46 protein-coding genes and 1 pseudogene (1 of these 47 running past the window's edge) are annotated in these 52,737 nt (G+C 67.9%); 17 read left to right on the top strand and 30 right to left on the bottom strand.

Features of this window, described 5'->3' with window-relative positions; genetic code table 11:
* Positions 1–129: 129 nt before the first annotated feature.
* Positions 130–1,182: a DUF1611 domain-containing protein gene (locus U4E84_RS01245; protein WP_322530274.1), complete on the bottom strand. Its 1,053-nt coding sequence runs from the start codon at positions 1,180–1,182 to the stop codon at positions 130–132.
* Positions 1,183–1,243: 61 nt separating this feature from the next.
* Positions 1,244–1,537, bottom strand: a complete 294-nt coding sequence (locus U4E84_RS01240; RefSeq protein WP_322530273.1) for a DUF4242 domain-containing protein — start codon at positions 1,535–1,537, stop codon at positions 1,244–1,246.
* 221 nt (positions 1,538–1,758) lie between these two features.
* Between U4E84_RS01240 and fer the strand changes: the two genes are divergently transcribed.
* Complete coding sequence (gene fer, locus U4E84_RS01235; protein ID WP_322530277.1) at positions 1,759–2,163, top strand: ferredoxin Fer; 405 nt, start codon at positions 1,759–1,761, stop codon at positions 2,161–2,163.
* A 48-nt stretch (positions 2,164–2,211) separates the two neighbouring features.
* Here the strand turns inward: fer and U4E84_RS01230 are convergent, their stop codons facing one another.
* The 3 genes from U4E84_RS01230 to U4E84_RS01220 form a co-directional block, all read right to left on the bottom strand.
* The gene (locus U4E84_RS01230) at positions 2,212–2,754 is read right to left on the bottom strand and encodes a hypothetical protein (RefSeq protein WP_322530272.1); all 543 of its coding nucleotides are present in this window, start codon (positions 2,752–2,754) and stop codon (positions 2,212–2,214) included.
* A 51-nt stretch (positions 2,755–2,805) separates the two neighbouring features.
* Entirely contained in the window at positions 2,806–3,102 is a 297-nt protein-coding gene (locus U4E84_RS01225) for a winged helix-turn-helix domain-containing protein (RefSeq protein WP_322530271.1), read from the bottom strand.
* Between the two features lie 64 nt (positions 3,103–3,166).
* On the bottom strand, positions 3,167–3,310 hold the full coding sequence (locus U4E84_RS01220) for a hypothetical protein (protein WP_322530270.1): 144 nt from the start codon (positions 3,308–3,310) through the stop codon (positions 3,167–3,169).
* 120 nt (positions 3,311–3,430) lie between these two features.
* Between U4E84_RS01220 and U4E84_RS01215 the strand changes: the two genes are divergently transcribed.
* On the top strand, positions 3,431–3,733 hold the full coding sequence (locus U4E84_RS01215) for an amphi-Trp domain-containing protein (RefSeq protein WP_322530269.1): 303 nt from the start codon (positions 3,431–3,433) through the stop codon (positions 3,731–3,733).
* Positions 3,734–3,785: 52 nt separating this feature from the next.
* Positions 3,786–4,529 (top strand): class I SAM-dependent methyltransferase, encoded by a 744-nt coding sequence (locus U4E84_RS01210; protein ID WP_322530268.1) that lies wholly within the window; start codon positions 3,786–3,788, stop codon positions 4,527–4,529.
* Positions 4,530–4,601: 72 nt separating this feature from the next.
* Here U4E84_RS01210 and U4E84_RS01205 read toward each other — a convergent pair whose 3' ends face one another.
* The 3 genes from U4E84_RS01205 to U4E84_RS01195 form a co-directional block, all read right to left on the bottom strand.
* A complete protein-coding gene (locus tag U4E84_RS01205) occupies positions 4,602–6,320 on the bottom strand; it encodes a PQQ-binding-like beta-propeller repeat protein (protein WP_322530267.1) in 1,719 nt (572 codons plus the stop codon).
* A gap of 12 nt (positions 6,321–6,332) precedes the next feature.
* Positions 6,333–7,235 (bottom strand): hypothetical protein, encoded by a 903-nt coding sequence (locus tag U4E84_RS01200; protein ID WP_322530266.1) that lies wholly within the window; start codon positions 7,233–7,235, stop codon positions 6,333–6,335.
* 737 nt (positions 7,236–7,972) lie between these two features.
* A complete protein-coding gene (locus tag U4E84_RS01195) occupies positions 7,973–8,254 on the bottom strand; it encodes a hypothetical protein (protein ID WP_322530265.1) in 282 nt (93 codons plus the stop codon).
* Between the two features lie 171 nt (positions 8,255–8,425).
* Between U4E84_RS01195 and U4E84_RS01190 the strand changes: the two genes are divergently transcribed.
* From U4E84_RS01190 to U4E84_RS01180, 3 genes are all read left to right on the top strand, one after another.
* Positions 8,426–10,777 (top strand): AAA family ATPase, encoded by a 2,352-nt coding sequence (locus U4E84_RS01190; RefSeq protein ID WP_322530264.1) that lies wholly within the window; start codon positions 8,426–8,428, stop codon positions 10,775–10,777.
* Positions 10,778–10,906: 129 nt separating this feature from the next.
* Positions 10,907–12,064, top strand: coding sequence for an ABC transporter substrate-binding protein (locus U4E84_RS01185; protein WP_322530263.1), 1,158 nt, complete (start codon positions 10,907–10,909; stop codon positions 12,062–12,064).
* A 71-nt stretch (positions 12,065–12,135) separates the two neighbouring features.
* Positions 12,136–12,972: an ABC transporter permease gene (locus U4E84_RS01180; protein WP_322530262.1), complete on the top strand. Its 837-nt coding sequence runs from the start codon at positions 12,136–12,138 to the stop codon at positions 12,970–12,972.
* Between the two features lie 38 nt (positions 12,973–13,010).
* On the opposite strand, the gene U4E84_RS01175 is transcribed toward U4E84_RS01180, so the two are convergent.
* The 4 genes from U4E84_RS01175 to U4E84_RS01160 all read right to left on the bottom strand — a co-directional run bounded on the left by U4E84_RS01175 (position 13,011) and on the right by U4E84_RS01160 (position 17,210).
* Positions 13,011–13,799: an ABC transporter permease gene (locus tag U4E84_RS01175; protein WP_322530261.1), complete on the bottom strand. Its 789-nt coding sequence runs from the start codon at positions 13,797–13,799 to the stop codon at positions 13,011–13,013.
* Positions 13,796–14,575, bottom strand: a complete 780-nt coding sequence (locus tag U4E84_RS01170) for an ABC transporter ATP-binding protein (RefSeq protein ID WP_322530260.1) — start codon at positions 14,573–14,575, stop codon at positions 13,796–13,798. The genes U4E84_RS01175 and U4E84_RS01170 overlap by 4 nt, the downstream gene beginning before the upstream one ends.
* Complete coding sequence (locus U4E84_RS01165; protein WP_322530259.1) at positions 14,572–15,903, bottom strand: ABC transporter substrate-binding protein; 1,332 nt, start codon at positions 15,901–15,903, stop codon at positions 14,572–14,574. The genes U4E84_RS01170 and U4E84_RS01165 overlap by 4 nt, the downstream gene beginning before the upstream one ends.
* A 125-nt stretch (positions 15,904–16,028) precedes the next feature.
* Positions 16,029–17,210, bottom strand: coding sequence for a sodium:proton exchanger (locus U4E84_RS01160; RefSeq protein ID WP_322530258.1), 1,182 nt, complete (start codon positions 17,208–17,210; stop codon positions 16,029–16,031).
* Between the two features lie 673 nt (positions 17,211–17,883).
* On the opposite strand from U4E84_RS01160, the gene U4E84_RS01155 reads away from it, so the two are divergent.
* The gene (locus U4E84_RS01155; RefSeq protein ID WP_322530257.1) at positions 17,884–18,654 is read left to right on the top strand and encodes an IclR family transcriptional regulator; all 771 of its coding nucleotides are present in this window, start codon (positions 17,884–17,886) and stop codon (positions 18,652–18,654) included.
* A gap of 344 nt (positions 18,655–18,998) precedes the next feature.
* Here the strand turns inward: U4E84_RS01155 and ddh are convergent, their stop codons facing one another.
* On the bottom strand, positions 18,999–19,937 hold the full coding sequence (ddh, locus tag U4E84_RS01150; protein WP_322530256.1) for a D-2-hydroxyacid dehydrogenase: 939 nt from the start codon (positions 19,935–19,937) through the stop codon (positions 18,999–19,001).
* Here ddh and U4E84_RS01145 point away from each other — a divergent pair.
* The 3 genes from U4E84_RS01145 to U4E84_RS01135 all read left to right on the top strand — a co-directional run bounded on the left by U4E84_RS01145 (position 19,936) and on the right by U4E84_RS01135 (position 27,402).
* Positions 19,936–21,732: a thiamine pyrophosphate-requiring protein gene (locus U4E84_RS01145; protein WP_322530255.1), complete on the top strand. Its 1,797-nt coding sequence runs from the start codon at positions 19,936–19,938 to the stop codon at positions 21,730–21,732. The genes ddh and U4E84_RS01145 overlap by 2 nt on opposite strands.
* 276 nt (positions 21,733–22,008) lie before the next feature.
* Positions 22,009–24,267 carry an NADP-dependent malic enzyme gene (locus U4E84_RS01140; RefSeq protein ID WP_322530254.1) on the top strand — a complete coding sequence of 753 codons (2,259 nt, stop codon included), beginning with the start codon at positions 22,009–22,011 and terminating at the stop codon, positions 24,265–24,267.
* A gap of 171 nt (positions 24,268–24,438) precedes the next feature.
* Positions 24,439–27,402 carry an FAD-linked oxidase C-terminal domain-containing protein gene (locus U4E84_RS01135; RefSeq protein ID WP_322530253.1) on the top strand — a complete coding sequence of 988 codons (2,964 nt, stop codon included), beginning with the start codon at positions 24,439–24,441 and terminating at the stop codon, positions 27,400–27,402.
* Between the two features lie 331 nt (positions 27,403–27,733).
* On the opposite strand, the gene U4E84_RS01130 is transcribed toward U4E84_RS01135, so the two are convergent.
* Together U4E84_RS01130 and U4E84_RS01125 are read right to left on the bottom strand one after the other, a co-directional pair.
* Positions 27,734–28,960, bottom strand: a complete 1,227-nt coding sequence (locus tag U4E84_RS01130) for a CoA transferase (protein ID WP_322530252.1) — start codon at positions 28,958–28,960, stop codon at positions 27,734–27,736.
* A complete protein-coding gene (locus tag U4E84_RS01125) occupies positions 28,957–29,739 on the bottom strand; it encodes an enoyl-CoA hydratase/isomerase family protein (RefSeq protein WP_322530251.1) in 783 nt (260 codons plus the stop codon). Before U4E84_RS01125 ends, U4E84_RS01130 begins: the two co-directional genes overlap by 4 nt.
* 106 nt (positions 29,740–29,845) lie before the next feature.
* Here U4E84_RS01125 and U4E84_RS01120 point away from each other — a divergent pair, with 106 nt between their 5' ends.
* Positions 29,846–30,901, top strand: a complete 1,056-nt coding sequence (locus U4E84_RS01120; protein WP_322530250.1) for an isocitrate/isopropylmalate family dehydrogenase — start codon at positions 29,846–29,848, stop codon at positions 30,899–30,901.
* Between the two features lie 95 nt (positions 30,902–30,996).
* Here U4E84_RS01120 and U4E84_RS01115 read toward each other — a convergent pair whose 3' ends face one another.
* Entirely contained in the window at positions 30,997–31,428 is a 432-nt protein-coding gene (locus U4E84_RS01115; protein ID WP_322530249.1) for a universal stress protein, read from the bottom strand.
* Between the two features lie 342 nt (positions 31,429–31,770).
* Between U4E84_RS01115 and U4E84_RS01110 the strand changes: the two genes are divergently transcribed.
* The 5 genes from U4E84_RS01110 (at position 31,771) to U4E84_RS01090 (ending at position 36,873) form a co-directional block, all read left to right on the top strand.
* Positions 31,771–32,904 (top strand): tripartite tricarboxylate transporter substrate binding protein, encoded by a 1,134-nt coding sequence (locus tag U4E84_RS01110; RefSeq protein ID WP_322530248.1) that lies wholly within the window; start codon positions 31,771–31,773, stop codon positions 32,902–32,904.
* A 251-nt stretch (positions 32,905–33,155) separates the two neighbouring features.
* Positions 33,156–33,647, top strand: a complete 492-nt coding sequence (locus tag U4E84_RS01105; RefSeq protein ID WP_345785491.1) for a tripartite tricarboxylate transporter TctB family protein — start codon at positions 33,156–33,158, stop codon at positions 33,645–33,647.
* The gene (locus U4E84_RS01100) at positions 33,648–35,147 is read left to right on the top strand and encodes a tripartite tricarboxylate transporter permease (RefSeq protein WP_322530246.1); all 1,500 of its coding nucleotides are present in this window, start codon (positions 33,648–33,650) and stop codon (positions 35,145–35,147) included.
* A 203-nt stretch (positions 35,148–35,350) separates the two neighbouring features.
* Positions 35,351–36,550: a thiolase family protein gene (locus tag U4E84_RS01095; RefSeq protein ID WP_322530245.1), complete on the top strand. Its 1,200-nt coding sequence runs from the start codon at positions 35,351–35,353 to the stop codon at positions 36,548–36,550.
* The gene (locus U4E84_RS01090) at positions 36,547–36,873 is read left to right on the top strand and encodes an OB-fold domain-containing protein (RefSeq protein ID WP_322530244.1); all 327 of its coding nucleotides are present in this window, start codon (positions 36,547–36,549) and stop codon (positions 36,871–36,873) included. Before U4E84_RS01095 ends, U4E84_RS01090 begins: the two co-directional genes overlap by 4 nt.
* A gap of 12 nt (positions 36,874–36,885) precedes the next feature.
* Here the strand turns inward: U4E84_RS01090 and U4E84_RS01085 are convergent, their stop codons facing one another.
* Positions 36,886–37,293, bottom strand: a complete 408-nt coding sequence (locus U4E84_RS01085; protein ID WP_322530243.1) for a VOC family protein — start codon at positions 37,291–37,293, stop codon at positions 36,886–36,888.
* Positions 37,294–37,421: 128 nt separating this feature from the next.
* Here U4E84_RS01085 and U4E84_RS01080 point away from each other — a divergent pair, with 128 nt between their 5' ends.
* Positions 37,422–38,405, top strand: coding sequence for an NADPH:quinone reductase (locus U4E84_RS01080; protein ID WP_322530242.1), 984 nt, complete (start codon positions 37,422–37,424; stop codon positions 38,403–38,405).
* Here U4E84_RS01080 and U4E84_RS01075 read toward each other — a convergent pair whose 3' ends face one another.
* The 13 genes and pseudogenes from U4E84_RS01075 to U4E84_RS01015 form a co-directional block, all read right to left on the bottom strand.
* Complete coding sequence (locus tag U4E84_RS01075) at positions 38,406–39,662, bottom strand: CaiB/BaiF CoA-transferase family protein (RefSeq protein WP_322530241.1); 1,257 nt, start codon at positions 39,660–39,662, stop codon at positions 38,406–38,408.
* A 42-nt stretch (positions 39,663–39,704) separates the two neighbouring features.
* Positions 39,705–40,907 (bottom strand): MFS transporter, encoded by a 1,203-nt coding sequence (locus U4E84_RS01070; RefSeq protein ID WP_322530240.1) that lies wholly within the window; start codon positions 40,905–40,907, stop codon positions 39,705–39,707.
* A 92-nt stretch (positions 40,908–40,999) separates the two neighbouring features.
* The gene (locus U4E84_RS01065; protein ID WP_322530239.1) at positions 41,000–41,761 is read right to left on the bottom strand and encodes an IclR family transcriptional regulator; all 762 of its coding nucleotides are present in this window, start codon (positions 41,759–41,761) and stop codon (positions 41,000–41,002) included.
* Between the two features lie 824 nt (positions 41,762–42,585).
* A pseudogene (locus U4E84_RS01060) lies at positions 42,586–42,840 on the bottom strand (sulfite exporter TauE/SafE family protein); the annotation flags it as partial.
* Between the two features lie 74 nt (positions 42,841–42,914).
* Positions 42,915–44,495: an acetolactate synthase large subunit gene (locus U4E84_RS01055; RefSeq protein ID WP_322530238.1), complete on the bottom strand. Its 1,581-nt coding sequence runs from the start codon at positions 44,493–44,495 to the stop codon at positions 42,915–42,917.
* Positions 44,495–45,856, bottom strand: a complete 1,362-nt coding sequence (locus tag U4E84_RS01050) for an NAD-dependent succinate-semialdehyde dehydrogenase (protein ID WP_322530237.1) — start codon at positions 45,854–45,856, stop codon at positions 44,495–44,497. Before U4E84_RS01050 ends, U4E84_RS01055 begins: the two co-directional genes overlap by 1 nt.
* 479 nt (positions 45,857–46,335) lie before the next feature.
* Positions 46,336–46,566 (bottom strand): DUF1328 family protein, encoded by a 231-nt coding sequence (locus tag U4E84_RS01045; RefSeq protein ID WP_322530236.1) that lies wholly within the window; start codon positions 46,564–46,566, stop codon positions 46,336–46,338.
* Between the two features lie 643 nt (positions 46,567–47,209).
* Positions 47,210–47,566: a four-helix bundle copper-binding protein gene (locus tag U4E84_RS01040; protein ID WP_322530235.1), complete on the bottom strand. Its 357-nt coding sequence runs from the start codon at positions 47,564–47,566 to the stop codon at positions 47,210–47,212.
* A gap of 278 nt (positions 47,567–47,844) precedes the next feature.
* Positions 47,845–48,513 (bottom strand): helix-turn-helix domain-containing protein, encoded by a 669-nt coding sequence (locus tag U4E84_RS01035; protein ID WP_322530234.1) that lies wholly within the window; start codon positions 48,511–48,513, stop codon positions 47,845–47,847.
* A gap of 392 nt (positions 48,514–48,905) precedes the next feature.
* Entirely contained in the window at positions 48,906–50,006 is a 1,101-nt protein-coding gene (locus U4E84_RS01030; protein WP_322530233.1) for a glutamate-cysteine ligase family protein, read from the bottom strand.
* 447 nt (positions 50,007–50,453) lie between these two features.
* A complete protein-coding gene (locus U4E84_RS01025) occupies positions 50,454–52,154 on the bottom strand; it encodes a bacterio-opsin activator domain-containing protein (RefSeq protein ID WP_322530232.1) in 1,701 nt (566 codons plus the stop codon).
* On the bottom strand, positions 52,151–52,414 hold the full coding sequence (locus tag U4E84_RS01020) for a hypothetical protein (protein WP_322530231.1): 264 nt from the start codon (positions 52,412–52,414) through the stop codon (positions 52,151–52,153). The genes U4E84_RS01025 and U4E84_RS01020 overlap by 4 nt, the downstream gene beginning before the upstream one ends.
* A 16-nt stretch (positions 52,415–52,430) precedes the next feature.
* On the bottom strand, positions 52,431–52,737 hold the 3' portion of the coding sequence (locus U4E84_RS01015; RefSeq protein WP_322530230.1) for a DUF2270 domain-containing protein. It continues 377 nt past the right edge of the window; the window shows 307 of its 684 coding nt (coding positions 378–684); its start codon lies beyond the right edge, outside the window — the gene reads right to left on this strand; its stop codon occupies positions 52,431–52,433.

Genomic DNA, 52,737 nt, shown 5'->3' with positions numbered 1-52,737 from the left:
GAGAAGCTCGACGAACTCGGCATCGACGTCGGCCCCGGCACCGGCGTCTCCGCCGGCGACTCCGCCGCCCCTGCCGACGACTGAGGACGGTCGCGTCGCGGCACCGCCCGCTGTTTTTCTCCTTGTTCCTCAGCCGAGGTCGACCGCCTCGAGGAGCGCGTCCGCGTCGAACCGGACCGGATCGGTCGCCGGCGCGCCCAGCAGCTCGGCGAAGTCCGCGACCGCCTCGCGCGCCTCCGGGGGCGTCGCGACGTTCATCGTGTTGAGCGCCCCCGCGAGCACGGTCGCCTCCGAGACCGGCGCGGCGAGGCGCTCGTACAGGTCGACCTGCGCCGGGACCGGCGGCAGGTCGACGTCGAACCCGTGCGTGAGTTCGCGGCCGGCCGAGTGACAGAGGACGAGTCCGTTCGGTCTCGCGGCGTGAAGCAGCCCGCAGATCTGTCCGGAGGACCCGGGGTGACAGAGGGCTCCCTGTCCCTCGACGACGAGCAGCTCGTGGCGCTCGCTCCGATCGCGGACCAGGCCGTCGACGACGCCATGAGCGCGCCCGGTCGGCACGCGGTCGAGCGTCACCCCTCGACCTTCGAGCAGGGCGCCGACGTGGCTCGTCGGCACGAGCGCCGCGTCGAGCCCGCGTTCCCGGGCCGCGCGAACGAGCTCGAACGCCGTCGAGGACGCCCCCACGTACCGGTCGGTCCCGACCGTGAGCAGCACGGTCGCGTCGACGGCGTCGGCACGGCCAGCGCCGTCCGTCCGGTCCGCCGGCGGAGCCCCCACGTCGACGATCCGACCGTCGCCGTCGGCGGTCAGCCGCGCGAACTCGGGGTCGTCGACGGGGAATCCGGCTCGAGAGACGACCACGTCGCGACCGGCCGCGAGCGCGGCGCGCACGTCTCGTCGCACCGGCTCCGTCAGGTCGGCGGTCGTCCCGTCCCGAGCGAGGTCGATCCCGACGTACAGCGCGTCGACCGGCTCGTCGACGTCGTCGAACCGTCTCACGATCGGGATCTTCGGGAGGGTTCGGACGAGCTGGGAGGCGAGGGGCGACCGTCGGGCCGTGTCGATCACGGCGACGACCTCCGGACGCCCGTACCGGACGAGCGCGATCGCCGCCCGCGCGTCGTCCGGGAACCGCCCGTGGGCGAGCACGGCGATCCGCTCGTGGAGCGGTTCGGTAGTCATCGACAACAGCATCGCGGGCCCGCGGATTAACTGTTTCCCGTCGGCCCGGCGGGGCTCTCTCTCACTCGCCGGACAGCTGCTCGCCGCGTCGGGCCACCTTTGTCGCCGGCAGGCCGGCGCGCTCCGCGTGCTCTCGCACGGCCTCCTCGCTTTCGGCCTGGTAGTGACAGAACGTGCCGACGATCCCGCCGTCCTCGTCGGTCAACACCTCCGAGTCGACCCACCGGATGTCGACGCCCTCCTCGCGGAGCGCGGAGAGCGTCTCGCCCGACGCCTCGGCGGCCGCGTCCAGGTCGTCCTCGGTTATCGGCTCGGGCAGTTCGCGCAGTATCAGGAAGTCGTCTGTGTCGCTCATACGCCATCGGGAACACTGGTCCCCCCGATTGTAATTCTTTCTGCGCCGGCCGACCGACGGCGCCGCGCCGGCGACGCCCGCCGTGTCGGGGAGTTCCCCCCGTGACGTTTAGGTGGGTGGGGTGGTATCACAGACGTATGTCCGAGGACTCCAGCCTCCCGAACATCAAGATCGGCAGCGACGCGGCCAAGGACCCCGACTTCGAGGGGGGCGAGACGGAGGTGTCGACCGTCGAGTACCTCGACTACGAGGTCCTCGAGGCGAACGACTGGGCGATCGACGACGCCGACCTCTTCGAGAAGGCGGCCGACGCCGACCTGGACGAGGCGGAGTACGGCACGATGGAGGTGAGCAGGAACCGCAAGCTCCTGGACGCGGCCGAGGACCACGGGTTCGAGTGGCCGTTCTCCTGTCGCGCCGCGTCGTGTGCGAACTGCGCCGGGATCCTCGTCGACGGCGAGCTCGAGATGGAGATGAACCTCATCATCACCGACGAGGAGGTCGAGGAGCGAGGGATCCGGCTGACCTGTCAGAGCAAGCCCGCGACGGACCACGTCCGGGTGGTCCACAACGCGAAACACCTCGACTACCTGCAGGACCGCGTCATCGGCGAGCGCGAGGTGTGACGGGGCTCCCGGGCGCCCTCGTCGGCCTCCGTTCGGTGGCGTCCCGTCTCACTCGCCGCGGCTCGCGGCCTCCAGGCGCTCGGCCGGGCTCCGGTCGACGACCCCCGCGTCCTGCATCCGTCGGACCTCGGAGAAGTCCACGTCGACGTCCTCCTCGTCGAGCGCCTCGATCACCGCCGTCAACAGCAGCGACATCTCGTCGACCCGCTGCTCGACGCTGTTCAGCTGCTGGAAGTTCCGCTCGGCGAACCCCGTGAGGGAGTCGGAGAGCTCGGAGACGTTCTGTTCGATCCGCTGTGAGTACCGTTCGCCGAGACTGATCCGGGCGAAGTTGTCGAGCTCCTCCAGCTCCGTCTCGAGCTCCGCCAGCTCCCGTTCGATCTCGGCGACGCGCTCGTCGACCAACGCCTCGATCTGGCCCTCGATCGCTCCGCTTGCGCTCGCTCCGTCTCCCGTGTCCCCCGCCGCCTCGCCGCCCCGATCCGGCTCACCGCCGGCCGCTGATTCGTCGTCCGGCTCGATCTCGGCGACGACGGTCGGTTCCTCGGTCTCCTCCGGTTCCGGGTCCGGCGTGTTAGGCAACGTGGCCATGCGGTAGCAATTGACGCAGTGGGGCTTAAATTTTGGTGGCCGCGACGCCGGTCACTCGCCGTCGACGGGCTCCGTCATCCGTTCTGCGCCGCGCTGGAGGATGAACCGTCGCTCCGGCGGCGGGGAGACGTCGAGTTCGACCGTCCGGACCAGCCGGTAGTACTTCCGATTCCCGTCCCAGAAGTGATCGACTATCCCCGCGTTCTCCAGCACGGAGAGGTGGTGTACCGCCGACTTGCCGTTCATACCGACGGCGTCGGCCAGCTCCGTGACGTACATCGACCCGTCCGACAGGTGCTGGATGATCCGGAGCCGTTGAGGATTACCCAGCGCGTCGATCAACGACATCGTGTGCACCTCTTTACAGGGACACAAAAGCGTTTCTTCGCGGAGCGTCTCCCAGGCCCGAGACTCAGGGCTCGGGCACGACGGCGTGACACTCGGTGCACTGCCAGCTGTTCTCGTCGACCTTCCGGTTGTTCTTCCGGGACGTGGCAGTTCCGCCGCGGTACCACTCGACGCCGCACTCCGGACAGGCGGTCGGGATCCGATCCATACCGATCCGATCCCCGCGAGAGATAATCAAGCTTCCCCGGCGCGACGAGAGCGCCGGACCACGGGCCGAGCGTGCCACGCGGTCACAAGAGATAAGATAGCGGACGTGTATCGTGCACGTATGACGGACAACGTGGAGTTCCCGGAGTCCGAGGAGCCCGACAAGCGGACGGTCTCAGACGGGTTCTTCGAGCGAGAGGTGCATCTCTCGGCGACCGAGACGGCGGCGTTCCTCCGATCGGTGGCGGACTCGCTCGACGACGGCGACGAGCTGACGATCAGCGGTGACGACTGGGAGATCCCCTTCGCGTTCGCCGAGCCGATCGAGGTGGAAGTCGAGTTCTCCTCCCGGCGGGAGCGCGAGCTCGAGCTCGAAGTCGAGTTCACCGAGCGCACGGACGGCGGCGGGATCGACGCCGCCTGATCCCCTCGCGGTCGCGGCGCCCCGGCGGGCGACCGCGCCGCGAGGACGCGCGATGTACTGGTTCGGACTCTACCACTGGCGGCGGCGGTTCCGCGCGCTCGGCGGGGGGATCGCCGTCGCGCTCGGCGGCGCCGTCCTGTGGCGGCGGCGCTCCGATCGGCCGGGTCGAGCCCTCGCGGGCGTCGCCGTCGCGCTCGGGACGGGCCGCGTGCTCCACGCCCTCTCGACGCTGGCGTCGCCGCCGCCGTGGCGGCTCGAGCGGTACAAGTACGACGCGCTCGCCCGGGAGCTGCCGCTCGACGGCGCGCGCCGCGTCCTGGACGTCGGCTGCGGGACCGGTCGGTCCCTCGTCGGTCTGGCCCCCTGGCTCCCCCGCTCGGCGACGCTCGTCGGCGTCGACGTCTTCGACGACAGGGTGATCCTGGGGAACGGCCCCCGACTCGCCCGGCGAAACGCTCGACTGGCCGGGATCGCGGCCGAGCCGGTCCGAGGCGACGCCGGCGCCCTCCCGTTCGCGTCGGGCTCGTTCGACGTCGTCACCGCGTGTCGCGTCCTCCACGACCTCCCGGCCGAGCGTCACGACGTCGCGCTCGCGGAGCTCCGTCGGATCTGTGGCGAGGACGGAACGCTCGGGCTCCTCGAACTCCCGATCGCGCCGGACGCGGTCGACGTCTCCCCCGAGCGGTACTGGCAGACCCGGGTCACCGACGCCGGCCTCGCGATCCGAACGATCGAACGCGTCCCGCGGCGAGGCGGCGGCGAGCCGTACGTGGTCCTCGTCGCCACGCCGGCGTGACCCGGCGCCGCCGCTCGGCGGATCGGGTCCGTCTCCGTCGGGGAGTCGTCGAAAAAACCGCCGAAGCCGTGGTTAGGCCTCGAGCGAGAACACGCAGAGCCGGTCGTCGCGGCCGGCGGTGCCGCGGCGGAGCCAGCCGCTTCCGCCGACCTGAATGGCCACGTACTGCTTCTCGGTCTCGGGGTCGTACCAGCTCATGGGGCTGCCGGAGATCGCCGTGTCACCGGTGGAGTACTCCCAGAGGCGGTCGCCGGTCTCGCCGTCCCAGGCGATGACGTCGCCGTTCTGGGTCCCGCTGAACACGACGCCGGTCTCGGTGGTCAGCATTCCGCCCCAGATGTAGGCGTCGCTGTCGATCCAGTCGCGCCAGGCCAGCTGCCCGGTCTCCGGATCGACGGCGCCGACGCAGCTGATGTGGTCGTTGTACCCCTCCGGGGGCTGGTCGATCTCGTCCTCAAGGATGCCGCCCCAGTACTTCTTGCCCTCCTCGTACTCCTCGAAGCGCCACCAGGCCTCCTGGGGCGAGTTGTTCATCTTGAAGTACACGAGGCCGGTCTCCGGGTTGTACGCGGGCGGCTGCCAGTCGTTCCCGCCCATCGCGCCGGGCATGAACGGCATCCGGCGACCCTCGTCGATGTGCGGGATCATCCGGAACATGTTCAGCTGCTGGACGCCCGGTTCGGTCCGGTTGAGGAGCTTCCCGTTATCCGCCTCCACCGTGTACGACCAGGCGGTCTTCCCGATCGAGACGACGACGTCGTCCTCGAAGTCGCGGTGCTCGACCTCGAAGTCGCGGATGAGCACCCGCGGCGCCGCGGAGTCGTAGTCCCACACGTCGTGGGGGGACTCCTGGTGGAACCACTCCCGCTCGCCGGTCTGCATGTCGAGACAGAGCGTTCCCGCGCTGTTCCGGTTCGGTCCCGGTCGGACGGAGCCGTCGAAGTCCGGACCGGGGTTTCCGACCGGCATGTACAGCTTCTCGTTTTCCGTGTCGATCGTCGCCGTCATCCAGTTCGTCGCGCACGACTGCTCGATGCTGTCGCCGACCCACTCCTCGTCGGGCGACGTCCACGTGCGCCACACCTCGTCGCCGGTCTCGGCGTCGAGCGCCATGTGGAAGCCGCGGACGCCGTACTCGCCGCCGGCGCTCCCGGTGAACACCTTGCCGTCGTACACCACCGGCGCCCACGTCGCGGAGTACCCGGACTCGTGGTCGGCCGTGCTCGTGTACCACTCTTCTTCGCCGGTGTAGCGGTTGAGCGCGACGACGCCCGAGTCGAGCGTCGTCATGTACACCTTGTCACCGAGGACCGCCACGCCGCGGTTGTTGTCGTCACAGCAGAGGACGACGTCCGACGGCACCGCGTACGTGTAGCTCCACAGTACGTCGCCCGACCGCGTGTCGATCGCCTTGACGTGGTTCGGCCCGTTCGACTGGTACATCACCGGCGGGTCGCCGGGGATCACGAGCGGCGTGCCCTCCATGCTGGACTCCGCGCCGACGTGGAGCTCGTACTCGAGTTCGAGGTCGCCGACGTTTTCGGGCGTGATCACGTCCGCGGTGGTACAGCGGTGCTGTTCGTAGTTCCCGCCGTACGTGAGCCACGACTCCGGATCGTCTGCCGAGTCGATGATGTCCTGCTCGGTGATGTCCCTGCGCGGGATGCGATCGGTGTCGTGCTGGTGGGTAACGGACTCCTCGGGCGATCCGAGCACTCGATACCCCTGATCGGTCTCGCGTACGACTGTGTCCTGTGCGGCCTTGACTGCTCTGTCTTCCTCTATTGCCATTGTTGAATCCTCCTAGCGTGCCGGACTCGGAGCGCGCATCTCCTCCGTGATCCAGTACACGTCCTTGCAGATCTCTTCTTGATTGACGATCGCGATCGCGGCACCGCCGGTCAGCGCGGCTGCCAGCTGGGAGTCGCTCATCGATCCGTCCTCTGCGATGTCGAGCGCGGCCTGCGAGATCAGATACACGCCGGCGAGCATCGCTTTGATGTCCCAGTAGCCGTCGTCGAGGATCTCCTCGGTGACGAGCACCTCCTTCTGCCAGAGGTGGACGTCCATGGAGTTGATCCACAGCAACACCCCGCCCATCGCGCGCTTGTGGAGCGGCGGGACGTGTTCGACGTCGAACTCCACTTCGCTGGGGATCTCTTTCGTCGGGACCCACCGGGCGAGGCGAGTGTTGTTGTTCACGACGTTCATCACGAGCACGGTCTTTTCCCGCTCGTCGAATCCGAGGTCGCCGAGCTCCTCGCTCAGCGCGTCGAGCTGGATCAGCTCGTGGGCCGTTCGCTCGATGTGTTCCGGCGTGAACCGCGGGAGCCGGTCTTCGACGCTCTCGAAGAATCCGGCCTCGACGAGGTGGTCGTAGAGGCGCCACGCAGGCTGGACGACCTCACGATACAGGACCTCCGGCTCCTCCTCGCCGTCCGGAATTCCCGCGTCACGGACCTCGCGGAGGCGAGCGATCTGCGCTTCGAACGCCGCGAGTTCCGACGCGAGCAGTTCGGCGTCGAGCTCCCCCGACAGGTCGTCGCGGATCGCCTCTCCCATCGACGCGAACTCCGGATCCGTCTCCGTCTCGACTGTTCTCCTGAGCTCCGACAACGTTGGTCTCTCGCCGACATCCGACCGACTGACGCCGAGTGCGTCCGCGAGCCCGTCTCGGCCGTCGATCGTGATCTGTGGTCTCGTCATTGTAGTATCGTGGTGCGGAGACACCCTTGCACCTGCAACAGTGTGTGTCTCGTTGATCCATATAATAATTATTATAATTTTGTGATATGTTCTGCGTCGACGCCACGACCTTCGGCTGATCTGGTCGGATCGACCGTCAGGAGATCCGATCGAGTTTGTCGGCTCGTTTCGGAACGCTGTCGTGTGGGTGCGGCCGCTGACTGTATCGACCCCCGACGGCTGCGCGCCGTGTCGTGCCGCTCGCGCCGACCGCGACGGAGCCGGATGGATTCCGGGAGCCACGTCCTACGCCTCGCGCCCGACGCCGTCGGGACGGATGTAACCACTTCTGTGATCGAGCTGCCCCAGCGTTCGGAAGATCGACCGTGTTATTTCATCATCCATATGTGTACTCGCCTAGAAAATCGAATTTATAATGAAAGATGACATTCTTCGATTGGTACCTGTGACCAATGATCGTGGCAACGGGACAATCGCACCACGGTCCGACAGTCCGTTACACTCATACGCCTGTAATTGTGATCATCTTTCCTCGTATAATCGTATCGGCGCACTGGAATGTGTCTGGTATCTCCCGCTCCGTCTCCTGCTGATCGCGTCTTTTTGACGATGTAGTTACACTACCGTGCTCGGTGTGACGGTGTCGTGTCCCGACGCCACGTTGACAGAATCGGTTAGCTACAGCGGTGGCTATGTCCGTCGTCGGGTCCCTCCGCCTCGACGACACCGGTCCGAGCTCACCCGCTCTCCTCGATCAGGACGACGTCGCCGGTCGCCCCGCAGGCTGGACACTCGAGGACGCCCTTCGTGCTCGTGATGCTGTCCCGTCGATGAAACGTCGCGTCGCACACTCTGCACCGCGCGTTCTTCCGGTCGTTCCGCACCCCGTCGGTCGGATTCCCCTGCACGAGGTCGGAGCCGCACACCGGACACTCGAGCGCGTTCGCACGGTTCGTCTCGGCGCGCGACCGGGGAAACCACGACCCGCAGTCCGCACAGCGCGCGTTGTGACCCGTCATGACGCGTCTTTCGTGCGGATCGCTCTTGAACGTACGGATGCGGGTCTCGACGCGATACGCCGCTCGAACCGCCCGCCGATATCTGCGCCGTCGGGGACGTCGATCCCGTGGTCGACGCGGCGTCCCACGGTTTCATTACGCCCCCCGCCGTCGTCACCGACGAGACACACCATGTCAACGGACCACGACCGAACGCCGGAAGCGACCCTCCGCGTCGCGTCGGCGCGAGGGGACGCGAGCGCCGACGACGGCGGGGTGCGGATCGGACCGGACGCCATGGAATCTCTCGGGCTGAACCCGGGCGACGTCGTCGTGCTGGAGGGTCCCAGGGGATCGGTCGCCGCGCGGGCGTGGCCCGCCGACCCCGAGGACGACGGGGCGGTCCGGGTGACCCACTGGGCGCGACAGTCCCTCGGCGCCGGCGTCGACGACACCGTCACGGCCGGGCCCGCGGTCGCACGCGACGCCGACGGCGCGGTCCTCGCCCTTCCGGACGCCGTCGACGTCGACGACGCGCTCGGGCTCTCCTTCCGGGACGCGCTCGTCGGCCGCGTCCTGTCGCCCGGCCAGGTCGTCCCGGTCGCGCTCGGGCTCGGGTCCGTCCCCGGCGCGCCCGAGCAGACGGTGCCCGTGAAGGTCGTGGAGACGAGCCCGTCCGGACCGGTCGTCGTGCGGGAGGGGACGCGGCTGACGGTGTCCGAGGAGCCCGCGACGGACGTCGAGCTCCCGTCGGCGGTCCCGGAGGGACACGCGACGTACGACGACGTCGGCGGGCTCGACGAAGCCGTGCGCCGACTGCGGGAGACGGTCGAACTGCCGATGCGGAATCCGTCGCTGTTCCGGCGGCTCGGCGCGAACCCGCCGACCGGGGTGTTGTTGCACGGGCCGTCCGGCGCGGGGAAGACGCTGCTCGCGAACGCGGTTGCGAACGAACTGGACGTCGACGTCGTGCGGATCCGCGCCCCGGAGGTGACCTCGGCGCACCGGGGCGAGAGCGAGGAACGCCTCCGTGACGCCTTCTCGCAGGCGGCGGCCGAGGCGCCGTCGCTCCTGATCCTCGACGAACTCGACGCCGTCGCCGGCGATCGAGCTCGCGGCGGAGAGGGGGACGGTCGCCTGGTCGGTCAGCTCCTCTCGCTGCTCGACGGCCTGGACGAGGACGACCCCGTGATGGTGATCGGTACGGCGAACCGGGTCGACGCGATCGACCCGGCGCTCAGACGTCCGGGCCGGTTCGACCGGGAGATCGAGGTCGGCGTCCCCGATCGCGACGGCCGCGAGGAGATCCTCGACATCCACGCGAGGGGCCTCCGCGTGAGCGACGGGGTCGACCTGGGTGCCTACGCCGAGAACACCCACGGATTCGTCGGGGCTGACCTGGAGGCCCTGGTGACGGAGGCCTCGATGAACGCGATCCGCCGCGTGTGGCCCGACCTCGCCGACGACCCCGCGTCGGCGCCCCCGGAGGCCGCCGCGTCGGTCGCGGTCACCGACGAGGACTTCCGGGCGGCCCTGCGGGAGGTCGAACCCTCGGCGCTCCGGGCGGTGAGCGTCGAGGTCCCGGACGTCACCTGGGACGACGTGGGCGGGCTCACGGCCGTGAAAGAGCGGCTCCGCGAGACCGTCCAGTGGCCGCTCGAACACCCCGAGGCGTTCGCGCGCGTCGCGCTCGAACCCGACCGCGGGATCCTCCTGTACGGTCCGCCCGGGACGGGCAAGACGCTGCTCGCGAAGGCGGTCGCCAACGAGAGCGAGTCGAACTTCGTCTCGGTGAAGGGGCCGGAACTGCTGGACAAGTACGTCGGCGAGTCCGAGAAGGGCGTCCGCGAGGTGTTCTCGAAGGCCAGACAGAACGCCCCGACGGTCGTCTTCTTCGACGAGATCGACTCGATCGCGGCCGAGCGGGGCGGCTCGACCGACGCGAGCGTCGGCGAGCGCGTCGTCTCGCAGCTCCTCACCGAGCTCGACGGGCTAGAGGAGATGGAGGACGTCGTCGTCGTCGCCACGACCAACCGGAAGGACCTGATCGACGACGCCCTGTTGCGCGCCGGCCGAATCGAGCGACACCTCCGCGTCCCCCGGCCGGACGCGGCGGCACGGCGGGAGATCTTCGCGGTCCACTGTCGCGATCGGCCCCTGGCCGACGACGTCGACGTCGACGCCCTCGTCGACCGAACCGAGGGATACGTCGGCGCCGACATCGAGGCGGTCTGTCGCGAGGCCGCGGCCGCGGCCGTCCGGGAGTACGTCCGCGACGACGACCGCGCGGTCGACGACATCCGGATCGCCGAAGATCACTTCGAGCGGGCGCTCCGCGAGGTCACGCCGAGCGAGGACGAGGACGCCGCGTCGTCGAGCGGCGAGTCGGACCCCCTCGGTGACCTCCTCGACGCCGTCGGCGGTGACCCGAACCCCCCCGAGGACGCGGCGAAGGGAACGAGCGACGGGTCGGAGTCGCACCGCGGCGACGATTCGGATCGTGACGACGAACCGTCGCCGGACCGCCCGGACGAGGGCAGCTGAGCGCGGTTCCTCGCGATCGGATCGCCGAGACTCCCGTGTCGCGACCCGCCGAGGCCGACGGCTCTCTGTCCACTAATAAAGGATTATTGAAAACCATTATATACAAACGCTCATATACAGACAAACGACATGATCCGAAACAGGCGAGCAGTTCTCGCCACGCTCGGAGCGGCGGCGGTGTCGGGGTGTACCGGTCGCCTCCGCGGCGAGGCCGACGGAGGCGACGGCGGCGGTGAGAACGGAGACGACGATGGCGGCGAGAACGGGGACGACGGCGACAGCGACGGCAGCGACGGCAGCGACGGCGACGACGGCAGCGACGGGGAGTCTCTCGCCGTCGAGAGTCCGACGCTGCTGCTCAACTGGCGCATAAGCGGTCTGCACGCGCCGTACTTCGCCGCCCAGTCGCAGGGGTTCTACGAGGAGGAGGGGTTCGAGTCGGTCACGATCGAGAGCGGCGAGGGGTCCGACTTCGCGGCCCAGCAGGTCGCGCTCGGAAACACCGAGTTCGGCGTCTCCAGTAGCGACCAGATCCTCGGCGTCAACGATGGCGGGCTCTCCGCGCAGGCCGTCGGCATCGTGATGCAGCGGAGCCCGGTCGTCGTCTTCACGTCGCGCGAGCAGTTCGGCGAGGAGCTGACGGACCCGTCACAGCTGGCGGGCGCGACGGTCGGGAGCGGTCCCGGGATGGTCCGCCAGATGATGCGCGGGTACTTCGACGCCACCGACGTCAGCGACGTCGAGTACGTCGACAGCGGCTTCGACACCGTCCAACAGCTCCTCTCCGGGGAGATCGACGCCGCGGGCGGCGTCTTCGGCGACGTCGTCGACGCGCGCCACCAGGACGCCGAGATCGACGTGCTGTCGGTGCACGACGCCGTTCCGTCGTACGGTCACCTGATCACGGTCGGGGAGTCGTTCGCCGAGGAGAACTCCGAGACCGTGGCCGCGTTCCTCCGGGCGACCGCCCGCGGGGCGGTGTGGGCCGATCAGAACCCGGAGGGTGCGATCGACGCGCTCGTCGACGCGCAGGGCGAACTGGAGGAGGTCCGGGAGAACCAGCGCGACAAGTGGGACCTGATGCGCTCCGAGTACGTGCTCTCCGACGCGGTCCGCGAAGAGGGGTGGGGGTGGAGCGAGTCGGAGCCGTGGCAGCAGACCTACGAGACGCTGGACGCCGGGGACTTCTTCGACGAGCCGGTCGATCCCGACGCGGTCTGGACGAACGACCACCTGGACACCGACGACGAGCACGTCGGGGACTTCGCCGACCTCGTCGACCAGTGACCCGCTCCGAGACACCCCCCGCGGCCGGGCGGGTGACGCGGACCGGTCCCGGCAGGGAGGTGCCGTGAGCGATGGCCGAGCCGGAGCCCCAGCGCTCGCGCGAGTCGCGGACGCCCGCGGTCGGTGCGAACTGGAGGCGTCGAGAGGGCTGGACGACGGGCCGCCTCCTCGCGGCGACGAGACGCGCTCGCCCGCCGCTGCTACTGTTCGTCGCGCTCGTCCTCGCCTGGCACGGAGCCGTCGTCGCGTTCGCGGTCCCCGAGATCCTCGTCCCGACGCCCGTCGCGGTGGCGGACGCGCTCGTCGCCGGCGGCGCGACGCTCATCGGCGACGCCGCCGTGACGGGAGCGACCGCGGCCGCGGGCCTGCTGGCCGGCTGTGCCGTCGGTGCCGTTCTGGCGTTCGCCATGACCTACTCTCGGACGGCGGCCCGGATCGCGTTACCGTACGTCGTCGCGCTCCGCATCGCGCCGCTGATCGCGGTCGCCCCGCTCGTCTTCCTCTGGTTCGGCCGGGGGATCCCCGCCCGCGCGGCGCTGGTCGCGACGCTCGCGCTGTTCCCGATGACCGTCGCGACGCTGGACGGGCTCCGGTCGACGCCCGAGCGCTACCTCGCGCTCGCGCGCTCCGTCGACGCGTCGAGGCCGGCCGTCTTCCTCCGGGTGCGCGTCCCGGCGGCCGCACCGAGCGTGTTCGCCGGCCTCAAGCTCGCGGCGACGCTGTCGATCGTCGGCGCCGTGGTCGCCGAGTTCGTCACGCTCCGAGCGGGTATCGGCTACCGGGTGTTCGTCACCGCAGAGCGCCTCCAGACCGCGGAGACGTACGCCGCGCTGGTCACGCTGTCGGCGCTCGGCGTCGCCTTCTACCTCGTCCCCGTCCTCCTCGAGCGCGCGGTCTGGGCCGAGTGAGTCCGACTCGGACCCCTTCGGGGCCCGTCTCGAACCGATCAGGCGTCGGTGGCGCTCGGCTCCCAGCCGACCCGGCGCTGTGTGAGGACGATCAGGCCGTACAGCGAGAGCCCGAGCGCGACGAGCACCGCCAGGGCGGCGAGCATGAGGTCCACCTGAACGTTCTCCGAGGCGAGGAGGATGAGGTACCCGAGCCCGCTGTCGGCGACGATCCACTCGGCGACCACGGCGCCGATGACCGCGAGCGTTACCGACTGCTTGAGCCCGGCGAACAGGTCCGGGACGGCGTACGGCAGTTCGAGCCGCAGGAACGCGTCCAGCGAACCGGCGTCGACCGAGCGGAGCAGGTCCCGCTGTTCGTCCGGAACGCGGTCGAATCCCGCCGCCGTGCTCAACACCATCGGGAAAAACGCGATGAGCCCGATGAAGACGACCGCGGTCGTCGTGCCGGTCCCGACGTATATCAGCAGCAGCGGCGCGATCGCGATCTTCGGGAGCACCCGCACGGTGACCAGGTAGGGGTAGACCGCGCGTCGGAGCCACGGGAGGTGCGCGATCAGTGCGGCGAGGACGAATCCGATCGCGATCCCGACGGTGCCGCCGATGGCGACCTTCTCAGCGGTCGCGACGGCGTTCCGGACGAACAGCCCCGGGTTGCCTGCGATCACCGCGGCGACGGCGTCCGGCGGGGGGAGGAGGTACGAGGGGACGTCGAACGCGGCGACGATCGCCCACCACGCGGCGGTCGCCGCCGCGAGTCCGACGAGCGGGAGGGCCACGTCGGCGGCCGTCACCGAGGACCCAGACCCCCGAACGCGTCCGTTCATTGCTCCGTGAGCGTCCTGCCGACGGTCGACGACCTCGAGCGAGCGTCGTGTAACACGCCGCGGACCGCGGCGACCTGCTCCTGGAACGCGTCGCCGCTGTACACCTCGTCGGTCCGCGGTCGCGGCAGGTCGACGTCGAACGTCTCGACGATCCGGCCGGGATCGCTCTCCATGACGACGCAGCGGTCGGCTAGGAAGACGGCCTCCGGGACGCTGTGGGTGACGAACACCACCGTCTTCCGCTCCGCGCGCCAGAGCTCCCGAATCTCGACGCCCAGCCGCTCCCGCGTTATCTCGTCGAGCTCGCCGAACGGCTCGTCCATGAGAAGGATGTCCGCCCCGAGGTGGACCGCCCGCGCGATCGCGACCCGCTGTTTCATCCCCCCCGAGAGCGCCGCCGGACGGGCGTCCTCGAACCCCTCCAGACCGACCTCGCGGAGGAGCCGCCTCGCTCCCTCCCTGTCGCCCGGCTTTCCGGCCATCTCCCGGAGGAACGCGACGTTGTCGACGGCCGACTTCCACGGCAGCAACGTGTGCTGTTGGAACACGTACCCGAGGTCAGCGTTCGCCCGCGCCGCGTCCGGACTCCGTCCGTTCACGCGGACGCGCCCCGCGGTCGGGTCCTGGAGGCCGCCGACGGTCCGCAAGAGCGTGGTCTTTCCGCAGCCGGACGGCCCGACCACCGTGAGGAACTCCCCGTCCTCGACCGTCAGGTCGACGTCTCGAACCGCCAGTACGTCGTCGAACCGGACGGTCACGCCGTCGAGCTCGATCACCGCGCTTCCCCCAGCAGGTCGCCCTGCTCCAGCGCGGCCGCTAGGCGGTCCCAGGTCGCCGGCGCGTGCCAGCCCCACCCCTCCTCCCGGACGGCGTCGCCCACGCCGATCGACTCGGCCGCGCGTGCGAAGCGCTCTCTCACGGCGCTCGCGGCCTCGTCGGTCTCTTCGGCTACCGACGCGGCCGCCGGGTCGGGGTCGGTCCGCGCGGTCGCCCAGCCCGCCGCCGTCCCCGCGAGGAACCGCCGCCAGGCGTCGGCCGTCTGTTCGAACTCCGCTCCCGACCCCACGAGCGTGAGCCCGTAGATCGGGAAGTGGTCGCCGATCGGGAGGACGTCGACCGTCCAGCCGTCCGCCTCCAGCTCGAGCGGGTCGGCAAACGACCCCGTCGCCACGTCGGCGTCGCCGGCGATAAGCGCGTCGCGCTCCTCGCCGTCGGCGTCGACGAGGTCGATCTCGTCGAGCAGATCGGCCTGCGAGAGGAACAGCCGCGCGAGCAGACACGTCTCGGAGCCAGTCGTCGTGAGGATCCGGCGTCCGCGAAGCTGGTCCGCGCTCTCGAACGGCTCGCGGAACCGATCGCGAAGCGCGTACAGCACGGTCGCGGTCCGCTGGTGGAGCACGGCGAGGGGAACGACCGGGCGGTCCGCGGCCAGCGCTCGGACGACCGATCCGGCCCCCACGAGCCCGATGTCCGCGTCCCCGTCGAGCACGGCCTCGAGCGCCCGGTGCGAGCCGCGGTGGTAGGTGACGGTCACGTCGAGCCCTCGACGCTCGTAGGCTCCCGCGTCGACGGCGGCGTACAGCGGGAGGTGGAGCGCGTTGGGGCGCCAGTTGAGGCCGACGGCGATCTCCCGGGGGTCATCGGGCGTCGATCTGTCCGCCGTTCCGCCCGTCGATCCGCCTCTCGGCCTGCCCGTCGCGTCCCTCTCGTCGGTCGATTTCCGGGCGGTGTCCGCGACCGCGGCCGCCCGTTCGAGGAGCGCGGTCGCGTGGGTGCGGTACACTCGGTCGACGGTCTCGCGGCGGTCGAGCGCGGGGTGCCACGCGTTCGGCGGTCGACCGCCTCCGGACGACTCGACGGTCGTCCGCTCGACGAGGTCTCGCGCCTCGAGCCTCGAGAGGGCGTCGTCGACGGCCTTTCCGTTCAGCCCCGTCCCGATGCGGATCGCCATCGACGTCGCGAGCGACCGCTCGATCCGGTCGTGGTCGCGGCGCAAGAGGAGGTACGCGAGCACCCGTGCCGCGTCTCGGCCGAGCCCCGCCGCGAGCCGGTCGACGAGCGCGCGGTCGTCGTCGTCGAGCACCCAGTGTTCAACCGTGTCCATCGTTCACGTATGCGTCGAACCGAGATAAAAATGCTCGCCTCGACGACGGACGGAGAATCGAGCCGTCGGCGCATTGTCCACAGACCCGCGCGCGTCCGGTCAGCCACCGGTCGGTGCGCGTCCGATCAGCCGCCGATCGGCACGCCGCCGAAGACGAGGATCGCGATCACCCAGTAGACGACGTAGAGCCCGCCGAGGAGGATCCCGTGCCAGCGCTTGAACTCCCCGGTGTAGAGGAAGTACGCCGCCAGCGTCGTGACGAGGATCACCGAGGGGAGGTGGAACGTCAGCACGGACCGGGAGATCGTGAGGTCGCTGAGCAGCATGATGACGCCGACGTTGCCGGTCACCGAGAAGAGGACGCTTCCGATGACGTTCCCCACGCCGATCTCGGGGACGCCCCGTCGAACCGGCTCGATCGTGAGCATGATGTCCTCGAACGTCAGTATCACCGTGAGTACGGTGGCGCCGAAGACGGTCTGTTCGAGCCCGAAGCCCTCCACGACGACCTCGGAGCCGGCCTCCAGCAGCATCGACGCGAACACGATCCCGGCCAGCGCGATGACGGCGAGCACCATCCACGGCCACCCCGACGCGGACCGGCCGCCGACGAGCCGGTCCTCCGGGATCTCCGAGAGCGACTGCGGCGCGGCGACCCCGCCGTCGGCCCGGAGCGACTCGCCGAGTTCGGTGTTGCGAAACACCGGCGTGTCGCGCTGGCGCTCGCGGACGATGATGTAGCCGAACGTCAGGACGAACGTCCCGAGAAGCAAGAGCCCGTGGATGGCCGTCAGGGTTCCCGCGAACACGAACGGGATGAGCAGCAGCGGTCCCAGCGCGAAGAGCACGATGTAGTCGGTCGGGAGGTCAACCGGGAACGGTCTGATGATTCCGGCGAGCGCGAGGGTGACGCCCACGATGGCCAGCCCGGTGCCGAGCGCCGTCCCCAGCGCGGCCCCCTCGAGGTCGCCCGCGGACAACGCGAGCGCGAGGATCGTGTCGTCGAACTCGATCCCCGTGAAGAGGATCGCGAGCGTGAACAGCGAGACCCGCAGCCCCAGCGCCGCCCGGGTAAGGTAGCTTATCAGCTTCTCGGCGCAGGCGGTCAGGAGGACGGCGCCGACGACGAGCACGAGCACGGCGCCGGCCAGTCCGAGACTCTCGACGAATCCCTCGATCTGTCCCTCGATGCCCCCTTCACCTGACTCCGCGCCTCCGCCGCCCTCCTGCGCGGCCACGGGAGCGACCGTGAACGATACCAGCACCACGACGACGAACAACGCGGCGACCAGTCGAGCGACCTTCATGGCCGTCGACACGTCAACCACCGTTATTAACGTACGGAGCTGTGTATCGAGTTCCGTTGAACTCCTGTACACGCACGTTCGCACCGGCTGTGTGCACCTGTGTATTGTCTAAGCATCATAAACAATAGTATCATATATTTCTGATGTATTTGGAATCAGTTGCCGCGATCGGACTCTCTGACGCCCCGTCACACGGAGTCGCACCGACAGCGACGGACGGGCAACGACGTGCCGTCCCGGTCGACCGTCTCCGGTCTCGCTCGCGGGCTCCGTCGTCGGTGTCCGTCGATCGGCGTCGAGTGGGTACCGTCGTCCTTTCGGGTGTCGACAGAGGCGGTTCGACCGATTCATTTCGCACGACTGCAATCGGATCCGCTCGCTCGGATCGAGATCCCCATTCGGCCCACCCGTCGCGTCGGCGGTCGATCGACCGCGAGAGCGACGCTGGTGAGATCGGCGGTCGAGACGTCCTAACACACATAATTATTCTCGTATAATTACAGCAAATACACAACCATATGATACATTGGCCAGCGCCCGGCGGGACCGACTCACAGCGGTCGAGCACCTCGTGCATGAACTCCGCCGTCGAACTGTCCGACTCGCTCGCGGCTCGCGCCGTCCGCGCAAACACCCCACAATTCTTATTACTCGTCTTTGGTGAGGTAGGCGCATGGACAGGCCGAAAACGAGCTCGGTGCGGGCGACGGGGACCTCGATGCGGATACTGACGGCCATCGCCGACCGCGAGGAGGCGGTCTCGATTGCGGAACTGGTCGACCGCCTGGAGTTGGCCAAGAGCACGGTGTACAAACACCTGATCACGCTCGAGGAGCACGGGATCGTAGTCAAGAACGGAGGCGGCTACCGGCTCGGTCTCCGGTGTCTGGAGTTCGGCGGGATCGCCCGACAGTACGACGGGGTCTACGACGTCGCGAAGCCGGAGGTGCGGAAGCTGGCGGCGGAGACCGGCGAACTGGCGAACCTGCTCTTCGAGGAGCAGGGGCTCGGCATCTACGTGTACACCGCCCGCGGCGAGCGGGCGATCGACTTCGACGTCCACGCGGGACGGCGCGTCTACCTCCACACGACGGCGCTCGGCAAGGCGCTTCTCGCGAGCCTCTCGGACGACCGCGTCGACGAGATCATCGACCGGCACGGGCTACCGGCGGAGACGGACGAGACGATCACGACTCGGTCGGCCCTGTTCGAAGAGCTCGACCGGATTCGCGAGGAGGGGTTCGCGTACAACGAAGAGGAGCGGCTGGGCGGGATCGGGTGCGTCGGAACGCCGCTGGAGACCGGCGAGCGTCGGAACGCGGCGATCAGTATCATGACGCCGATCAGTCGTTTACAGCCCGAGGACGAGCGCCGCGCGTACACGGAGAGCCTCCACCAGACGGCGAACGTTATCGAGGTCAACCTCGCCCACGGCCGACCGTGAGTCCGCACGAATCACAATTACAATCGTAGTAATGTAATGAGCTGGCCGGACGTGCTCGACTGCGACCGGCGTGATGGTTCGTCGGTCGAACGAGCTCGAATCCAGTTCGCATATACGAAACGAAATTGCTCGCTCGGACGAGACGTACCCGCGTCGCGACCGGCTCTCACCGAGCAGATCTGCCGGATACTGACATCCGACCGGTACTACCGCTCGAAACGGACGCTCCAGACGGGTTTTCACGCGATTTCCGAACGTTCCAACGGCGTCGCCCCCGCGCCACGCCCGCGACCGACGGCCCGACGTTCGCAATTACGAAACGCATTGGGTTCGTTCGAGGACGGCTACGCGACGCGGTTCCGGAGCGGGTCGGCCGCCTGGTACCGCTCGACGTTCTCCGTCACGAGCTCGGCGATGTCGAGGTGGTAGCGGTTGGTGGCAGACCCCTTGTGCGGCGAGATGATCACGTCCTCGAAGTCCCAGAGCGGCGAGTCGTCTGGAAGCGGCTCCGTCTCGAACACGTCCAGGCCCGCGCCGGCGATCGCGTCGGTTTCGAGCGCCCGGACGAGCGCGGCTTCGTCGACCAGCGGACCGCGAGCGACGTTTATCAGGTACGCGTCCTCGCGCATCGCCTCGAACTCCGGTTCGCCGATCAGTCCCTCGGTCTCCGGGGTGTGCGGGAGCGCGAGCGCGACGAAGCGCGCGTCGCCGATGGCGTCGCGGAGGTTCGACGGATCGAAGATCTCGGACACGCCAGGAACCGGCTCGTCGGACCGCCGTATCCCGACCACGTCCATCCCGAGCGCGTCGGCGCGCTCGGCGATCCCGCGGCCGATCGTCCCGAGGCCGACGACGCAGATCCGCTCGTTCTCCACGGTGAACGGCCGATCGTACTCCGGCGTGTACCAGTTCCGCTCGTTCTGGTTGTCGCGGTACACGTGGTGGAGTCGCGCGAACGACACCATGTACCCGATCGCGACTTCGCTGACGGTGGTGTCGTGGATACCGGTGCTGTTCGTGAGCGGGACGCCGGCCGACTCGTACGCCGCCGTGTCGAACTCGTCGTAGCCGGCGCGGATGCAGTGGACCCAGCCCGCGTCGAGGAACTCCGGCCGCGGGACGTACGTGGCCACGGCATCGGTCTCGTCGTACGTTTCTCCGTCGCCGACCAGGTCGACCGGGACGTCGAGGTCGTCGAACGCCTCGACGAACGCCTCGGGCGGAATGACGTTCTCGACGGATTCGTGGACGTACAAGTGATCGAGTCGTGCTCGCTCGGACATGCTCGGACCGTCGTCGCAGTGGATTATCAGTCCTTCGGGAGCCGGCAAAAGACGGCGCCCGCGATCCGACCGGCCGGTCGAATCGCGCCTCGCGACGAGCACGAGAGCCACCGTTCGACCACTACAGATACCTTTATCTCCCCCGCCGATCAGACTCGATAGTATCCGCACGAGTCAACTAGCGATGAATGTAACAGAAGCAATTGCGCACGCGCTGAAAGCAGAGGGTGTAGAGTACGTCTTCGGGTTCCCGAGCAACCCGCTGTTCGACACGGGCGCCGCCGAGGACGCCGGCCTCCGAACGATCATCACCCGCCAGGAGCGCACGGCGGTCCACATGGCGGACGCGATCGGTCGGCTCACGTCGGGCGACGAGGTCGTCGCGTTCGCCTGCCAGCACGGCCCGGGAACGGAGAACTCCATCGGCGCCGTCGCGCAGGCGTACGGCGAGTCCGCGCCGCTGGTGGCGATCCCGGCGGGCTACGACCGCGCGAAGACCGACGTCGATCCGAAGTTCAACTCGCTCATCGCCTACCAGAGCGTGAGCAAGACCTGCGAGCAGCTCACGGACCCCGACGCGGTCGGGGAGACGTTCCGCCGCGCGTTCACCGCGGCGCGCAACGGCCGTCCCCGTCCCGCCGTCGTCGAGGTTCCGAAGGACGTCTTCTGGGAGGACGCGCCCGAGGACTTCGAGTACACCCCGTCGAGCGCCAACCGCGCCGGCGTGGACCCCGACGCCGTCCCAGCGGTCGCGGACGCGCTCGTCGACGCGGAGAACCCGGTCATCTTCGCGGGGCAGGGCGTTCACTACGCCAAGGCCTGGGACGAGCTGAAGGAGCTCGCCGAGACCCTCGAAGCGCCCGTCGCGACGAGCCTGAACGCGAAGAGCGCGTTCCCCGAGAGCCACCCGCTCTCGCTGGGCGCCGGCAGCAAGAGCGAGCCCGGACAGCTCGCCCACTTCCTCCGCGAGTGCGACGTCCTCTTCGGCGTCGGCTGCAGCTTCACGGAGACCGCGTACGGGATCACGGTGCCGGAGGGGAAGACCGTCATCCACTCGACGCTCGACCCCACCGACATCGACAAGGACGTCGACTCGGAGCTGGCGCTCGTGGGCGACGCGCAGATCGTCCTCGACGCGGTCGTCGACGCCGTGGACGAGCGCGTGGACGACGACCGCGGTCGGTTCGACGACGTCGCCGACGAGATAGCGTCGGTCAAGTCCGACTGGCTCGCCGAGTGGGAGCCGAAGCTCACCTCCGACGAGACCCCGATCAACCCCTACCGGGTGATCCACGAGATCACGAACGTCGTCGACCCCGAGGAGACGATCATCACGGCCGACGCCGGGAACCCGCGGGACTTCCTTGCGCCGTTCTACGAGACCGACGAACCCCTCTCGTACATCGGCTGGGGGAAGACGACGCAGCTCGGCTACGGGCTCGGACTCGCGCTCGGCGCGAAGGTCCGCTTCCCCGAGAAGCTCTGTATCAACATCATGGGCGACGGCGCCATCGGGATGACCGGGCTCGACTTCGAGACGGCGGCCCGCGAGGACGCCCCGATCCTCACGATCCACCTGAACAACTACGAGATGGCGTCGTACGACACGCCGTTCAGCGGTGACTTCGCCGACGTCGGCGAGGCGCTCGGCGGCTACGGGGAGCGCGTCGAGGACCCCGACGAGGTCGCGCCCGCGCTCGAGCGCGCCATCGAGAAGACCGAGGAGGGGACGCCGGCGCTCCTGGAGTTCATCACCTCCAAGGAGACCGAACTCTCCCGTCCCGACCTCGACTGAGATCGGGCGACCTCCGACGCCGACCCGCCTGCTCGCGGCGACCGCCGTCGACGCGCCCTCTCGTCCAGACCCGTTCAGACGCCCGAGCCGCTCCGAGCCCGCACCTCTCCCGAGCTCGTGCTCGTCCGATCCCGTACACTCGTATTTTCGCCTGTTCGGCCGACGAAGGGACGCTCCGACGCGCGACGGTGCGCGCCGACGTCAGCCCGACCCGCGATCCCGGCGAGGGCGGGGGCTTCCCCATAAATATATATGCGGCTCGGACGATCTGCCGCCATGACGCTCGAAGACGATTCCTTGGAGTACCACCGGTCCGATCCCCCCGGAAAGATCGAGATTGCGACGACGAAACCGACGAACACTCAGCGCGACCTCTCGCTCGCGTACTCGCCCGGCGTGGCCGGGCCGTGTCGCGAGATCGCCGAGGACCCCGAGAAGGCGTACGACTACACGGCGAAGGGGAACCTGGTGGGGGTCGTCTCGAACGGGTCGGCGGTGCTGGGACTCGGGGACATCGGCGCGACGGCGTCAAAGCCCGTCATGGAGGGGAAGGGAGTGCTGTTCAAGCGGTTCGCCGACATCGACGTCTTCGACATCGAACTCGACATCTCGGACACCGACCCGTTCTGTGAGGCGGTCGCCGCGATGGAGCCGACGTTCGGCGGGATCAACCTCGAGGACATCAAGGCCCCCGAGTGCTTCGAGATCGAGGAGCGCCTTCAGGAGAAGATGGACATTCCCGTGTTCCACGACGACCAGCACGGCACCGCCATCATCAACGGGTCCGGACTGATCAACGCCGCCGAAATCGTCGGGAAGGACCTCGGCGACCTGGAGATCGTCTTCTCGGGCGCGGGCGCGTCGGCGCTGGCGACCGCTCGCTTCTACGTCTCGCTCGGCGTCGACCCCGACAACATCGTGCTGTGCGACTCGACAGGGATCGTCACCGAGGCGCGCGCGGAGTCGGGAGACATCAACGAGTACAAACGGGAGTTCGCGCGGGACGTCGAGGGCGGCGACCTCGCCGACGCGATGGAGGGCGCGGACGTGCTCGTCGGCCTCTCGGCCGGCGGGATCGTCTCACCGGAGATGGTGCGGTCGATGAACGACGATCCGATCATCTTCGCGATGGCGAACCCGACCCCGGAGATCGGCTACGAGGAGGGGAAGAACGCCCGCGACGACACGGTGATCATGGCGACAGGTCGGTCGGACTACCCCAACCAGGTGAACAATGTGCTCGGCTTCCCGTTCATCTTCCGCGGCGCGCTCGACGTGCGGGCCTCGGAGATCAACGAGGAGATGAAGGTCGCCTGCGCGGAGGCGCTGGCGGAGCTGGCGCGCAAGGACGTCCCCGACGCGGTGTTGAAGGCGTACGGAGACGAGCCGCTCCAGTTCGGCCCGGAGTACATCCTCCCGAAGCCCGTGGACCCGCGCGTCCTGTTCGAGGTCGCGCCGGCGGTCGCGGAGGCGGCCATGGAGTCCGGCGCGGCGCGCGAGGAGATCGACCTCGAGACGTACCGCAACGACCTGGAGGCCCGCGTCGGGAAGTCCCGCGAGATGATGCGGATCATGGTCAACAAGGCCAAACAGGACCCCAAGCGCGTCGCGCTCGCCGAGGGGGAAGACGAGAAGATGATCCGCGCGGCCTACCAGCTCTCGGAGCAGGGCATCGCGGAGCCCGTGCTGCTCGGCGACGCCGACGCGATCTCGGCGACGGTCGACGAACTCGGTCTCGACTTCGAGGCGAGCGTCGTCGATCCGACGACCGGGGAGTACGAGGCGTACGCCGACCGCTTACACGAGCTCCGCAAGCGAAAGGGCGTCACGCGCAACGAGGCCGGCGACCTGATCCGAAGCAACACCGACTACCTCGGGAGCGTGATGGTCGATCAGGGCGACGCCGACGCCCTGCTGACGGGGCTGACGCACCACTACCCCTCGGCGCTCCGGCCGCCGCTGCAGGTCGTCGGGACCGCGGACGACGCCGAGTACGTCTCCGGCGTCTACATGCTGACGATCGGAAACCGGGTGGTGTTCTTCGCGGACGTCACCGTCAACCGGGAGTCGGACGCGGACGTCCTCGCGGAAACGACGCGGCACACCGCGGAACTGGCGCGTCAGTTCAACGTCGAGCCGCGCGCGGCGCTGCTGTCGTACTCCAACTTCGGGAGCGTCGAGGCCGAGGCGACGCGGGCGCCGCGTGAGGCGGCCGCGAAGCTCCGCGACGACCCGACCATCGACTTCCCGGTCGACGGGGAGATGCAGGCCGACACGGCGCTCGTCGAGGAGATGCTCACCGACACGTACGGGTTCTCGGACCTGGACGAGCCCGCCAACGTGCTCGTGTTCCCCAACCTGGAGTCTGGGAACATCGGGTACAAGCTGCTCCAGCGACTCGGCGACGCGGACGCCATCGGCCCGATGCTCGTCGGCATGGACGAGCCGGTCCACGTGCTCCAGCGGGGCGACGAGGTGAAGGACATCGTCAACCTCGCGAGCGTCGCCGTCGTCGACGCCCAGCAGCGCGAGTAGCCGCGCGTGAGCCCGTCGCGTTGAGGGCGGGGCAGCGCGGCCCCGTTTGCTCGGAGGGACCAGCCCGCTCGGACGCCTCCGACCGCTCGACTCGTTTTGACGGCCCGTCGAAGCGTGTTGGCGCGTAACATTCATGAGTGCGCCACGCCGAGTGCGTTCAACTGACTACAAATGGGATCCAAGAACACAGCACCCGATCCGTCCGTCGACCCCAGGGCGAACTACGATTACCGGAGCGAGAGCGGCGACGACTCGCGGCTCGTCTCGGACCTCGACGCCCTCGTCGACGGCGACGTGCGATTCGACGAGTACTCGAAGCAGATGTACGCGACCGACGCCAGCGCGTACGAGGTGACGCCGATCGGGGTCGTGTACCCGACGTCGACCGCCGACGTCGCCGCCGTGCTGGAGTACTGCGCCGCAGAGGAGATTCCGGCGCTCCCTCGCGGCGGCGGGACGAGCCTCGCCGGGCAGTCGGTGAACGAGGCGATTGTCTTGGACTTCACGCGGTACATGACCGGTGTCATCGACGTGGACCCGGCCGACAGACGCGTGCGGGCCCAGACGGGGATCACCCTCGGGGAGCTCAACCGCACGCTCGAGCCGCACGACCTGAAGTTCGCCCCCGACCCGTCGACCGCGGATCGGAGCGCGCTCGGCGGCGCCATCGGGAACAACACCACCGGCGCGCACTCCCTGAAGTACGGGAAGACCGACGCCTACGTGGAGGAGGTCGAGGCGGTGCTGGCCGACGGGAGCGTCGAGACGTTCGGCGAGACCGCGGTGTCGACGCTGCGCGAGGAGGCCGACCCCGACGGCGACCTCCTCGAGCGGATCTACGCCGAGATCGTTCGGATCATCGACGAGGAGTCCGACGAGATCGACGACCGGTATCCGGACCTCAAGCGGAACGTCTCGGGGTACAACCTCGACGTGTTAATCGAGGAGGCCGACGCGGGGACCGTCAACCTCGCCAAGCTCCTGGTCGGCAGCGAGGGGACGCTCGCCGTCGTCACCGAGGCCGAGGTGAGCCTCGAACCGATCCCGGAGACGAAGGGCGTGGCGCTGCTCACGTACCACGACCTGCTCGACGCGATGGAGGACGTCGGGCCGATCCTCGAACACGACGCGGCGGCGGTCGAGGTGCTCGACGGCGTCCTCGTCGAGCTGGCGCGCGACTTAGAGGATTTCAAAGACGTCATCGGACTGCTCCCCGACGAGACGGACTCGTTTCTCCTGATCGAGTTCTACGCGGACGACGACGAGGAGGCCAAACGGAAGGTCGACGACCTCCTCGACGACCGGGTCGGCGACCTGGCGTTCGACGGGATGGCCGCGTACGACGAGGAGACCCAGAAGAAGTTCTGGAAGATGCGGAAGGCGTCGACGCCGATCCTGCTCTCGCGGACCGGCGACGAGAAGCACATCGCGTTCATCGAGGACCTCGCGATCCCGCCGGAGCACCTGCCCGAGTACACGAAGGAGTTCAAGCAGATCTTCGAGGACCACGACACGTTCGGGAGCTTCTACGCGCACGCCGGGCCGGGCTGTATGCACGTCCGACCGCTCATCAACACCAAGACGGCCGAGGGGACGGAGACGATGGTGTCCATCTCCGACGCGGCCACGGACCTGGCCGTGCGCCTCGGCGGCTCCGTTTCCGGCGAACACGGCGACGGTCGCGCTCGGACCCAGTGGAACCGGAAGCTGTACGGCGACCGCCTCTGGAACGTCTTTCGGGACCTGAAGACCGCGTTCGACCCCGACTGGCTGCTCAACCCCGGGAGCGTCTGCGGCGACCACGACATGAGCGAGCACCTCCGGTTCGGGGAGGAGTACGAATTCGACGCCGGCTTCGAACCGGCCCTGGAGTGGGACAACGAGAACGGGTTCCAGGGGATGGCCGAGCTCTGTCACGGCTGCGGCGGCTGTCGCACCAGCCAGGAGGGGACGGGCGGCGTGATGTGCCCGACCTACCGCGCCTCGCAGGAGGAGATCACCAGCACGCGCGGCCGCGCGAACCTACTCAGACAGGCGATGAGCGGCGACCTCCCCGAGGGCGAGCAGTTCGACACGGAGTTCATGCGCGAGGTTCTCGACCTCTGTGTCGGCTGTAAGGGCTGTTCGATCGACTGTCCCAGCGAGGTCGACATGGCGAAGATGAAGGTGGAGGTCGAGCACGCCCACCACGAGAAACACGGGGCGGACCTCCGGTCGAAGCTGTTCGCCAACGTCGACGCGCTCTCGAAGGTCGGGAGCGCCACCGCCCCCCTCTCGAACCTCGGCACCAAGGTCCCCGGTGCGCGCGTCGTCATGGAGAAGACGCTCGGGATCGCCCGCGAACGCTCCCTCCCGACGTTCCACCGCGAGACGTTCGTGGACTGGTGGGCGGCTCGCGGCGGGTCGACGGTGAGCGAGGCGAACGCGGAGCGGCGGGTCGTTCTCGTGCCCGACACGGTCACCAACTACAACAACCCGAAGGCCGGCAAGGCGGCGGTCAGGGTGCTCGAAGCGGCGGGCGTCCACGTGACGGTCGCCGACGAGATCACCGACAGCGGTCGCCCCGCACACTCGAAGGGGCTCCTCGGGAAGGCGCGGGAGACGGCGGCGGCCAACGTCGCCGCGCTCGCGCCGCACGTCGCCGACGGACGCGACGTCGTCGTCGTCGAGCCGTCCGACGCCGTCATGCTCCAGTCCGACTACCTCGACCTGCTGTCGTCGGACGCGGCGGCCCGCGTCGCCGGGAACGCCTACGGCGTGCTGGAGTACCTCGACGTCCACCGGCTCGACGAGGCGCTCGACGCCGACGGGGGCGCCGAGCGGCTCACGTACCACGGGCACTGCCACCAGAAGTCCGTGAAGAAGGACCACCACGCGGTCGGCGTGCTCCGGCGGACCGGGTTCCGGGTCGACCCGCTCGACACTTCCTGCTGCGGGATGGCCGGCACGTTCGGCTACGAGGCCGAGCACTACTCGATGAGCCAGGCCATCGGTTCGATGCTGTTCGACCGTATCGACGACAGCGACGGCGACGCCGTCGTCGCGCCCGGCGCGTCCTGCCGGACGCAGATCGGCGACGAGTACGAGGAGAAGCCGCCGCACCCGATCGAGAAGCTCGCCGACGCGCTGGCGTAGGGCGGGTCGACTTCGTGGGCGTCGTTCGTTATTTGACTAGTGACGAGCGACGGCGACGGTAGTAGTTCGCTGTGAGCGGTGTTGGTGGCGCGTGCCTCCGAGCGGCCGGGGGCCGCGAGGAGACCGCGCGAGGGAGTCGGTCGCCGCAGGCGACCGACGAGGCTGGGGAGGCGTGAGGTGCGGTTGCGGTGCGGTCGGGTGGGGCTTTGGAAGTGTTCGCCGCAGAGTCGCCGCTTTCGTATAGCCGAGCGGCTGGGGCTTTGGAAGTGCTCACTGGCGGTCCGCGGCCGACTGTTTACGAATAACCGAGACGAGGAAACGCGTTCGCGTATTAGTCGCCGAACGCGCCGCCGTCCCGCCACTCGTCGAGCGTCGTCTGATCGCCCGCGACCTCGGCGAACACGGACTCCGTGTGCTCGCCCAGCCGCGGCGCGGGCGACCGGATGACGTCGTCGTGCTCGGGGAAGTTGATCGGGTGTCCCGGGAGCAGGCACTCGCCCCAGTCGGGGTCGTCGTGCTCGACGACGAGGTCGCGCGCCCGCGTCTGGTCGTAGTTGACGACGTCCTCGACGTCGTTTATCGGGCCGCAGGGGAAGCCGTACTCGATGAGCCGATCGAGCCAGTACTCGGTGGACTCCGCCGCGAACTCCTCCTCGATGATCCCGACGACGGCCTCCGCGTGCTCGAACCGGTCGTCGTTCGTCGGGTACTCGGCCAGCTCCTCGCGGCCGACCAGGTCGACGAAGGCGTCCCACCGGTCGTCGCTCGGGACGCCGGTGACGAGCGCGCCGTCGGCGGTCTCGAACCGCTGGTACGGGACGAGCGTCTGGTGGGAGGTGCCCTGCGGTCCGGGCACCGACCCGTCCATCGAGTACGACGTGAGGTACTCGTTCATCAGCGTCACGATGGAGTCGAAGAGGCCGACGTCGAACTTGCCGGTAAACGCGTCGGCGTCCCCGCCCTCCGCACCGTCGGCGGCTCCACCGCCCGCGGCCCCCCGCTCGTACAGGCGCGCGAGGATCCCGATCGCGGCGAACATTCCGGTCGTGAGGTCGCCGATGGCCTGCCCGACCTTGACGGGATCGCCGCCCTCCGGGCCGGTGACGCTCATGATCCCGCCTTCCGCCTGGAGGATGAGGTCGAGCCCGGCCTGCTTCTTCCGGGGGCCGGTCTCGCCGTACCCCTTGATGCTGGCGTAGACGATCTCCGGGTTGCGGTCCGTCACGTCCTCATAGCCCACGCCGAGCTTGTCCGTGACGCCGTAGCCGAAGTTCTCGATGAAGACGTCGGCGGTCTCCAAGAGCGACAGCGCCGCCTCCGCGCCGGACTCGGACTTGAGATCCAGCGTGACGGAGCGTTTGTTCCGGTTGTTCGCCATGAAGTAGCCGGACTTGCCGTCGGGACCGACCCCCTGACTGCGGGCGGGGTCGCCGACGCCGGGACGCTCGATCTTCACCACGTCGGCGCCCATGTCGGCAAGCAGCGCGCCGCAGAAGGGGCCCGCGCGGTGGCCCGTCATCTCCACGACGCTGACGCCGGCGAGTGGTCCCCCAGTCATGCGTCGTTGAACTCGTCGACGAGCCGCTCTCGCTCGTCCGTCGCGAACTGGTCCCACCAGACCTCGGACTCGAACTCGCGGTTCTCCTCGGCGGTCTGGGCGTCGACGGCGAAGTTGAACGCGCGCTTGGAGTTTTTCACCGCCGACCGACCGGTACTCCGGATCGCGTCGACGACCTCGTCGACCGTCTCGTCGAGCTCCTCGCGGGGGACGGCGTGGTTGACGAGACCGATCCGCTCGGCCTCGTCGGCCTCGATCATGCCGGCCGTGTAGACGAGCTCCTTCGCTTTCGCCTCCCCGACGAGTTCGATCGCCCGCCACGTGGAGTTGCCGGTCGGGATCTGGCCGATGTCCGTCACGGGGACGCCGAACTTGGCGTCGTCGACCGCGATCCGCAGGTCGCAGTACATCGCGAAGATGAGTCCGCCGCCGACGCAGTACCCGTTGATCTTCGCGATCACGGGCGCGTGACAGTCGAACGGCTTCCGGTACATCTCGTAGAACAGCTCCTGACGGTCCCGCTGTCGCGGGTCGTGCTCCTCGGCGGTGCCCGCGTACTGGGAGATGTCGGCGCCCGCGGAGAACGCGTCGTCGCCCTCGCCCGTGATCACGACCACGTCGATCGAGCGGTCGAGCTGGATCTCGTCGAACGCGCGGAGCAGGTCGAGCATGACCGTGTCGTTGAGCGCGTTGTACACCTCCGGTCTGTGGAACTCGATCGTCGCCACGCCGTCGGCGACCTCGAGCGAGATACTCTCGTAGGCCGTCTCGCTTACCATGCATCTCCCTACCATGATGAAGGTGAAAAGTATTGTGAGTCCCGCAGCGGCGGGCAAAGGGTGTCGCGTACCAAAGAGTTTACTCGGCGTGACCGAACCTCAGTGCATGACGTACGAGATAGCGACGATACCAGGAGACGGTATCGGTCCAGAGGTCGTCGAGGAAACGCTCCCGCTGCTTCACGAGGCGGCGTCCCGCCACGGCGTGGACGTCGAGTTCACGGAGTACGATTGGGGAACCGAGCGATACCTGGAGACGGGACAGATGATGCCGGACGACGGGCTCGATCAGATCGTCGACGCGGACTCGATCCTCCTCGGGGCCGTCGGCCACCCGGACGTGCCGGACCACATCACCCTCCACGGGCTCCTCTTGCCGATCCGGAAGGGGTTCAACCAGCAGGTGTGCAAGCGGCCGTCGATCCTCTTCGAAGGCGTCGAGAGCCCGCTCCGTGGGTACGAGAGCGGGGACATCGACTTCGTCGTGTACCGCGAGAACACCGAGGGCGAGTACTCCGACGCGGGCGGTCGCGTTCACCAGGGATTCGACCACGAGGTGGCAATCCAGAGCGCGGTCCACACGCGCGAGGGAACGGAGACCATCGTGCGAGCGGCGTTCGAGGCGGCGACGGAGCGCGAGGGGCACCTGACGAGCATCACGAAGTCCAACGCGCAGGCGTTCAGCATGACGTTCTGGGACGACGTCGTCGAGGACGTCGCGACCGAGTATCCGAACGTCGAGGTCGAGTCGCTGCTCATCGACGCCGGGAGCATGGACCTGGTGCGCCGACCGGAGCAGTTCGACGTGCTGGTCGCCTCGAACCTGTTCGGCGACATCCTTACGGACATCGGCGCGATCGTCACCGGCAGCATGGGGCTCGCGCCGTCCGGAAACATCAACGTCGACGACGAGTACCCCTCGATGTTCGAACCCGTCCATGGGAGCGCGCCCGACATCGTCGGACAGGGGGTCGCGAACCCGATGGCGACCGTGCTCTCGGCCGGCATGCTCTTCGAGAACGTCGGCGAGCGGGCGGTCGCAGACGACCTCTGGAGTGCCGTCCGAGCCGTGCTGGCGGACGAGGCGGCTCCGGTGACGCCGGACCTCGGCGGGTCGGCGTCGACGGCGGAGGTCGTCGACGCGATAGAGGCGCACCTCTGACCGGAGGGACACCGTCGCTTCTCGATCCGTTCCGGGACCCAAGGCGAGTAGCGCTTTTCACGGCTCGCGAATCGAACCGGTGGCCCGGAGTTCGGTCAGTCGACCCGCAGCGAGACGACGGGGACTTCGGAGTCGAGCATAACCGACTGCACGACGCTGCCGAAGAGGGCCTTGCCGACCGGCGAGCGCTTTCGCCCGGCGATGACGAGGTACCTGGCGTCGTTGGACTCGGCGTAGCTGACGACCTCCTCGGCCGGATCGCCGAGGAGCCCGACCGGCGTCGCGTCGTCGACCGCCGACTCGTCGATGGCGTCCTGTGCGATCTCCTCGGCGATCTCGATGACGTCGTCGGTCGGGATCGTGCGCCTGTTGTCGCTGACGCTCGTCTGCTCGAGATCGATGAACTGCTGGCGGGTTAAGACGTGTATGACCTCGACGGGTTCGTCGAACGCCTCGCCGAGTTCGCGCGCTTCTTCGACTATTTCCGGGGCTCGCTCTGATCGATCGACCGCGGCGACAATCACCATATCGACCGTGTTCTACCCTCTCATATATAAAGTTCGTCCCGACCGGCTCGCGTCGCCGAGGCGTGAGGGCCGTCTGGATCGCCTCGTGCCGTCTGAACTTCATCTCCCGTGACTTCATCTCCCGTGACTTCATCACCCGCGACCTGTCGCCCGCGTGATCGAAAACTGGCGCCGTTTCGGCCTCAGAACCGGATACTGAGGGAAAAATTTATTATATTGCTAATTGATGACAGTCATGGATGCCTCGGATCCACGAACCGCGAAGACAGATTCGCCGAAACAACTACCGACCCAAACTGTGACAACATGACGGAAGACTCAACAGACGAACCGACGGAATTGATGACGAACACCAAACGACGGCGGTTTCTCCAGGCAGTCGGTGCGACCTCTGCCATCTCGCTCGCCGGCTGTTCCGGCAACGGCGGAGACGGCGGTGACGGCGACGACGGCGGAGACGGTGACGACGGCGGTGACGGCGACGACGGCGGAGATGGTGACGACGGCGGAGACGGTGACGACGGCGGAGACGGTGACGACGGCGGAGACGGATGGTCCCCGGACGGGACGGTCCGCTACATCGTGCCGTACGACGAGGGCGGCGGAACGGACACGTACGCCCGCGGTATCCAGGAGGGCTTCCAGGAGGAGCTCGGCGAGTCGCTACAGATCGACAACATCCCGGGCGCCGGCGGCCTGAACGGTCTCGGAGAGCTGTACCGCGCGGAGCCCGACGGACAGACGATCGCCGGCAACGCCGGTCCGCTGGAAGTCGCCCCGCAGCTGCTCAACGAGCCGGACTTCGACATCCGAGACCTCACCGGTCTCGGCGTGGTGGGGCAGTCGACGTGGGTGCTCGTCGTCAACGAGGAGTACGAGGACGAGGTCGAGACCTTCGACGACGTGCTCCAGAAGTACGAGGACGGCGAGTGGGAGGACATCGGCGTCCAGTCGTCCGGGAGCTCCCAGGACATCATCGTCCTCCTGTACAAGTACGAGTTCGAAGACGAGGTCGGCTGGAACTGGGAGAACCGCGTGCAGTACACCGGGACGGGCCCGGTGACGCAGGCGGTCGCGAGCGGCGAGGTCCCCTGTGGTATCGGGACCGACGCCGGGACCCAGTCCGTCGTCGACTCGGGCCGCGTCTACCCCGTGGTGACGTTCTTCGGGCCGGGGACGGACGTGTACCCGGACATCGACTCCGTCACGGACCTCGACTACCCGGAGATCGACTTCGTCGGCGGGGTCTGGCGTGGCATCTACGGCCCGCCGGACATGGACCAGGAGATCGTCGACTTCTACGCTGACGTGCTGGAGGCCACGGTCGACAACGAGAGCGTTCAGGAGTGGACGGAGGAGACGGGGAACCCGACCCTGTTCGAGGGGCCGGATGTCGCCGAGGAGAACTTCGAGGAAGCGTTCGCCCAGTACGAGGAGCTCGAGATCCTCGATCTGGTCAACGAGTACGAGCCATAAGCCGATCTCGAACTGATCGGTGAGTGGTGCTTACTTTATTGGCACCTGCAGTATCCCGTTGAGACAATACTCATTTATACTTGGAGTACACCGGATGAGACATCAATAACATGGTCAATTACCCAGAAAGGCTCGAAGGAATCACAGCTGAACACGTACTGCTCGTCTTGCTCATCGGGCTGTCAGTGGTGTTCTACGTCGATCCGATTATCAAGGATTATCCGGAAAACGCGGCGATCTTCCCGCAGCTGATGGCTCAGATCGTCGGGATCGGATCGTTCCTCATCCTCATACAGAACTTCCTCCCGGGACCGATCCAACGGTTCGTCGGCGAGGACGTGAGCATGACGGAGAGCTTCGAGGAGGAACGGACGAAGGACATCGAGGCCGTCCAGAAGGCGGAGGAGGCGGACGTCAAAGAGCGGTACATCGACACGAGCGACGACGAGGAGACGGGTGACGTCGAACTGAAGGACCCACCGCTTCACGAGGAGTGGGGCGTCAACGTCAACAACACGGTGATAATGATCATCTTCTCGAGCGTCTACTTCGCGCTCGGGTGGGCGGCCGGGTTCCTCTACGTGACGCCGCTTTTCGTCTTCGCGTACATGACGTGGTTCAGAGTGAGCGTGATCAAAAGCGCGCTGCTCGCGGTGGTGGCGACGCTGATCGTGTACGGCTTCATCGTCTTCCTGCTCATGCCGTTCGATCAGGGAGCGCTAATCTTCACGGGGGGGCTCTAGATGGCGGTCGCAAGCCTCGTCGAGGGGCTTCAGATAGCAGTCAGTTGGCCGGTCATCGGCTGGATGGCCGCCGGACTGCTCGCCGGCATCGTGCTTGGAGCGCTCCCCGGAATCGGTTCACCGGTCGGGATGGCCATCGTCCTGCCGCTCACGGTGCCGCTCGACCCGACGCCCGCGCTCATCCTGCTGATCTCCATCTACAGCGGCGCGATGTTCGGCGGAAGCATCGCGGCGATCCTGTTGAACGCGCCCGGCACCGAATCGGCGGCCGCGACGACGCTCGACGGCTATCCGATGGCGAAGAAGGGGCTCGCGAAGAACGCCTTGGCGATCGCGACGACGGCCTCCGCGTTGAACGGGTTCATCGGCGCGATCCTGTTGATCCTCATCTCCCCGCTCCTCATCGAGGTCGTCCTGCTGTTCGGATCCGTCGAGTACTTCCTGCTCGCGATCTTGGGAATCTCGCTCATCACGATCGTCGCGGACGGGTCGATCGTGAAGGGGATCGTGGCAGGCGCGTTCGGTTTCATGGTCTCGACGATGGGCGTCGCGATCATGGCGCCGACGCCGCGCTACGCGTTCGGTCAACTCGCGCTGTACGAGGGCCTCAACTTCGTGGCCGCGCTGATCGGGATGTTCGCGTTCGCGGAGATGATGAAACTCGCGGTGCAGGACCAGATCGCGGAGGACGCGGTCGGCATCACGGGCAGCATCACCGAGGGGATCAAGACGGTGTTCCGGTACCCCAAGTCGACGGCCAAAGCGGGGGTCATCGGCATGCTGATCGGCGCCGTCCCCGGCTCCGGCGCGACGACGTCGACGTTCGTCGCGTACGCCGAGGAGGCCCGCTCCTCGGCCAAAGACGGGATCTTCGGCCAGGGTGACCCGCGTGGGATCATCGCTCCCGAAGGTGCGAACAACCCCACCGTGAGCGGCTCGCTGGTCCCGACGCTCTCGTTCGGTATCCCGGGCAGCGGTTCCACGGCCGTGTTCCTCGGCGGCATCCTGATGCACGGCCTCCAGCCCGGTCCGGGGCTGTTCGGCGATCAGCTCCACATCACGTACGCGTTATTCATCTCGGTGTTCCTCGGGAACATCCTCATCCTCGCCGTCGGGTACTCGGTCATCCCGTACGCGAGCGCGATCACGAAGATCGACACCGACATCATCATCCCGATGGTGATCGTCCTCTCGTTCATCGGCGCGTTCAGCCTCCGCCGAAACTGGTTCGACGCCTTCGGCGTGCTGGCGCTCGGCATCCTGGGCTACTACATGGTGAAATACAAGTACTCGGTGATCGCGTTCGTCCTCGGGATCGTTCTGGGGCCGATAGCCGAGGAGAACTTCTTCCGCGCGTTACAGCTCTCGGGCGGCGGATACGGGATCTTCGTGTCGCCGAGCCGGCCGCTCACGCTGAGCATCTCCATCCTCATCATCGTGGTGCTGGTCGGGCCGTTCCTCGGACCGTACATCCGAGGGGTGATAGACAACGCCCGGTAGCACCCCGCGAGTGGCATCGCCTCGGAGCGGTCGGCTCCGAGCGGCCGAACGATTCAGCTCCGGTTTCGGTTTCGACGCAGCACGCGAACGCTTTTTTCGACGCGGTTTCGCCGTCGACCGGCGTGTCGCTCTCGGTGAAGAGCGCCGCCGAATGCCACGAACAATACTTATATCCCTCCCAGGATGCTACCCCCGGACACACGATGACTGCCCAGCACCGGGAAGCCGGGTCGACAGACGCGTCACCGGCCCTCGCCGACCCCCCGGCGATCGCCGGCGTCGGAATGACGGCGTTCACCGGCACCGCCGACCGCTCGCTCCTCGACCTCCTCTTCGTCGCCGCCGAGCGCGCGCTCGACGACGCCGAACGCGACCCCGCAGACGTGGACTCGGTTCACGTCGGGAACATGGCCGCCGAGGCGTTCAACGACCGGTCCGGTCTCGCCAACGCGCTGGCCGGCGGCCTCGGACTGATCGGCGCGACGGCGCGGCGAGTCGAAAACACCAGCGCGAGCGGTGCCAGCGCGTTTCAGAGCGCGTTCGAGGCGGTCGCGAGCGGGCGGAGCGACCTGGCGCTGGCCGTCGGCGGCGAGAAGATGTCGAGCGCGGACACCGCGACGGCGACCGAGATCATCAGCCGCCTCACCCACGACCGCGAGTACGAACAGGGCGTCACGCTGCCGTCGCTCGGCGGGCTGGCGGCGGCCGCCTACCTCGAGGAACACGGCGCCGACCGGCGCGACCTGGCTCGCGTCGCGGTGAAGAACCACGCCAACGCGCTCGCGAACGAGTACGCGCAGTTCAGAAAGCGGATCGACGTCGACGACGTGCTCGACTCGCCGCCGATCGCGTCGCCGTTGCGGCTCTACGACTGCTGTCCGACCACCGACGGCGCCGCGGCCGTCGTGATCGCGTCCGACCCGGAGGACGGCGGCGTGATCGTCACGGCCTGCGAGAGCGCCACCGGAACGCACGCCGTCGCCGACCGGCTCGACCCGCTCGAAATCGAGAGCGTGCGGACCGCGGGCGACCGCGCGTACGCCGCCGCCGGCTTCGGTCCGGACGCGGTCGACCTCGCGTGCATCCACGACGCGTTCAGCGTCCTCGAGTGGCTGGAGATGGAGGAACTGGGGCTCGCCCCGACGGGAGGGGCGTGGCGTCTTACCCGCGACGGGGAGACCGCGCGTGACGGATCGATCCCCGTCAATCCCGGCGGCGGGCTGAAGGCCCGCGGACATCCGCTGGGCGCGACCGGAATCGCCCAGGTCGTCGAGCTCGTCTGGCAGCTCCGCGGCGACGTCCCCGACGAGCGGTCTGTCGGGCGGGCGCGTCGCGGTCTCGCCGTCAACGTCGCCGGATTCGGAAACAACGCCGTCTGTACGCTCCTGGAGGTGGACGCGTGACCGACCTGCTCGAGTGTCGCGACTGCGGACGCCGGACGTACTACGAGAAGCGCCGCTGCCCCGCGTGTGGCGGGTCGGCGTTCGACGGCGTCTCCGCGGGGGAGGGCGAACTGCTGTCCGTGACGACGGTCTACGTCACGCCGGACGGGGTCCGGGAGCCGAACGCGCTCGGGCTCGCTTCCTTCGCCGGCGGCGCGAACGTCATCGCCCAGCTCGACGAGGAGCTGTCGATCGGCGACGCCGTGCGGCTGGTCGGGGACCGCGAGCTCCGAGAGACCGACGACGGCCCGATGTGGGGCGCGCGCATCGTCGCCGCCGAGTGAGCCGTCGAGGATTCACTCGGACGACGAACGGGACCGGTTCGCGTCGTACCGCGCCAGCTCGACCAGGTTGCCGTCGGGATCGCGCACGTACACCGACTCCGTCAGGCCCCGCGCGCCGACCTTCTCGACGGGACCGTGAACGACCGCCACGTCGCGGTCGCGGAGCGCTCTGCGGACCTCGTCGAGGGGGTCGTCGACGACGAGACAGACGTCTCCGCTTCCCGGTGTCGGGCGACGGGCGTGCGGAGTGTACACGTCCTCGGCGGGGTGGAAGTTGATCTTCTGGTCGCCGAACGAGACGGCTCGCCGGCCGCCGTCGAACGTCTCGGCCGTGCCGCCGAGGGCGCCCGCGTAGAACTCGACGGCGCGGTCGACGTCCGCGACGGTCAACACGACGTGATCGAGGCCGCTGATGTGCATACGACCGCTCGGGGCGGCGGATACAAAAGCGCTCGGCGGGGCGCACACGCCGGGAGCCGACCGCCCTCCGACGCCGTCGACGGCCGGTGGGCACAGTACTATACGGGCGCTCGTCGTACCGACCCCTCATGCGCGCAGTTCGGTACCACGAACACGGAGACGAGAGCGTACTGACGCCAGAGACGGTCGACCGCCCCGACCCCGCCCCGGGAGAGGCGCTCGTGAAGGTCGAGGCGGCGAGCGTGAACCCGATCGACACGTACGTCCGAGAGGGACACGTGGCCCCGCCGTCCGGGCTCCCGCACGTCGGGGGCTCCGACCTCGCCGGCGTCGTGGAGGCCGTCGGGGACGGCGTGACGGCCGTCGCGCCCGGCGACCGCGTGTTCGCCACCGGTCTCGGGCTGTTCTCGCCCGGCACGTACGCGGAGTACACCGTCGCGCCGGTCGAGCAGCTCGCGCCGCTTCCGGAGGCGGTCTCGTTCCGGGACGGGGCTGCGGCCGCGATGGCGTTCGCGACCGCCTGGCGCGCGCTGGTGACCCGCGGCGACCTCCGGTTGGGCGACGTCGCGCTGATCCACGGCGCGTCCGGCGGCGTCGGTCACGCGGCGGTGCAGGTCGCCGTCGCGGCGGGAGCGACCGTCGTCGGCACCGCTCGCGACGGCGACCCCGCGGCGTTCGCGCGGGAGCTCGGCGCTGACGCCGTCGTCGACTACCGGAGCGAGGACCTCGAAGGCGACGTCGCTGCGGCGACGGACGGTCGCGCGGTCGACGTCGTGTTCGAGCCCCAGGCGGACGCGCACCTCTCGGCGAACCTAGCGCGCCTTGCGCGCGGCGGTCGGATCGTCGTCATCGGCGAGAACGGCCCGATCACCCTCGACGGCGGCCTGCCGATGGCGGCGAAGAAGGCGGACGCGGACCTCCGATTCATGTCGGTGATGGCCTCGCCGGGCGACCAGGCCCCCATCCTCGAGCGGGTCGGCGAACGTCTCGCCGACGGAACGTTCACGGTGGCGATCGATTCGGTGTTCGGGCTCGAGGCGGCGGCCGAGGCGCAGGCCGAGGTCCTGTCCCCGGGGACCATCGGGAAGGTCGTGCTCGATACGAGCCGCTGATCAGGGCTCCGGGATCGCGCCCGCCTCGATCAGCTCCTCGATGCGGTCGTCGTCGTAGCCGGCCGCCCGCAGCACCCGCACGGTGTCCTCGCCGAGCAGCGGCGGCGCCTTCTCGAAGCCCGAATCGGCCCGCTCGTAGTTGAGCGGGTGTTCGATGACGGGGATCTCCCCCGCGGCGGGGTGGTCGATCGAGCCGACGACGTCGCGGGCGCGCACCTGCTCGTTGTCCAGCGCCTCGTCGACGTCGAAGACGGGGCCGACGGGGATCCCGCGCTCGTCGGCCAGCAGGTCGACCCACTCGTCGGTGGTCCGGGTCTGGAGGACCTCCGAGAGCTCCGCCTCGAGCGCGTCCATGTTGTTCACCCGCGCTGAGTTCGTGGCGAAGCGCTCGTCCGTCGAGAGGTCCTCGCGACCGATCGCCTCGCAGAACTCCTCCCAGAGCTTCTGGTTCCCGCAGGCGACGTTGAGGTGCCCGTCGGCCGTCGGGTACATCTGGTAGGGCGCGAGCACCGGGTCCTTCGTCCCCATCCGCGAGGTCTCCTCACCGACGAAGCTCTTGCCCGCCTGCTTGGTGAGCCACGGGAGCGCGGCGTCGAGCATCCCGAGTTCGACGCGCTCGCCCTCGCCGGTCCGCTCGCGGTTGTACAGCGAGGTGACGATCCCGAACGCCGACCACATCGCGGTGATGAGGTCCGTCTGCGGGAGGCCGACCTTCGCCGGCGGGGCGTCGGGGTAGCCCGTGACGCTCATTATGCCGCTCATCCCCTGCACGAGCAGGTCGTATCCCGGCCGGTCGCTCCACGGGCCCGTCTCGCCGAACGCCGAGATCGAACAGTAGATCAGCTCGTCGTTGTGCTCCCGGAGCGTCTCGTAGTCGACGCCGAGCCGCTCGGCGGTGCCCGGTCGGAAGTTTTCGACGACGACGTCCGCCTCGGCCACGAGGTCGTACAGCGCCGTCAGTCCCTCCTCGGTCTTCAGGTTCAGCTCGATGCTCTGCTTGCCGTAGTTCACCGTCCAGAAGTACGGCGACTCTCCCTCCTCGGAGGCCGACTTCCCGGGGCCCTCGTACCCCTCCACGTCGACGAACGGCGGTCCCGAGTACCGGCTGTCGTCGCCGACGCCCGGCCGCTCGACCTTGATCACTTCCGCCCCCTGGTTCGCTAACATCAACGTGGCGAAGCCGCCGGTGACGAACGTCGTCAGGTCGACCACGACGATCTCCTCTAGGAGTCGCTGTCGCTTCTCGTCTGGGCTCATACCTACCACTCCGACGACGACGGCATAAATGTTGGGAGACCGCTACGGCCGCATCAACAGCAACACCGCGGCGCCGCCGAGCGTGGCGATCCCCGCGAGGACGACGAACAGCGCGGCGCTCGTCCCGTGCGTGAGCACGAACCCGGCGAGCGAGGCCCCGAGGGCCCCCACGCCGAACATCGCGAGGTAGGTGAACCCGTACGAGAGCCCCTGGACGGCGTCGCCGGAGGACTCGGCGATGACGACCTGATACACCGGCGCGGTTCCGTACACGAAGAACCCGAGCAGGAGACAGACGCCGACGAGCGCGGCGGTTCCGAGCTCGCGAACGAAGGGGAACACCGCGGCGAGGCCGGCCAGCACCGCGAAGAATCCGAAGAAGGCGGTCGTGCTCGAGACGCGATCGGTCAGCCGTCCGCCCACGTACTGGCCGCCGATTCCGACCGTCAGGAGCGCGGTGTACACGTACTGTGCCGGCTGGACGGTCTGATCGAGCAGCTCGAAGGGTCTCAACGTCGGCGACTCGGCGAGGACGTCCGGGAGGAACGTCAACAGGCCGCGGTAGTACGTGCCGTACAACAGGACCGCGACGAGCGCGACGGTGAACGTCGTCGCGAACAGTGTCCGGGAGTCTCGAACGGTGTTCCGGAGTTCGTCGGCGACCGACCCCGTCTCGCCGCGCTCTTCGGCCTCGCCCAGCTCGAACTCGATCTGCGTGCCGACCAGGCCAACGAGCAGGGCGACGGCCGACAGCGCGCCGGCCGCCAGCCGCCAGTCGACGAACATGAGAAGCAGCGCCGTGAGCAGCGGACCGAACGCCGTTCCGACGTTGCCGCCCGCGCCGTGATACGCGAAGACGGTCCCGCGCGCGTCCGCGGTCCGACTGATGAGCGAGAGCCCCGCGGGGTGGTAGATGCTCGCGAAACAGCCCCACAGCAGCACGGCGGCCCCCAGAGAGATGACCCCGTTCGCGAGCGCCACGATCCCGAAGCCGATCCCCATTCCCACGACCGACGACAGGATCAGTCGCCGCGAGCTGAACCGGTCCGAGAGGACGCCGCTCACCGGCGCGCCGACGCCGATGAACCCGTAACCGACGCTCATGACGGTGCCGATGACCGCCGCGGAGACGTCGAACTCGGCCATCCAGAGGCCGACGAAAAGCGGTATCGAGAGTTCGTACGTGTGAAACAGCGCGTGGGCGAGAGAGGTAAACCGAACGAGCGCCCGGTCGTTTGCGTTCATTGAGTCGAGGAGTGCCGAGACGGATAATAAAGTCTCGGACCGGCCGCCGTGTCACCGGGATTCCGACGTCGAGGACTCCCCGCTGAACGGTCTCACACCGAGTGCTCGATGTGGAGCTCCAGCTCGTTGACCGCGCCGAGGATCCGCTCGGGAAGCGCCTCGGTGAACCGGTCGTCGGTAATTCGGTTTGCGGGCCCGGACACGCTCAGCGCGCCGATCACGTCGCCGCCGGCGTTCACGGCCGCGCCCACCGCGTGGACCCCCGCGGTCGTCTCCTGCCGATTGAACGCGTATCCGCGCTCGCGGATCCGCTCCAACTCGTCGAACAGCTCCTCGCGGGTGCCGATGCCGTCGTGCCCGGCGTCCAATCCGTGCGCGTCCACGATCTGTTCCACTCGGTCCCGCTCGTAGGCGGCGAGAATCGCTTTTCCGGCCGCGCTCGTGTGGAGCGCGCCGCGCTTCCCGACGTGGGCGCCGGTCTGGACGGCGCTCTGCCCAACCTCGGTGTAGAGGTACACCCGCTCGCCGTTCTCCTCCACGAGGAACTGCGCGCGCTCGCCCGTCTCGTCGGCGAGCGCGTCGACCTTCTCTTTTATCATGGGATACGCCGTCACTCGTCGCTGGATCTGTCCGCCGATCGTGAGGAATCGGAGGCCGAGCGCGTACACGTCGCCCTCGCGGACGACGTACCCGTGTTTTTTCAGCGTCGCGAGATGCCGATGGGCCGTGCTCGGAGCCAATCCGAGATACTCGGATAGCTCGCCGATAGTCATCCCGTCGGTCCCTTGCAGCGCATCCACCACCTGTAACGACGTTTCAGTCGTCTTGGCGACCGATTTGAGCTGTTTTTCCATGTATGGTAGTTTGCCTGCTAATACTTAAATTCCCGTGTACTCGGATTATCAGAAACATTTTATCGGCCGAACTCGCTATCAGCGCGTCTGACGCGCGAACTGAGATGAACGCGTTAGGCGGCTCCTACGGACGCGGAGACGTCGATATCGGACGACGATCGTAACGGCACCGTCAGCGGCAGAAAGACGCGATCCGACTCGTTCGGATGGTGCTCGCTGTTTCGCCCCGCCCTGCCTAGGCGTTACATCGCTATGATTGTAACGCGAATCCCCAGCGGATCGTCCGAATCGATGCTTCGCCCCTGTCGAACGGACGAATCACGAGTCACGGGGAGAGCGCTCGCGCCGCGCAGTGGCCTCGATCGATCGCGCGAACCGGTGTCCGAAACAGTATCGATCTGCGATACTCCTCCATTCGCATCCGTAAATTAATATGTACTTTCCAGCCTGTCGGTCGTCGTGCGCCTCATACGACACCGTTCGGAAACGCCGGACACGACAACTACGAGATCGTTCGACGCACTCCGAGTCTTGGGATTTCGCGGCTCTCGGAATCTCTCTCGAAGAGATATCGTATAGAAGAACAACGCTGGGTTCGATGATTTCGACGTGCTGGTCCGACCCCGGCTCATTCATATCACTATTCTAGCTAGTATATTCGAGCAATACTTCTCGTCGGTCAGGGGCGGTCACCGGTTTCCGTTCCGATAGCCGGGATCGGTCTGCGGCTCGAAGCTGGTCGAGACGCGAATCGCGCTGCGGTGGAGGCGTCCGTTTCCGGTGCGGGCCGGACCTCTCGGGTGTGCTAGACGCCCGGGACCGCGTCAGTCGGCGGTGGCCGCCCGTCGCTCGCGGGTCGAGCGCAGTGCGATCGCCGAGGTGTACGGAACCGCCCCGGCGACGACGACCGCGGCGCCGACGACGAGCACGGGGCCGGCCAGTTCGAGGGCCGCGCTCCCGACGGAGGGGCCCGCCTCACCGACGCCGACCGCGATCGCACCGACGAGCAGCATGCCACCGAAGTAGACCTTGCTGTCGTCGGCGTCGACGACGGCGGTCGCGGCGGAGCCGACGCGGGCGGGACCGACCCAGACGAGCTCGTCTCGACGCCGATCACGACGTGTTCGCTCCTCGGGGGAGTCGGTCGAGGCGGTCATTCGACGGGGATCTCGACGAGCGCCATGTCACCGCCGACCGCGGCCGCGATCACCTCTCGGAGGTCGGCTCTCGATTCGGGACGGTACCCGTCGATTCCGAAGCTCTCGGCGAAGGCCACGAGGTCCGGGTTCGTCAGTTCGGTTCCGAACGACTCGCCCGTGTGGTGGCGCTGTTTCTTCGAGATGAGCCCGTAGTCGTCGTCGTTGAACACGATGACGGTGTAGTCACAGCCGGCACGGGTCGCCGTCTCGATCTCGGCGGCGTTCATCAGGAACCCGCCGTCTCCGGTCGCCGCGACGACGTTCGCGTCGACTGCCAGGTCGGCCGCGAGGCCGCCCGGAACCGCGATTCCCATCGACGCGAGACCGTTGGAGACGATGCAGGTGTTCGGCTCGTACGTGGGGAAGCCCCGTGCGATCGCCGCCTTGTGACTGCCGACGTCCGACACGAGCACGTCCTCTGGCGCCATCGCCTCGCGCAACACCGGGAGCACGCCTTCCACGGTGAACGGAGCCCGCTCTCGCGGAGTGCGGTCGACGTCTGCGGCGATCCGGTCCCTGAGGTCGGCGAACCACCCCGTCTCGAAGGTCAGTTCGGACGACCGGTACCAGTCGGTGAGGCTTCGGAGCGTCAGCCCGCTGTCCGCGATGACCTCAACGTCGGGGTCGTACGCCTCGTACACCTCTGCGGGTTCGCTGTCGACGTGAACGAGCGGGGTCGACCCGTCGTTCCACTCGGCCGGGTCGTGCTCGGCGATGTCGTAGCCGACGGTGACGACGAGGTCGGCTCGCGAGATGGCCGCTGCGGCTTCCCCGTCGGCCCCGGACCCGAGCGTCATCAGCGACCGCTCGTCGGCGTCCGACACCGCTCCCTTCCCCATGTACGTCGAGACGGCGGGAACGTCAGTCGTCTCAACGAACTCGCGGAGCTGCGTGGCGGCCCGCGTGCGCACGGCCCCGTTTCCGGCGATCACGACCGGCCGGTCCGCCGCTCGCAGAAGCTCCCGTACGCGAGCGAGCGCGTCGGGGTTCGGCGCAGCGGCCGTGGCCCGGTCCCGGACTTCGAGCGGGCGGGCTTCGGTCTCCTCGGCGGCGACGTCTTCGGGGAGCTCCAGATGGGTCGCACCGGGCTTCTCGTACTCGGCGACTTTGAACGCCTTGCGAACCGACTCGTGGACGATGTCGGGGCTATCGAGTTGCGTGTTCCACTTGGTCACCGGTTCGAACATTCGCAGCACGTCGATCGCCTGGTGGCTCTCCTGATGGAGCCGTTCGAGCCCGCCCTGACCGGTTATCGCGACCAGCGGGCTCTTATCCAGGTGAGCGTCGGCGACGCCGGTCAGGAGGTTCGTCGCGCCCGGACCGAGCGTCCCGAGACAGACGCCCGCGTCGCCGGTCAGACGGCCGTGAACGTCGGCCATGAAGGCCGCCCCCTGTTCGTGGCGCACCGGGACGAACGCCACGTCGGACTCCCGAATGGAGAACAGCAGGTCCTCCAGTTCCTCGCCCGGGATGCCGAACACGCGGTCGACGCCCTCGCGTTCGAGACAGGCGACCAGCAGATCCGAGGCCTTCATCACTCCACCCACACGGTCTTGCGGTTGAGGAACTCCTTGATTCCGGCTTCGGAGAGCTCGCGTCCGTATCCCGAGTCCTTGACACCGCCGAAGGGAACCCGCGGATCGGACTTCACCAGCTGGTTCACGTAGACGCAGCCGGCGTCGAGACGGCCGGCGACCCGCTCCCCGCGGTCCCGGTCGTCGGTCCAGACGCTCGCTCCGAGCCCGAAGGTCGTGTCGTTGGCCTTGCTGACCGCCTCCGCCTCGTCGTCGACCTCGTACACCGCTGCGACGGGACCGAACGTCTCCTCGCTGTCGACGGGACACCCCGCTGGAACGTCGGTGAGCACGGTGGGCTGGTAATAGACTCCGTCCCGGTCGAGCCGGTCGCCGCCGGTGACGACCGTCGCCCCGGCGGCGACGCTGTCTTCGACCTGTTCGCGCAGCTCCTCCATGAGGCCCTCTCGCGCCTGCGGACCGACCTGCGTCTCCTCGTCCATCGGGTCACCGACCGCGAGCGAGTCGATCTCGTCGACGAACGAGTCGAGGAAGTCGTCGTACACGTCCGTGTGAACGACGAAGCGCTTCGCAGCGATACACGACTGGCCCCCGTTCTGGTTTCGCGCCCACGCTCCCGTCTCCGCGGCGGCCGCGACGTTCGCGTCGTCCAGCACGACGAACGGGTCGCTCCCGCCCAGTTCCAGCACGGTCTTTTTGAGCTGTTCGCCCGCCGTCGAGGCGATGCTCCGCCCCGCGGGGCCGCTCCCGGTTACTGTGACCGCTCGGACGCGGTCGTCCGCGATGACGTCGTCGACGAGATCCGACGGGATCAGAAGCGACTGGAAGGCCCCTTCTGGATAGCCGGCCTCGCGAAACACGGATTCGATCGCGAGCGCGCACCCCGGCACGTTCGAGGCGTGCTTCAGAAGCCCGACGTTCCCGGCCGTGAGGTTCGGCGCGGCGAAGCGAAACACCTGCCAGAACGGGAAGTTCCACGGCATCACCGCGAGAACGGGTCCGAGCGGCTCGTAGGCGGTCTTGACCGTCGAGCCGGCTGGACTGGGGTGGTGGTCCGACTCGAGATAGCTGCTCGCGTGTTCCGCGTAGTGGTCGCAGCCCCGGGCACACTTCTCGACCTCCGCGACGGCCTGCGTGATCGGCTTGCCCATCTCCCGCGTCATCGTCTCGGCGTACTCCCGCTTGTTGTCCCGGAGAACCTCGCCCGCGCTCGCGAGGAGCCGCTCGCGCTCCCGAATCGGGCGGGTACGCCACTCTTCGAACGCCTCTCTCGATCGGTCGAGCGCCTCCGTCACGTCCGATTCGGTGTGTTCCTCGTACGTCTCGATCTGGGTTCCGGTCGACGGATCGATTACGTCCATAGAGTCCGAGTATCGGGACGGAGACGTATGAATATGCAGTCGGATCGATCGGTAGTGCTCGCGTACGCGGGGTCCGCGCGACCACGGACGCTCGCGATCCGTTCGACGGTCGCGCTTCGGCGTGCACTACTGGTTCGAGAACCGGTAACTTCGGTATCGTACTCTCAGAGAAACACGTCTGCCGGTGTCCCGGCTCGCACGAGGTCACCGGCGGAATCGAGGCCTGTGGAGGCCTGTGGTGGCGACGTGCCGCCTGCACGGCGCTCCGTCGGCGAAAACGACCACACCGTCGACGAGACGGTTCCCTCCGGACTGCCGAACGGTCGATCGAGCGCGGTCGACGCTGGATATGTCGAGAGCGCGTGTCGTCTCTGGCAGTGATGGCTCTGGAGCGCTCCGGGCGGAGCGCCTCCGGTAGTCCGGTCTACTTCTCTGTCGCGTCGGAGGAATGAATCGCTCCCCTCCCGCGTCGTCGACTCTCAGAGGATGAACGTCACGACCGCGAGTACGACGAAGATGATGACGAGCCACTTGGCGATGCTCATGCTGACTCCGGCGACTCCACTGGCGCCGAGAACCGCTGCGACCACCGCCAGAAGCAGGAACAGGATTGCGAGTCCGATGAGATCGCCACCGAACTGGAGTCCGACGGGATCGTTACCGAACTGTAGGACGACGCTTGCGACTCTGTTGAGTACTGTCAGTACCATATGGGGACGGACGGACACCATCCATTTAGTTATACTATCGAAATGAAGCCCGTTGAGAAGTAAGACCGGCATACAATCCGATCGCCGGCTCGCTCGTCGGGTACGGAAATCACGCCAACAGACGCATCGGAGGACCCGTACGTCGCACGTACCGACGCCACAGCTCCCGGACACACGTGCTGTTCGGCTCGGGTGAACTCCGATCGGCCAGACACCACTCTCGGCTAGGTGGCCGTGCCGTGGGGACGCTCACGAACCCCGCCCTTCCTCAGCGGACGTCTCGTCAGGATTCGAGCCGGTCCGTAGCTGCCGAACGAGGTTCGTGTGCAGGATGAAGGTGCATCCCGATGCCGAACAGCAACAGTCCCATACCGACGAAGATCAGCGACATGAGCAGCGCCTCGACTGCGCTCGCGAGCGAGTCGGTGTTCTGGACAAGAGAACGACGGCGGCAAGGACGAACGCGGCGAGGACGACGCCGAGGCCCGCTCTGACGAATCGGGAGTCGCGTCCGAGCTGCTGCAGCCGCTCTTCGATTCGTCCGGTGTCCGTCCCGCCGTCGTCTCTGGCCGTCCTTCTGATTCCAGCTGCGAGGTGTTTCCGGTCAGGCAGCGAAAGAAGCGGCGGTGTTCTCGATAGCTACTCAGTTGTCGGCCATGCTCCGGCAGGATTTGGCGCACTTCCGGAGGACGTCCGCACAGACTCGGCAGTGGTTGGCGTCGTGGCGGCCGCACTCCTCGGCGCATTCCTCGCACGCGTCGGCACAGGCTCGGGCGAGTTGGGCGCTGTAGTTCGAACTGCGGGCCATGAAGCGTGCGTGCAGCGACGTGAGGTCGGCGACGTCCCGGCAGAGTCGGGCGCACTCCTCCATGTCGGAGTCGCCGAGGCACTCGTCGGCACACCATTCACAGATCTGGGCGGTCTCGTTACAGTTCTCGATGCACTCGCGCTGCTCGTCGCTCAGGCCTTCGATTTCCGAGACGGTTTCTGACAGGGACATGCGGTCTGATACTGCGGCCAGCAACCACATAATCGCTGAGCCTGCCACTGAAAGGGGTTCACGTACTCGGGAGTGTAGCCGCGCCCGTCCCACAATGCGGGTCGCTTGCTCTTCGACCATCCGGGTCGCTTGCTCTTCGACCGCAGAACGGTGGTGCCCGCTATCCTGACACGGTACGTACCACTCCTCGCCATACTATGGTAGCCGGTGTGGATCGGACGCGCGACTGCACGCGAACTCGCTCTCGTTCGGCTGGTTCACGATCTCGTTCGGCTGGTTCACGAACGGTGTGTCACGGCGGTCGCCGACTCGGAGAGCATCCGTTCGACGAGGTGGGAGTGGCCGCGGCGGAGGCGCTCGGACAGGGCCTGGTGTGACACCTCCAGGTCCGTGGCCAGGTCCGACAGCGTCGTGCCTCGCGGGACGTCGTAGTAATTCCGCTGAAACGCCGTCGCGATGGTGTCGTATTGCGTCGCTGACATTCCCGTCCCGGTCTCGGTCCGACAGGAGAGGTTACTCACCCGAGAGAGGGACGGACTGACGTCGTCGTCCCGCCACGCGTGGAACGTCTCGGACGCCGTGGCGCGGTCGGGAAACAGGATCTGGACCGTCCACCGTTCGGAGGTACCGCGGATGCCGAGCACCGATCCGCCGGCCTCGATGAAACCGTCGACGAGACGCGACGCAGACGCCGTCCAGTCGATCGAGTACAGGCTGCGACCGTCTCCCGTGGACAGACAGCTCACCCCTTCCGTGGACGGATCGCGTCGCAGGGCGACGTCCAGCCGATCCGGCCGGTCCGTCGATCCCCAGACGAACGGCATCGTACGCGCCGAACGGTGGGCGGCGAATCGGACGAATTCGAACTCGACGTCCGGGACTCGTTCAATGCTCTCTTCGAGGACGAACTGGTCCGTCGGGATTGTGGCATCTACGACCGTCTCCATACGCGTACACTGACTGGAGAGACCTTTAGTATACTCAGCGTAGAGGGCGATCCAGTCGTCACGTCACGGAGCGACCGCGAGCCGCAACCGAACCTCGCAGTCCGAGACTGCACGCCGGCGCCTTACAGGTCGTACTCCCGTGTTACCTCGCGGTACCCCGTTCGAAACGGCGCCGTTTCACGGAGCGTTCTCCTCCGGTCCGCGGTGAGCGCCTGATCTCTGTCGCCTGACCCCACCGGTTTACGTCCGGGTTACCGGCCTGCACGACGGTCGGCTCGCTCGACCCACTGCCTTTGATTTCTGAATACAACTGATGTAAAATCCCCCGACTTTAGTGACGACCTCGAAGCCGAAGGGGACGCCGCCGCGACGGCTCCGTGACCACCGACTGCTCAGGCCGAGAACACCGACTGACCCGCCTTTCCGCCGGTCAGACTCTTGATGTCCGCCTCCAACCGATCGGCCTGTCGTAACCGCCGCGTTCGCGCCTCCGAATCACTGAGCCGTTCCGGTCCGACGAGGCGTGACGAGAGCGGGTCGTACGCTGAGGTGTCGAAGCCCACGTCTCGGAGGTAGGACCCGACCGCCGGAGAGTCGAGTCCGGACTCTATGGCCCGTCGGCTCAGGTCGCGAAGGGTCTCGAACGGCGGGAGTCGGATGCGGTCTGGACCGACCTCCGGGGCCCCGTACTCGACGGACGCCGTTCGAGTGTGCGACACCAGATTCTCGACGTCGGTCGCGAGCCGGACGGCCTGGCTGGGAAGGGTGGCGTCCGGCGCCCGCCACTCGACGGTCGGCTGACACTCACGAAGCCGGACGGGGTTCAACACCGTGTCCTCGGGTGCGAACAGCGCCTCGATCGTCTCGGGGGACACGCCCCGGTCGGCCGCCAGTCGCTTGAACCGCTCGTACTTTTCGTCGACGCGCTCTCGCCACTCCACGAGGCTGTTCGCGTAGTCCCACAGGCCGGTGAAACAGCGGAATTCGCTCCCACATTCCGTTCGATAGGCGAGCGCGCGAGCGGAGTCCGCTCCCCGCGTGCCAGTGTAGTAGGGGGAGGAACTCACCAGCGCGAGCGCCGGGTCGAGCGCTGTCAGGAGGTTGAGCTGGTCTACGACCGCATTCTGTTGGAAGTGAATGTGGGTCCCGGCGCAGTTCTTCGCGCTCCGGACGCCGCTGCCGTAGACGGTCTCGAAGATGCGCCCACGCTCGCAGTTCGCGGTGGCATCGGACGCCGTCAACGGCGTCCCCAACGGGACGAGACGCTTCCCGACGGTCTCCGCCGCTCGGAGCCCCGTCCGAAGCGTCGACCGGAGGTCACGCCGTAGGTCGCGTTCGTCGGCGTGCGGCTCCGTCTTCACCTCGACGAGCGGATCGATGAACTCCGGCTCTATCCGGGGATGTGCGTCGGTTATCGCGGTCCCGTCGCACAGTCGGCCCGTCTCGTCGACGACCCACAGCTCCAGTTCGACGCCGGTGGTGAGCGTGTACATGAGTTATCAGATCACTGCGTCGGGAACCTCGGCAACGCCGTTCTCGGTGTCGTGCGTGACGAGTCCGGCCGACTCGATCCTCGGTAGGTGGCGGTGCGACGACGCGCGGAGCCGTCGTCTCGCGACGTCGGACACCGGCTCCGAGCGCGTCGATATCAGTCGGCCCATACCGAGTGGTACGGCTCTCGCGTCGATACCGAGTGGACCGGCGCCTGTGAGCCGTATTTGCGTCTGTCCTTTCGGGGGTGGTTCGGACATACTGTTTCTCCAACGAGGGATACCAGCGAGCGGTTGGTGAACATTCCGCCTAACATCATAGGTCAGAATCCGCGCGGAGGCTCCCGAACCGCGCGCCGCTTTGCAGGACAATCGACCGACCGTGGCGGTAGACTCACTGAATCTTGCGTGAGAGCCGCCGACCGAGGGCATTGACTCGGCGCGTCCCGGTCAGTCGCCGTCCGTCTCCGGCTTGATCGATTTCCAGTTCGACTCGCCCGACGCCGCTTCGTCGTCGGAGGCGAACAGGGCGGCGAAGAGTTCGCGTTCCGCCCCGCGCAGGTGTTGGCTGAACGTCGCCTGCGAGATGCCGAGCTGGGCGGCGACCTCCTCGCCGGTGTTCGCCCGCGGCCAGTCGAAGTACCCGGCCGCGAACGCCGTCTCAAGCGTCTCGCGCTGCTTCTCCGTGAGCCGGTCTCGGAACACCGACTGGGCGTCCGACACGTCAGGCTCGTTGCGCTGCACCGTCCGCTGTGCCTGAATCGTCGAGCCCGGACAGTGGTGCTCGACCAAGCCGACGAGCTGGCGTTTGTCCCTCCCGGACGGGAACTCGACGACGAGCCGAAACTCGCCGTCGCGGATCCTCCCCGACGCGACGCGCCCCCCGTGCTCCGCGACGGCCGTGACGAGCGCGTCCGCGGCGGTCGTCGTGGCCTCGAACTTCAGCTCGTCTCCGTCCGCGGACTGGACCTCAAAGCCGTCGAAGAACGCGATCTCTGCGGCGATATCCTCGACCGTCGCCGCCGACACTCCCTCGACGCGGCCGTACACGAGAGTCCCGCTCTCGGTTCGGATGACGCTCGTGATGTCGAGCGCGCACTCGTGGTCGGCCGTGAGCGCGACCAGGGGCGCTGCCACGCCGTCGACCCGGAACTCCAGCTGGAGGATCGTGTCCTCCACGAGGGCGTCCTTGCGTTCGATGGCGGCGAGGGCGTGCCCGACGGCGTCACAGAGCCGTTCGAGGATCTCCGTCTCGTCGGTCGAGAACGCGGCCGCCGATCCGGCGTAGAGTGCGAGGACCCCGTAACAGACGCCCTCGTAGGCGATGGGAAGCGCTGCGACGGAGCGGTACGGCTGTCCCTCCAACTGCTCGCGAACGGCTCGGTACTCCGGATCTGACTGGACGTCCCGCACGACGCGGCTGTCCCGCGCCCGGAGGGCCTTCGATTCGGGCCCCTCCGCCGCCGTGTCGTACCCGACCGGTATCGTCGCGTCGCCAAGGTCGGCGGAGTCGCTCGACGCCGTGACGCGTGGCGACAGCCGATCGGTCGGCTGGTGGAGCTCGCCGATCCAGGCGAACTGATAGGCGTCCGACTCGACGAATCGGTCGCAAACAGCCCGTTCCAGCTCCTCGCGGGTCGAACACGTGATGACCGCGTGCGTGACGTCCTGGCCGATCCTGTTGAGGTGGTTCAGGGATCGCAGCTGTTCGCGATGGCGTGCCCGCTCGCGGTGGGTCTCCTCGACGGCGTGGCGGACGGCCCGGAGGAGGCCGTCGCCGGTCACCTCGTCTTTCACCAGGTAGTCCTTCGCTCCGCTGCGAATGACGTCGACGCCGAGGTCGCGGTCGTCCGGGTCCGCGAGGACGATCACGGGGGTGAACCCGCACTGATCGATGACTTTGACGAGCGTCTCGCAGCCGCCGCTGTCCGGTAGGTCGAGGTCGAGCAGGATCACGTCGAACTCGGCTTGGGTGAGCCGATCGATCCCGGCGTCGAGGGTCGACGCGCGGTGCGTCCGAATCCGCTCCGGCGACGAGCCGTCGAGGTCGATCTGGTCGAGCGCGTCGGCGCCCTCTCGAAGGAGCTCCTCGAACACGCGCGCGTCGCCAGCGTCGTCCTCCACGAGGAGGACGTCCAGCTCGTCGGTCACGACTGCCGCACCTCGTTCCGCGGGAGTTCGACGTCTCCGGGCCGGACGGGCGCGAACCGCTCGACGGCCGTGTCGGCGAGGGGGAGGGACCGGTGAGTGTCCCGAAGCCGCTCCGTCCGGTGACCGGTCGAGGCGTCGAGAGCGGCGTCGACCACCGCTCGGAACCGCAGCGCGTCGGCGCGGTCGTCCGTCCCGCTCCGGAACCCCGGCGCCGTCACTTCTGGTCGGGGACTCGTGGTACCGTGGTGGCCCTGGGTCATTTACTCTCTCCTTCTCTCACGGCTTCCAGTCTCCCTCCTTGTCGCGGTCGTACATCTCGCCCGTCGCCTGTCGCTCTCTGGGCCAGAACGCGACCGCGGCCGCCACCGCGTAGCTGACGCCGACCACTGCGACGACCACCTCGCCGGGGACCCCGACGATTCCGGCCGTGCCGAACGGATCCTGGTCCGTCGAGAACACGGTGAGTCGAACGATCCACGCCACAAGCAGGACCGTCTGGAGCGGGAGATAGACGCGCCGGTACCGGCGCGCGTAGGCTTCGACGAACGGCATCTTGATCGAGGGCCGGCGGAGGTCGGTGCCC

Origin of the sequence: Halorubrum sp. AD140, assembly GCF_034497445.1 — an archaeon.
In the GTDB taxonomy this organism is placed as follows: Archaea; Halobacteriota; Halobacteria; order Halobacteriales; family Haloferacaceae; genus Halorubrum.
Note: the sequence above shows the minus strand (reverse complement) of the source record. Positions and strands in the feature narration are given on the sequence as shown.

Bases quoted from the DNA above. Each gene is read 5' to 3' on its own strand.
- U4E84_RS01245 (WP_322530274.1), bottom strand. From the start codon at position 1,182: ATGACTACCGAACCGCTCCACGAGCGGATCGCCGTGCTCGCCCACGGG.
- U4E84_RS01240 (WP_322530273.1), bottom strand. From the start codon at position 1,537: ATGAGCGACACAGACGACTTCCTGATACTGCGCGAACTGCCCGAGCCG.
- U4E84_RS01230 (WP_322530272.1), bottom strand. From the start codon at position 2,754: ATGGCCACGTTGCCTAACACGCCGGACCCGGAACCGGAGGAGACCGAG.
- U4E84_RS01225 (WP_322530271.1), bottom strand. From the start codon at position 3,102: ATGTCGTTGATCGACGCGCTGGGTAATCCTCAACGGCTCCGGATCATC.
- U4E84_RS01220 (WP_322530270.1), bottom strand. From the start codon at position 3,310: ATGGATCGGATCCCGACCGCCTGTCCGGAGTGCGGCGTCGAGTGGTAC.
- U4E84_RS01215 (WP_322530269.1), top strand. From the start codon at position 3,431: ATGACGGACAACGTGGAGTTCCCGGAGTCCGAGGAGCCCGACAAGCGG.
- U4E84_RS01210 (WP_322530268.1), top strand. From the start codon at position 3,786: ATGTACTGGTTCGGACTCTACCACTGGCGGCGGCGGTTCCGCGCGCTC.
- U4E84_RS01205 (WP_322530267.1), bottom strand. From the start codon at position 6,320: ATGGCAATAGAGGAAGACAGAGCAGTCAAGGCCGCACAGGACACAGTC.
- U4E84_RS01200 (WP_322530266.1), bottom strand. From the start codon at position 7,235: ATGACGAGACCACAGATCACGATCGACGGCCGAGACGGGCTCGCGGAC.
- U4E84_RS01195 (WP_322530265.1), bottom strand. From the start codon at position 8,254: ATGACGGGTCACAACGCGCGCTGTGCGGACTGCGGGTCGTGGTTTCCC.
- U4E84_RS01190 (WP_322530264.1), top strand. From the start codon at position 8,426: ATGTCAACGGACCACGACCGAACGCCGGAAGCGACCCTCCGCGTCGCG.
- U4E84_RS01185 (WP_322530263.1), top strand. From the start codon at position 10,907: ATGATCCGAAACAGGCGAGCAGTTCTCGCCACGCTCGGAGCGGCGGCG.
- U4E84_RS01180 (WP_322530262.1), top strand. From the start codon at position 12,136: ATGGCCGAGCCGGAGCCCCAGCGCTCGCGCGAGTCGCGGACGCCCGCG.
- U4E84_RS01175 (WP_322530261.1), bottom strand. From the start codon at position 13,799: ATGAACGGACGCGTTCGGGGGTCTGGGTCCTCGGTGACGGCCGCCGAC.
- U4E84_RS01165 (WP_322530259.1), bottom strand. From the start codon at position 15,903: ATGGACACGGTTGAACACTGGGTGCTCGACGACGACGACCGCGCGCTC.
- U4E84_RS01160 (WP_322530258.1), bottom strand. From the start codon at position 17,210: ATGAAGGTCGCTCGACTGGTCGCCGCGTTGTTCGTCGTCGTGGTGCTG.
- U4E84_RS01155 (WP_322530257.1), top strand. From the start codon at position 17,884: ATGGACAGGCCGAAAACGAGCTCGGTGCGGGCGACGGGGACCTCGATG.
- U4E84_RS01145 (WP_322530255.1), top strand. From the start codon at position 19,936: ATGCTCGGACCGTCGTCGCAGTGGATTATCAGTCCTTCGGGAGCCGGC.
- ddh (WP_322530256.1), bottom strand. From the start codon at position 19,937: ATGTCCGAGCGAGCACGACTCGATCACTTGTACGTCCACGAATCCGTC.
- U4E84_RS01140 (WP_322530254.1), top strand. From the start codon at position 22,009: ATGACGCTCGAAGACGATTCCTTGGAGTACCACCGGTCCGATCCCCCC.
- U4E84_RS01135 (WP_322530253.1), top strand. From the start codon at position 24,439: ATGGGATCCAAGAACACAGCACCCGATCCGTCCGTCGACCCCAGGGCG.
- U4E84_RS01130 (WP_322530252.1), bottom strand. From the start codon at position 28,960: ATGACTGGGGGACCACTCGCCGGCGTCAGCGTCGTGGAGATGACGGGC.
- U4E84_RS01125 (WP_322530251.1), bottom strand. From the start codon at position 29,739: ATGGTAAGCGAGACGGCCTACGAGAGTATCTCGCTCGAGGTCGCCGAC.
- U4E84_RS01120 (WP_322530250.1), top strand. From the start codon at position 29,846: ATGACGTACGAGATAGCGACGATACCAGGAGACGGTATCGGTCCAGAG.
- U4E84_RS01115 (WP_322530249.1), bottom strand. From the start codon at position 31,428: ATGGTGATTGTCGCCGCGGTCGATCGATCAGAGCGAGCCCCGGAAATA.
- U4E84_RS01110 (WP_322530248.1), top strand. From the start codon at position 31,771: ATGACGAACACCAAACGACGGCGGTTTCTCCAGGCAGTCGGTGCGACC.
- U4E84_RS01105 (WP_345785491.1), top strand. From the start codon at position 33,156: ATGGCTCAGATCGTCGGGATCGGATCGTTCCTCATCCTCATACAGAAC.
- U4E84_RS01100 (WP_322530246.1), top strand. From the start codon at position 33,648: ATGGCGGTCGCAAGCCTCGTCGAGGGGCTTCAGATAGCAGTCAGTTGG.
- U4E84_RS01095 (WP_322530245.1), top strand. From the start codon at position 35,351: ATGACTGCCCAGCACCGGGAAGCCGGGTCGACAGACGCGTCACCGGCC.
- U4E84_RS01085 (WP_322530243.1), bottom strand. From the start codon at position 37,293: ATGCACATCAGCGGCCTCGATCACGTCGTGTTGACCGTCGCGGACGTC.
- U4E84_RS01080 (WP_322530242.1), top strand. From the start codon at position 37,422: ATGCGCGCAGTTCGGTACCACGAACACGGAGACGAGAGCGTACTGACG.
- U4E84_RS01075 (WP_322530241.1), bottom strand. From the start codon at position 39,662: ATGAGCCCAGACGAGAAGCGACAGCGACTCCTAGAGGAGATCGTCGTG.
- U4E84_RS01070 (WP_322530240.1), bottom strand. From the start codon at position 40,907: ATGAACGCAAACGACCGGGCGCTCGTTCGGTTTACCTCTCTCGCCCAC.
- U4E84_RS01065 (WP_322530239.1), bottom strand. From the start codon at position 41,761: ATGGAAAAACAGCTCAAATCGGTCGCCAAGACGACTGAAACGTCGTTA.
- U4E84_RS01055 (WP_322530238.1), bottom strand. From the start codon at position 44,495: ATGAAGGCCTCGGATCTGCTGGTCGCCTGTCTCGAACGCGAGGGCGTC.
- U4E84_RS01050 (WP_322530237.1), bottom strand. From the start codon at position 45,856: ATGGACGTAATCGATCCGTCGACCGGAACCCAGATCGAGACGTACGAG.
- U4E84_RS01045 (WP_322530236.1), bottom strand. From the start codon at position 46,566: ATGGTACTGACAGTACTCAACAGAGTCGCAAGCGTCGTCCTACAGTTC.
- U4E84_RS01040 (WP_322530235.1), bottom strand. From the start codon at position 47,566: ATGTCCCTGTCAGAAACCGTCTCGGAAATCGAAGGCCTGAGCGACGAG.
- U4E84_RS01035 (WP_322530234.1), bottom strand. From the start codon at position 48,513: ATGGAGACGGTCGTAGATGCCACAATCCCGACGGACCAGTTCGTCCTC.
- U4E84_RS01030 (WP_322530233.1), bottom strand. From the start codon at position 50,006: ATGTACACGCTCACCACCGGCGTCGAACTGGAGCTGTGGGTCGTCGAC.
- U4E84_RS01020 (WP_322530231.1), bottom strand. From the start codon at position 52,414: ATGACCCAGGGCCACCACGGTACCACGAGTCCCCGACCAGAAGTGACG.